The organism is Mariniflexile sp. AS56 (genome assembly GCF_030552475.1).
Taxonomy (GTDB): Bacteria; Bacteroidota; Bacteroidia; order Flavobacteriales; family Flavobacteriaceae; genus Mariniflexile.
Genome location: NZ_JAUPED010000001.1, coordinates 1 through 57,671, shown reverse-complemented (window position 1 = coordinate 57,671; position 57,671 = coordinate 1). Strand labels below are relative to the sequence as shown.

General features: G+C 34.3%; 46 protein-coding genes and 2 tRNA genes (1 of these 48 running past the window's edge). 24 read left to right on the top strand and 24 right to left on the bottom strand.

Translation table 11 applies throughout. From position 1 onward, the window contains the following. The 4 genes from Q5N74_RS00240 to Q5N74_RS00225 form a co-directional block, all read right to left on the bottom strand. Positions 1-969 carry the 5' portion of a hypothetical protein gene (locus Q5N74_RS00240; RefSeq protein ID WP_304386653.1) on the bottom strand. 72 nt of this gene lie to the left of the window's left edge, so the window shows 969 of its 1,041 coding nt (coding positions 1-969); it begins with the start codon at positions 967-969; its stop codon lies beyond the left edge, outside the window. A 169-nt stretch (positions 970-1,138) separates the two neighbouring features. Then, positions 1,139-2,317: a hypothetical protein gene (locus Q5N74_RS00235; RefSeq protein WP_304386652.1), complete on the bottom strand. Its 1,179-nt coding sequence runs from the start codon at positions 2,315-2,317 to the stop codon at positions 1,139-1,141. Between the two features lie 228 nt (positions 2,318-2,545). Further along, a complete protein-coding gene (locus tag Q5N74_RS00230; RefSeq protein WP_304386651.1) occupies positions 2,546-3,781 on the bottom strand; it encodes a M48 family metallopeptidase in 1,236 nt (411 codons plus the stop codon). Positions 3,782-3,963: 182 nt separating this feature from the next. Beyond that, entirely contained in the window at positions 3,964-4,758 is a 795-nt protein-coding gene (locus tag Q5N74_RS00225; protein WP_304386650.1) for an RNA methyltransferase, read from the bottom strand. A gap of 78 nt (positions 4,759-4,836) precedes the next feature. Here Q5N74_RS00225 and Q5N74_RS00220 point away from each other — a divergent pair, with 78 nt between their 5' ends. Beyond that, the gene (locus Q5N74_RS00220; protein ID WP_304386649.1) at positions 4,837-5,622 is read left to right on the top strand and encodes a DUF6503 family protein; all 786 of its coding nucleotides are present in this window, start codon (positions 4,837-4,839) and stop codon (positions 5,620-5,622) included. Positions 5,623-5,660: 38 nt separating this feature from the next. Here Q5N74_RS00220 and Q5N74_RS00215 read toward each other — a convergent pair whose 3' ends face one another. From Q5N74_RS00215 to Q5N74_RS00205, 3 genes are all read right to left on the bottom strand, one after another. Then, on the bottom strand, positions 5,661-6,956 hold the full coding sequence (locus Q5N74_RS00215; protein WP_304386648.1) for an amidohydrolase family protein: 1,296 nt from the start codon (positions 6,954-6,956) through the stop codon (positions 5,661-5,663). A gap of 13 nt (positions 6,957-6,969) precedes the next feature. Next, the gene (locus Q5N74_RS00210; RefSeq protein WP_304386647.1) at positions 6,970-9,948 is read right to left on the bottom strand and encodes an amidohydrolase family protein; all 2,979 of its coding nucleotides are present in this window, start codon (positions 9,946-9,948) and stop codon (positions 6,970-6,972) included. A 75-nt stretch (positions 9,949-10,023) separates the two neighbouring features. Continuing rightward, a complete protein-coding gene (locus Q5N74_RS00205; protein WP_304386646.1) occupies positions 10,024-11,091 on the bottom strand; it encodes a DUF3810 domain-containing protein in 1,068 nt (355 codons plus the stop codon). A 245-nt stretch (positions 11,092-11,336) separates the two neighbouring features. Here Q5N74_RS00205 and Q5N74_RS00200 point away from each other — a divergent pair, with 245 nt between their 5' ends. Together Q5N74_RS00200 and Q5N74_RS00195 are read left to right on the top strand one after the other, a co-directional pair. Next, positions 11,337-12,800, top strand: coding sequence for an aminoacyl-histidine dipeptidase (locus Q5N74_RS00200; protein ID WP_304387161.1), 1,464 nt, complete (start codon positions 11,337-11,339; stop codon positions 12,798-12,800). A gap of 16 nt (positions 12,801-12,816) precedes the next feature. Continuing rightward, the gene (locus tag Q5N74_RS00195) at positions 12,817-13,221 is read left to right on the top strand and encodes an ACT domain-containing protein (protein ID WP_369686007.1); all 405 of its coding nucleotides are present in this window, start codon (positions 12,817-12,819) and stop codon (positions 13,219-13,221) included. A gap of 119 nt (positions 13,222-13,340) precedes the next feature. Here the strand turns inward: Q5N74_RS00195 and Q5N74_RS00190 are convergent, their stop codons facing one another. The 9 genes from Q5N74_RS00190 to Q5N74_RS00150 all read right to left on the bottom strand — a co-directional run bounded on the left by Q5N74_RS00190 (position 13,341) and on the right by Q5N74_RS00150 (position 27,853). Then, positions 13,341-14,951: an FAD-linked oxidase gene (locus Q5N74_RS00190; protein ID WP_304386645.1), complete on the bottom strand. Its 1,611-nt coding sequence runs from the start codon at positions 14,949-14,951 to the stop codon at positions 13,341-13,343. Positions 14,952-14,955: 4 nt separating this feature from the next. Continuing rightward, on the bottom strand, positions 14,956-15,306 hold the full coding sequence (locus Q5N74_RS00185; protein ID WP_304386644.1) for a hypothetical protein: 351 nt from the start codon (positions 15,304-15,306) through the stop codon (positions 14,956-14,958). A 103-nt stretch (positions 15,307-15,409) separates the two neighbouring features. After that, the gene (locus tag Q5N74_RS00180) at positions 15,410-16,645 is read right to left on the bottom strand and encodes a peptidoglycan-binding protein (RefSeq protein WP_304386643.1); all 1,236 of its coding nucleotides are present in this window, start codon (positions 16,643-16,645) and stop codon (positions 15,410-15,412) included. Positions 16,646-16,650: 5 nt separating this feature from the next. Next, positions 16,651-21,993 (bottom strand): CHAT domain-containing protein, encoded by a 5,343-nt coding sequence (locus Q5N74_RS00175; RefSeq protein ID WP_304386642.1) that lies wholly within the window; start codon positions 21,991-21,993, stop codon positions 16,651-16,653. 405 nt (positions 21,994-22,398) lie between these two features. Further along, on the bottom strand, positions 22,399-22,620 hold the full coding sequence (gene yidD, locus Q5N74_RS00170; RefSeq protein ID WP_304386641.1) for a membrane protein insertion efficiency factor YidD: 222 nt from the start codon (positions 22,618-22,620) through the stop codon (positions 22,399-22,401). A gap of 80 nt (positions 22,621-22,700) precedes the next feature. Further along, positions 22,701-24,182, bottom strand: a complete 1,482-nt coding sequence (cysS, locus tag Q5N74_RS00165) for a cysteine--tRNA ligase (RefSeq protein ID WP_304386640.1) — start codon at positions 24,180-24,182, stop codon at positions 22,701-22,703. A 78-nt stretch (positions 24,183-24,260) separates the two neighbouring features. Beyond that, a complete protein-coding gene (gene folE / locus Q5N74_RS00160; protein ID WP_304386639.1) occupies positions 24,261-24,938 on the bottom strand; it encodes a GTP cyclohydrolase I FolE in 678 nt (225 codons plus the stop codon). 189 nt (positions 24,939-25,127) lie between these two features. Further along, positions 25,128-26,648 (bottom strand): OmpP1/FadL family transporter, encoded by a 1,521-nt coding sequence (locus Q5N74_RS00155; RefSeq protein ID WP_304386638.1) that lies wholly within the window; start codon positions 26,646-26,648, stop codon positions 25,128-25,130. Between the two features lie 26 nt (positions 26,649-26,674). Beyond that, positions 26,675-27,853, bottom strand: coding sequence for a hypothetical protein (locus Q5N74_RS00150; RefSeq protein WP_304386637.1), 1,179 nt, complete (start codon positions 27,851-27,853; stop codon positions 26,675-26,677). A gap of 99 nt (positions 27,854-27,952) precedes the next feature. On the opposite strand from Q5N74_RS00150, the gene proS reads away from it, so the two are divergent. The 5 genes from proS (at position 27,953) to Q5N74_RS00125 (ending at position 32,940) form a co-directional block, all read left to right on the top strand. After that, positions 27,953-29,431, top strand: coding sequence for a proline--tRNA ligase (gene proS / locus Q5N74_RS00145; protein WP_304386636.1), 1,479 nt, complete (start codon positions 27,953-27,955; stop codon positions 29,429-29,431). Positions 29,432-29,604: 173 nt separating this feature from the next. Beyond that, positions 29,605-29,676, top strand: a tRNA-Glu gene (locus Q5N74_RS00140). A gap of 29 nt (positions 29,677-29,705) precedes the next feature. Then, on the top strand, positions 29,706-29,957 hold the full coding sequence (rpsT, locus tag Q5N74_RS00135) for a 30S ribosomal protein S20 (RefSeq protein WP_304386635.1): 252 nt from the start codon (positions 29,706-29,708) through the stop codon (positions 29,955-29,957). Positions 29,958-30,107: 150 nt separating this feature from the next. Beyond that, positions 30,108-32,390, top strand: a complete 2,283-nt coding sequence (locus Q5N74_RS00130) for a c-type cytochrome (RefSeq protein ID WP_304386634.1) — start codon at positions 30,108-30,110, stop codon at positions 32,388-32,390. Positions 32,391-32,580: 190 nt separating this feature from the next. After that, on the top strand, positions 32,581-32,940 hold the full coding sequence (locus Q5N74_RS00125; protein WP_304386633.1) for a hypothetical protein: 360 nt from the start codon (positions 32,581-32,583) through the stop codon (positions 32,938-32,940). Positions 32,941-33,029: 89 nt separating this feature from the next. On the opposite strand, the gene rho is transcribed toward Q5N74_RS00125, so the two are convergent. After that, positions 33,030-34,685 (bottom strand): transcription termination factor Rho, encoded by a 1,656-nt coding sequence (rho, locus tag Q5N74_RS00120; RefSeq protein WP_304386632.1) that lies wholly within the window; start codon positions 34,683-34,685, stop codon positions 33,030-33,032. A 197-nt stretch (positions 34,686-34,882) separates the two neighbouring features. On the opposite strand from rho, the gene Q5N74_RS00115 reads away from it, so the two are divergent. Next, entirely contained in the window at positions 34,883-35,293 is a 411-nt protein-coding gene (locus Q5N74_RS00115) for a DUF4293 domain-containing protein (protein WP_304386631.1), read from the top strand. A gap of 186 nt (positions 35,294-35,479) precedes the next feature. Here the strand turns inward: Q5N74_RS00115 and Q5N74_RS00110 are convergent, their stop codons facing one another. Together Q5N74_RS00110 and Q5N74_RS00105 are read right to left on the bottom strand one after the other, a co-directional pair. Then, positions 35,480-35,908 (bottom strand): peptidylprolyl isomerase, encoded by a 429-nt coding sequence (locus Q5N74_RS00110; RefSeq protein ID WP_304386630.1) that lies wholly within the window; start codon positions 35,906-35,908, stop codon positions 35,480-35,482. 156 nt (positions 35,909-36,064) lie between these two features. Continuing rightward, a complete protein-coding gene (locus Q5N74_RS00105) occupies positions 36,065-36,556 on the bottom strand; it encodes a metallophosphoesterase (RefSeq protein WP_304386629.1) in 492 nt (163 codons plus the stop codon). Between the two features lie 182 nt (positions 36,557-36,738). On the opposite strand from Q5N74_RS00105, the gene Q5N74_RS00100 reads away from it, so the two are divergent. From Q5N74_RS00100 to Q5N74_RS00090, 3 genes are all read left to right on the top strand, one after another. Continuing rightward, positions 36,739-36,969 (top strand): DUF2007 domain-containing protein, encoded by a 231-nt coding sequence (locus tag Q5N74_RS00100; RefSeq protein ID WP_304386628.1) that lies wholly within the window; start codon positions 36,739-36,741, stop codon positions 36,967-36,969. A 296-nt stretch (positions 36,970-37,265) separates the two neighbouring features. Beyond that, positions 37,266-38,009, top strand: a complete 744-nt coding sequence (truA, locus tag Q5N74_RS00095; protein WP_304386627.1) for a tRNA pseudouridine(38-40) synthase TruA — start codon at positions 37,266-37,268, stop codon at positions 38,007-38,009. Continuing rightward, positions 38,009-39,778: an ABC transporter ATP-binding protein gene (locus Q5N74_RS00090; protein ID WP_304386626.1), complete on the top strand. Its 1,770-nt coding sequence runs from the start codon at positions 38,009-38,011 to the stop codon at positions 39,776-39,778. The genes truA and Q5N74_RS00090 overlap by 1 nt, the downstream gene beginning before the upstream one ends. On the opposite strand, the gene Q5N74_RS00085 is transcribed toward Q5N74_RS00090, so the two are convergent. Both Q5N74_RS00085 and folP read right to left on the bottom strand, forming a co-directional pair. Next, entirely contained in the window at positions 39,775-40,560 is a 786-nt protein-coding gene (locus Q5N74_RS00085) for a diadenylate cyclase (RefSeq protein WP_304386625.1), read from the bottom strand. The genes Q5N74_RS00090 and Q5N74_RS00085 overlap by 4 nt on opposite strands. A gap of 39 nt (positions 40,561-40,599) precedes the next feature. After that, positions 40,600-41,424 carry a dihydropteroate synthase gene (gene folP / locus Q5N74_RS00080; protein WP_304386624.1) on the bottom strand — a complete coding sequence of 275 codons (825 nt, stop codon included), beginning with the start codon at positions 41,422-41,424 and terminating at the stop codon, positions 40,600-40,602. Positions 41,425-41,628: 204 nt separating this feature from the next. Here folP and Q5N74_RS00075 point away from each other — a divergent pair, with 204 nt between their 5' ends. From Q5N74_RS00075 to Q5N74_RS00045, 7 genes are all read left to right on the top strand, one after another. After that, positions 41,629-42,168, top strand: a complete 540-nt coding sequence (locus Q5N74_RS00075) for a DUF1599 domain-containing protein (RefSeq protein WP_304386623.1) — start codon at positions 41,629-41,631, stop codon at positions 42,166-42,168. A gap of 85 nt (positions 42,169-42,253) precedes the next feature. Next, positions 42,254-43,348: a BT_3928 family protein gene (locus tag Q5N74_RS00070; RefSeq protein ID WP_304386622.1), complete on the top strand. Its 1,095-nt coding sequence runs from the start codon at positions 42,254-42,256 to the stop codon at positions 43,346-43,348. A 134-nt stretch (positions 43,349-43,482) separates the two neighbouring features. Further along, positions 43,483-44,559 carry an ABC transporter permease gene (locus Q5N74_RS00065; RefSeq protein WP_304387159.1) on the top strand — a complete coding sequence of 359 codons (1,077 nt, stop codon included), beginning with the start codon at positions 43,483-43,485 and terminating at the stop codon, positions 44,557-44,559. Between the two features lie 57 nt (positions 44,560-44,616). Next, positions 44,617-45,096, top strand: coding sequence for a TlpA disulfide reductase family protein (locus tag Q5N74_RS00060; RefSeq protein WP_304386621.1), 480 nt, complete (start codon positions 44,617-44,619; stop codon positions 45,094-45,096). Positions 45,097-45,135: 39 nt separating this feature from the next. Next, on the top strand, positions 45,136-45,885 hold the full coding sequence (gene tpiA, locus Q5N74_RS00055) for a triose-phosphate isomerase (RefSeq protein WP_304386620.1): 750 nt from the start codon (positions 45,136-45,138) through the stop codon (positions 45,883-45,885). Between the two features lie 192 nt (positions 45,886-46,077). Beyond that, positions 46,078-46,914 carry a 50S ribosomal protein L11 methyltransferase gene (prmA, locus tag Q5N74_RS00050; protein WP_304386619.1) on the top strand — a complete coding sequence of 279 codons (837 nt, stop codon included), beginning with the start codon at positions 46,078-46,080 and terminating at the stop codon, positions 46,912-46,914. A 51-nt stretch (positions 46,915-46,965) separates the two neighbouring features. Then, positions 46,966-47,241: an ATP-dependent Clp protease adaptor ClpS gene (locus Q5N74_RS00045; protein WP_304386618.1), complete on the top strand. Its 276-nt coding sequence runs from the start codon at positions 46,966-46,968 to the stop codon at positions 47,239-47,241. A gap of 6 nt (positions 47,242-47,247) precedes the next feature. Here the strand turns inward: Q5N74_RS00045 and Q5N74_RS00040 are convergent, their stop codons facing one another. Then, on the bottom strand, positions 47,248-47,661 hold the full coding sequence (locus Q5N74_RS00040; protein ID WP_304386617.1) for a DUF6691 family protein: 414 nt from the start codon (positions 47,659-47,661) through the stop codon (positions 47,248-47,250). Between the two features lie 3 nt (positions 47,662-47,664). Beyond that, on the bottom strand, positions 47,665-48,222 hold the full coding sequence (locus Q5N74_RS00035; protein ID WP_304386616.1) for a YeeE/YedE family protein: 558 nt from the start codon (positions 48,220-48,222) through the stop codon (positions 47,665-47,667). Positions 48,223-48,412: 190 nt separating this feature from the next. Here Q5N74_RS00035 and Q5N74_RS00030 point away from each other — a divergent pair. The 5 genes from Q5N74_RS00030 to Q5N74_RS00010 all read left to right on the top strand — a co-directional run bounded on the left by Q5N74_RS00030 (position 48,413) and on the right by Q5N74_RS00010 (position 56,906). Then, a tRNA-Arg gene (locus Q5N74_RS00030) sits at positions 48,413-48,486 on the top strand. 234 nt (positions 48,487-48,720) lie between these two features. After that, positions 48,721-49,980, top strand: a complete 1,260-nt coding sequence (locus Q5N74_RS00025; protein ID WP_304386615.1) for a site-specific integrase — start codon at positions 48,721-48,723, stop codon at positions 49,978-49,980. 246 nt (positions 49,981-50,226) lie between these two features. Continuing rightward, positions 50,227-50,961 carry a ribonuclease HI gene (gene rnhA, locus Q5N74_RS00020; protein ID WP_304386614.1) on the top strand — a complete coding sequence of 245 codons (735 nt, stop codon included), beginning with the start codon at positions 50,227-50,229 and terminating at the stop codon, positions 50,959-50,961. A gap of 174 nt (positions 50,962-51,135) precedes the next feature. Then, complete coding sequence (locus tag Q5N74_RS00015) at positions 51,136-55,935, top strand: RecQ family ATP-dependent DNA helicase (RefSeq protein WP_304386613.1); 4,800 nt, start codon at positions 51,136-51,138, stop codon at positions 55,933-55,935. Between the two features lie 347 nt (positions 55,936-56,282). Beyond that, positions 56,283-56,906, top strand: coding sequence for a BrxA family protein (locus tag Q5N74_RS00010; RefSeq protein WP_304386612.1), 624 nt, complete (start codon positions 56,283-56,285; stop codon positions 56,904-56,906). A 21-nt stretch (positions 56,907-56,927) separates the two neighbouring features. Here the strand turns inward: Q5N74_RS00010 and Q5N74_RS00005 are convergent. Beyond that, positions 56,928-57,671, bottom strand: a 744-nt coding sequence (locus Q5N74_RS00005) for an IS3 family transposase (RefSeq protein ID WP_304386611.1), incomplete at its 5' end; no start/stop codon positions are given.

The following is a 57,671-nucleotide window of genomic DNA, read 5'->3' as shown; positions in this document are numbered from 1 at the left end:
CTTTTCCAAAAGTCCATCTTTGTTGTACTTATAAATCATTTCAGATGTCTTTTTTAAATCCGAGGTTAAAGGAATTATTAAATCTCCTTTAAAGTCAGTTTCAAAAACGGTTACTTTTGTTAAATATCTATCTTTGTCAAATATTTTGTGTCTTATATTTAAAATTCCATTTCTTTCGGAATATTCAGTCTCCGTATTTTCGTTTGGGTTTTTTGATTCGGCAAATCGGTAAATCGAAGTTTTTTCTCCGTTTCTAAAATTTGTTATTTCCGTAATTTCAGAGTTTTGTCCGAATTCATTAATTACTTCTCTTTTTATCTCGTTTGTACTCGTTCCAACTACCTTTTTTGATAATTCTTCGCCTTTTGTGTTATATTCAATAGAAGTCACAATTGTATCTCCATACATTCTACTGAATTCTTTTATATTAATTGGTTTATTCTCTTGATTAAGAGTTTCAACGTAACCTTTCATTTTTGGTGATGAAATAATGGTTGAAACTTCTTTAGAATTCTTTAGTTGCACAAAGTTTTTAAATTTTGAGATGAAAGCGTAGGCATTTGTATTTTGTTTAAAATCTTCTGTTTCTGGATATTCTTGTTTGAAAAGTGTTTTAGTCAATGGATTCTGTCCATACACGTATGAGTAAATTGTCAATCCAGCATTTGAATTAAAGTCATACCTTTTTATAATTCTCCCGTTTGCATCGTATTCGTTCGCATAAACAAATCGATGTGGCTCTTTCCATTTAAAAAAAGGCGGAATTTCCGTTTCTCGATAGTCAAAAATAATTTTCCCATCATTACTGAATTCAAGAATTTTCTTTAGTTTCCCTTTTTCCGTTTGGATAATTTTATAACTCGATGAAGGTGGGTTTTTTAGCTTAAATTCGATGTTGTTAAAAGCAAATTGTCCGTTAATATTTTGAGAGATTATTAGAAGGAATATTATTAATTTGATTTTGTTCATTTTCGATGTTACAGGTTTTCTCTAATATTTGCTAACGTGTTTGTGTATGATTTCGTTGCGTGTTTAAGCACTAAAGTTAGCAAATAAATCACAGATAGAAAGTCCGCGAGGACTTTCGTAAATAGGCTATAACTAGCAATGAATTATACACGGTGTTAGGCGCTGGTTATTACCAACCTGGTGCGTTTGGCGATTTTAAATTAGATATTTTTATTCTATTTCTAAAAACACTTAAACGACTGTCTTTACTTATTTTAGTAGCATTTACACCCTCGTGTTTTGGATTCCGATTATAACCTTGAACATTGACTTCAAAAGTAAGTTTGTCAATAATTAAGTAATCTTGAGTGATTTCTGAATTAAGCAATGTGTTGTTTAATAAATATCTTTGATTAGCTAAATTTAATAACATTATTCCCCAATAATCTTCTTTTGCGCTAAGAACGAAATCAGATGAGTTCAATTTAAAGGTTGATTCGAAAAGCCTACCATCATTCGCATAAACTTTTTCCGAATTAGCTAATAAAAGAAAATTTGAATTTAAACATTCGTTAAAATCATTAGAGGCTTCGTCCCAATTAAACACACTCTCCCCAGCCTTAGAGTTTTCGTAACCACTGAAGTTTCTTTTATATTTTTTATTCGTAAAACAGGTATTTATAACAGATTTGTCAAGTGTTAATCGGAAATTTTTAAAATTCCAATAGTATAACATATTATCATTAGTCGATGCTGTTTTGGACTCTTTCTTTTCATTTATGACTTCATTAATTTTTATCACTCTGTATGCTAAAAAAATATTTTCAGCTTTTACTGATATAATTTTGTTACTACTCAAATCTGTATTAACATCAACACTTCCTAATTTAGTCTCAATTTTGGCTTCTAAATCTACACCTAAATTTTTATCATAGTTCATCGAAAAATCTTCAATCATTATACCTTCGAAAACATAAGATTTTCCTGGTGTAAAAACCAAATCATTTATGTTTTTAGGTCTTACAACACTCATTTTTTGTATATCTAATTTGATTTTTTTTTGGTAACCTTCATCTATTCCAATAAAATCAAACAAGGCAAGGTTTAGCTTGTTTTTAAATTCTTGACTTAAGTTTAAAGCTGAAAGAGATTTTTTGTTTGTTAAGTCAATATTTACATTATCAGATTCAGCTGGTCCAATCCCTTGAATCCATTGAGCTCCAATTGGGATTTTTTCACGAGGAACTGATAAAATTGCATAATCCTCAAAAGGGTCAGAAACCTTGGTGGCAACTTTTTCAAATCCCGTTTTGCAACTTAAAATTGTAATTAAGACTATTAAAGTTAAAAAGTATATTCTAGTTTTCATTATAATTTATATTATGGTTAGTTGTTTCAATTTGTCGGTTTTTCTAAACTTGCGCCTAACTAGTTATATGAAAACTTATCTCACTCATATCCCACAGAAATGTCACGATATAGTAAGTTCAAGGTTTCAGCTATCCTGTAAATATAATTTTTTTTTATTTTTTAACGAAGAATTTTCTTAATGCTTTTATGTGAAATAAATAAGTGGGGTTTCGTAGAACTGTAATAATTACTGTTTTCTTAAATTACCAATCCGTTCCAAAAGGGTAGGATGCGAATAATGCATAAACACATAGGCAGGGTGTGGTGTTAAATTACTCAAACTATTTTTAGAAAGTTTCTTTAAAGATGTAATTAGTGGCTCCCCTTTATAGGTGTTTTTAGCATAATCATCGGCTTGGTATTCAAACTTTCTAGAAAACAGGTTCATGATCAACCCCGTAATTTCTGAAATAGGCGAGTAGAGTAACCCAAAAGCAATCAACCCAATATGAAAACTTGGTGTGGCAACTCCCAAAGCATTCGATAATAATGGGTTTGAAATAAATAACGATAAAATAAAAAGCGTTAAACCTGTTAATAGAATAGAGGTAACAAGGTTGAAAATAATATGTTTCTTTTTATAATGTCCCACTTCGTGTGCTAAAACGGCAACAATTTCTTCATCATTTAAATCGTTAATCAAGGTGTCGTACAATGTGACGCGTTTTTCACTTCCAAAACCAGAAAAATAGGCATTGGCTTTGGTGCTGCGTTTAGAGCCGTCAATCACGAAAATTTTATCTAGTTTAAAACCGACTGTTTCTGCATATTCTGATATTTTATCACGTAAACTTCCTGCCTCCAAAGGGGTTTGTTTATTAAATAGTGGCACAATAAGTTTGGAGTAAAACATATTCATAAATAAAGAAAATACGGCAACGAGGCCCCATGCATACAACCAAAAATAACTTCCGGTAGATTGGTAAAACCAAATAATTAAGGCTAAAATACCGCCGCCAACAATAGCCATCATCAACCACCCTTTTAGCTTATCTAAAACGAAAGTTTTAACGGTGGTTTTGTTAAAACCAAATTTTTCTTCTATCACAAAAGTGCTGTAATAAGAGAAAGGTGTGGTTAGGATGTCGCTTCCAATCATAATAATTCCGAAGAATATTAAAGCAATCCATATGGGGTTATTGCTGTAGCTTCTTGCGACATTGTCAACCAGTTCAAAGCCATCAAAAAACAAAAATCCTAAGGTTAAAATAATAGAAAAGCTTGAGGTTAAAATGCCGAATTTATAATTGGTGGCCTTGTAGTTTTGCGATTTTTTATATTCGGTAGCATCATAAACATCTTGTAATTCTTCCGGAAGTGCATCGTTAAAATGTTTGGCATTTAAAGCATCTAATACTTTATCAACTATAAAATTGATAATGATGATGGCGATGATGATGTAGAATAAGGTTGTTGATGTCATATTACTGTTTTTTCGTTATTGCGAGGCGCTTTTTTAGCCGAAGCAATCTGTTTAAATTGAGTTATAATTAAAAGAGATTACTTCAGTCATGCTTCCTTCGCAATGACGGTTCGTTTAAAAATGTCTAATTCCAATAATTTAGCATTTGGAATTTGTGTTTTTCCCTTTTTAGATTTTATTTTTTATAAAAAATCCCGTTGTCTTTTGGCTTCAAAAATAAGAATGCCTGCCGCTACCGATACATTCATAGAATCGATTTCGCCCTGCATGGGAATAATGATGTTTTGGGTAGCGTTTTCCAGCCATGCATCACTTAACCCAGTGGCTTCGGTGCCAACAATTATAGCGGTTGGTTTGGTGAAATCTTGTGTATGGTAGTTTACCGATGCTTGCAACGCAGCACAGTAAATATGGATGTTTTCAGATTTTAAAAAGGTAATAATTTCAGAGGTTGTTCCCGTTGCAATAGCGTTGGTGAACACACAACCAACACTCGAACGGATGATGTTTGGGTTGTATAAGTCGGTTTTTGGGTTGGCTATAATAACAGCATCTACCTTGGCAGCATCTGCAGTACGAAGGATGGCACCAATATTTCCCGGCTTTTCAGGAGCTTCTGCCACTAAAATTAATGGATTCTTTTTATTGAATTTTAAATCTTTTATAGCATGTGTTTTAATTTTAGCAACGGCAAGAACACCTTCAGTGGTATCGCGGTAGGCTAATTTTTGGTACACATCGGCAGTAACTTCAATTAAATTGATTTGTTGATTTGTTAATGCGTTAATAGTTTCCTCAGAAATGATGTCTGGATTAAATAAAATAGCGTCTAATTCGTATCCGCCTTTTAAAGCGAGTGCTATTTCGCGTGCGCCTTCTATTAAAAATAAGCCGCTTTTTTTACGTTCGCGCGACTTGTCTTTTAATTGAACTAATTGACGGATGTACGGGTTTTGTATGCTTGATATGTGTTTCATAGAATAAAAAAACAAAAGTAAATGTTTTAATGTAATTAATGACTTTCAACCTCGTCAAAGATATAAACCAATAAAAAAATGAAATATAGTATTCTATTATTAGTAGTAGTGTCTTTGGTATCTTGTAAAGACATTAAAAAAGAAGCCGTAAATACGGATGAGATTACTGAAATTAGTGCCAGAACCTATCCAGAAAATATTTCAAAAATATTTGAAGCTCACGGCGGGTTAGATACTTGGAATAGCTTGCAATCACTCGCCTTTACCATGGAAAAACCAGATGGTGATGAAGTGACTACAACCCATTTAAAGAACAGAAAAGCACTTATAGAAATGCCGAAACATACCATTGGGTATAATGGGAAGAATGTTTGGTTACATTCAAAAGACACAACTTCGTATAAAGGGAATCCTAAATTTTATTACAATTTGATGTTCTATTTTTATAGTATGCCCTTTGTTTTAAGTGATGCAGGTATTACCTATGAAGATACAGACCCTCTGTTGTTTGAAGGTAAAAGTTATCCTGGAATTAAGATTTCTTACGGAGCAGAAGTAGGCGAATCTCCAGATGATGAGTATATTTTGTATTATGATTCTGAAACTGGGCAAATGAGTTGGTTGGCATATACCATGACTTATTTTGCTAAGGAAAAAAGCAAGAAATTTAGTTATATAAAATATAATGATTGGCAAGATGTAAACGGCGTATTGTTGCCTAAGGCGATACAATGGTATAACGTTGTTGATGGTAAAGTAACAGATATGCGAAATGAAGTTCTATTTACAAACGTAAAAGGATCTACGGAAAAACCGAAGTCTTCCATATTTGAAATGCCAGATGGCGGAAAAATTATTGAGTAAAAAAAAGCGAACCAATTGGTTCGCTTTTTTTATGTTTATTATTGATTGTTGTATTTATTGGAATACCGTTCCCAAAGTTCTGTTTGGTGTGTCTCTAAACTTAAAAGGCGTCCATCTATAAATGCGTGCGTAATTTTATTGGTACGCATATCTAAAGCATCTCCTTCAGATACAAAAAGAGTAGCGCTTTTGCCTGCTTCTAAAGTACCATACATGGCGTCAATTCCTAAAATTTTTGCCGCGTTTAAGGTGATTAGTTGTAAAGCTTGTTCTTTTGTTAAACCATGTGCCACGGTAGTTCCTGCATAAAACGGTAGGTTTCTAGTGCCCATACGTTCATGAGAACCACTAGCTTCTAAAGCGACAACAATGCCTGCATCCGTTAATAATTTGGCAGATTTATATGGTAAATCGTAATCTTCATCTTCGCTACTTGGTAAGGAATGGACACGCATTAATACTATAGAAACAGCGTGCTCTTTTAAAAGGGAAGTAACCTTGTAAGCATCACGCCCACCAACAATAACAAGGTTTTCAATGTTATTCTCTTTAGAAAAATTAACAGCATCTATAATGCCTTTTTCTTCATCGACATGAATGTATAGTTTTTTTGAAGAATCAAAAATGCCATTTAAAGCTTCAAACGGCAGGTTGGTTTTTGTTTTGTTCCCATTGTTGTACGCAACGGCATTATTAAAATAATGAGTGATTTCTGTAACCTGTTCTGCATATTTTTCGTTTGGTTTTAAAGAATGACTTCCGCCAAATGATCTGCGGCTTGCAGTAAAATTATCAGGCCAATTTAAATGGATGCCATCATTCACTTTTATGGCAGCATCTTCCCAATTCCAGGCGTCAAATTGTACAATTGATGAAGTTCCAGAAATGCGCCCGCTTCTTGGAGCTATTTGTCCTAAAAGCACACCGTTTGGTCGCATAGATTCTACGACTTTAGATTCTGCATTGTAGGCTATTAAACTTCTAATATGTGGATTCCAATTCCCTAATTCGGCTTGGTCATTAGAGGCTCTTACAGCATCAATTTCAACCAAACCTAAAGTGGAGTTTGGTATTATAAACCCAGGATATACGTGTTTTCCTTTGGCGTCAATTGTTTTTATGCCTGCTATATTGCTAGAATTGGTAGCGTCTGTAATAGATGTGATTTTTCCATCTTCAAGAATGATTAAACTGTTTTCGATAATGGTTCCGTTACCAATGTGTGCTATGGCTCCAACAATGGCAATAGCTTGTGTTTGTTTTGGCGCCGGTGTTTGTTGTGCTATGGTTACCAAAGAACAAAGTGCGGCTATGTATGTTATTAATATTTTCATTTTTTGAGTTTTTTTAGAATTCGTTATCAATGGAATCACAATGCAAAAGTTCCTTTTCTTTCTTTTTAATAGGCTGTGTTTTCAAGCCTTTGTTTTTGGCTTTCAGCATTAAATTGATAAGTTCACTTTTTTCCTTTTGAATTTGAGAACGCATCTTTTCGTCACGATTTAAATCGAAATAGGTAACACCTTCAATAATGGTTTTTTCAGCTTTAGCATAAATAGAAAGCGGATGGTCTGTCCATAATACGACATCGGCATCTTTACCAACTTTAATACTTCCAACACGGTTGTCAATATGTAAAAGTTTTGCAGGGTTTAGGGTTACAAACTTCCAAGCATCTTCTTCGCTAATGCCACCATATTTCACAGATTTTGCTGCTTCTTGATTTAATCTTCTAGACATTTCGGCATCGTCGCTGTTAATGGCAACGGTAACACCTGCGTTGTGCATAATGGCTGCATTGTATGGTATGGCATCATTAACTTCGTATTTGTAGGCCCACCAGTCGCTAAATGTAGAACCGCCAGCACCATGCTGCTTCATTTTATCGGCCACTTTATAACCTTCTAAAATATGTGTGAAGGTGTTGATGTTGAAGTTGAATTTTTCTACAACCTTCATAAGCATGTTAATTTCACTTTGCACATACGAGTGGCAAGAAATGAAACGTTCCTTGTTTATAATTTCAGCTAAAACATCTAATTCAATATCCTTTTTGTAGGGTTTACCACTTTTCTTTAATACATCATATTCTTTGGCTCTGGTAAAGTAATCGATATACAATTGTTCAACACCCATACGTGATTGCGGAAATCTAGAATAGCTGCTCCAGTTGGATTGTTTTACGTTTTCACCCAAAGCGAATTTGATAAACTTAGGTGTATTTGAGTAAATAAGTTGATCTGCTGGTTGTCCCCATTTTAATTTAATAATGGCAGAACGACCACCAATTGGGTTTGCAGAACCATGTAACACTTGAATGGAAGTAACACCTCCAGCAAGGTTTCTGTAAATATTCACATCGGTATCGTCAAGAACGTCTTCAATGCTTACCTCGGCTGATGAATTTTGGCCAGCTTCATTAACTGATTCTGTCGCAATGTGTGAATGTTCATCAATAATTCCTGAGGTAAGATGTTTTCCTTTGGCATCAACTACTGTTGCTTTTGCTTCGGAAAGGTTTTTACCTATTTTGGTGATTTTACCATCTTTTATAAGCACATCGGTGTTTTCTAAAACGCCTTCTTTTTCGTTAGTCCATACCGTTGCATTTTTAAATAAAATGGTTTCGGTTTTAGGTAATTCAGAAAAACCATAAGAGTTGTTAGGGTATGTGATGGGGAAAAAGGCATCAACACCTTGCTCTTCATCTAATTCCTTCTCTTTTTCGGGAGTATCGTCGTTAGCTTTCTTAATTGTTGAAGCATAAAAAGGAGACTCCTGCCCATTTGGGGCTATCGATTTTCCGTTTAAGTTGTTGTTAGCATCTACACGTGCAACAATTCGAATAAAGTCGTGTTTTGTAGAATCAATAGTGGTCATGGAAATATTTACCCAATCATCTTCATAAGTGAATTTAGAACCTAGTGTTTTATCTTGATTCGTTATTTCTAATTTAGGTTTGCTCAATTCGCCTTTAAGAACCATTTTATAAGTTTCATTGGCTAAGTTAAATTCATAAGTACCTCTAATATCTTTCTTGTTAAAATCTTCTATAATGGTTTTTTCTCCTTGAACCCAGTTTTCATAAAGGGTTGTTTTTTCTTCGAAAATATCGCCGGAGGTTATTAAGAAGTTCGCTAAGCTCCCATTTTTAAGGGATCCAATAATAGCTGCTTTTCCTATAATTTGAGCAGGATTGGTTGTTAGTGCTTCTAAGGCTTTTTCTTTTGATAGGCCTGCTTTTATCGCTTTTAGAATGTTTTCTTTAAACTCTTTTGGAGATTTTAAGTCACGCGTGGTAAAAGCAAAAGTGATGTTGTTTTCTGCTAAAATTTTAGGGTTTGATGGTTTCTGGTTCCATGCGCGCATGTCACTTAAAGAAAGTGTTGAAGCTAAAAAGGCGTCTTCAACATCATAAGCGTCCGGAAAGTTTAAAGGTAAAATGATTTTGGCATTAGTTTCTTTAATTTCCTTGATGCGTTCGTATTCATCGCCACCACCAAGCATCACGTATTGAATGCCATAAGCATCTCCAATTTTATCGGCTCTTAGTATATTCGCTCTATTTTCGGCTTCAAAAAATTGAACAAGATTTTTGTTCTTATTTAAGGCTTCTAGAGACAAGTCTTTGGTTTTAATCTGTCCTTTCGCATACCAATCAGCATCAATATACAGTTGTTTTAGTAAAGCGATACTACCCATGGTTGACCCTGGATAGGATTGGTTTGAAGTAAGGCTTTTGCTAAACGAAAGGTATTGGCCAGAGTTTTGGTCAATAATTCGGTATGCGTTACCGTTTTCATTGTTTAAAGCAACCAAGGCGCCTGTACCACGTACAATACCATCTTGAATGTGTGTATTTACAACGCCAAAACCTGCTTTAAGTAAATCGGTAGCGGTTTTCGAATCGTATTTAAATTTTTCAATGGCATTGTTTTCTGGCATCACATGGTCGTTCCAGTAATACCCTGTTCTGCTTGGGTCGTATTGTGCACTTCTGCCAGAAGATTCACGTTTTGGTTTTTCAACGCCAAAATCGGAATAAATATCAATAAAAGAAGGATAAATGCTTTTACCGTCACCATTGATGATGATTGCATTTTTAGGAATAGTAACCGTAGTTCCAGAGGCTACAATTTTACCATCTTTAATAAGTAAAGTGCCCTTCTCGATAATTTGAGTTGGGGTTACAAAAATTTTAGCATTGGTAATGGCTGTGTAATTCGTGTTTTTTGTAGATACCCCATCGTTTTTTGGGAAATAATCTTGAGCACTTAAAGTGCAAGCACTCAATAAGGTTAGAAAAACCAAGTATTTTTTTAGCATAATTTTGAGTTAGTTTTTTGCTAAAAATAGAAAAATAAAGAATTGATTGAGGAATTATCAGTGTTTTTTAACTTTTTATAAAGATTTTTCATTGAAATAATTTACAAACAAGGCGACAACATAGCTGTAGCTCTCCATGCCTTTGGCTTGTTTATTAGCTTTAAGGTAAGAGCTGTAAGTTATTTTTAGAATGGGTTCTAATGGGTTTTGGTATCTATCCCAAAACTCACGAGCTTCTTTATAATTGTTCAAAACACCTTTGTTAACGGTTTTGTACAGGGAGTCAAATAAAGCTTCATCCCGTCTTAAAATTTCATTCAAACAAAAACGTAGCGCAAACGTGTATCCTGAATAATTAAAGTAAATATCGTCGTGGTTAATGGAGGCTAAACAACCAATAAAATTAGCCTCATTTTCGGCCGCATAACCCAATTGATGTGCCATTTCGTGCGATGTTGTTGTGGGGAACATATAAATAGGAATCAGCGCATCAACCTGAGCTTCATTAGTTAACGGGTTTAAATACCCGCTAAACCCCATATATGTTAAAGGGTAGCTAAATAGCGATTTTTTAACGCTTTTGGGGTGGTATTCTAAATGAGGGAAAGTTGTTTTTAAGCGTTCATAGCCTAAAGGTGCTAAATTTAAGATGTCGCTTTTGCTATATGGTATGTTAATTTTTAAAGTGTCAGTACCTGCAATTTCAGTGTAAATTTTATTTGATTTTTCAATCAATTTTTTGGTGACGCTCACCAGTTGCTCGGTGGTGTAATCGGCTTTTAAATTTAAGTTTTTATGTAGAGGAAGTCGATAATAATTCAAGGCCCAAAACACATGAAACGCAAAATAGATAATAGAAACGGCACTAAATATATCAATAACCCAGTGTTTTGTGTCTTTTCTAAGGCGTTTCCGGTTCACATAAAACCATCTAATTATGTAAATAATAGCGAAAGCATACACTAAGTCTCCAAATGAAAAAGGAATCCAACCTAGTGTGTATCTAAAAATTTTAGAAATAGTGGGGTAGAAACCATTGCTGTAATAGGCCTCAATAAATTCGGGGTAATCAGACACCCATTTTATTAATAGGTATTGCGGAATTATAGAAAGGGCAATACCAAGTTTTATCTTTTTCAGCATGTTTCAAAAGTAATAAAAATTTGTACCCAATGGTACTTGTTTATTTATTAAGGTTTGTTCCTGCTGTCCGCTATATCTTTTTAAAAAGTCATTGCGAGGAGTGAGCGACGTGGCAATCTGTAAATGGTTTAACTTAGACCAAGTTCTGTACTTATTTCTTTTTAAAAAGGATGCCGCTTCCATCAGGAGTAGCTGCCAAAGTCTGTCCGTTTTTATTACCTTTACAAAACTTAAAAAAAAGCATCATGAATTCAGAAATAAGACAACTTCAACCTACACAACTTTGGAATAAATTTGCCGATTTAAACGCTGTACCACGACCTTCAAAAAAAGAAGAACGTGTTATTGCTTTTATTAAAAACTTTGGTGAAAATCTAAGTTTAGAAACCATTGTAGATGAAGTTGGAAATGTCATCATAAAAAAGCCAGCGACTTCCGGTATGGAAAACAGAACCACAGTGGTTATGCAATCGCATTTAGATATGGTGCATCAAAAAAATAATGATACTGAATTTGATTTTGATAATCAAGGCATTGAAATGCATGTTGTAGGCGACTGGGTACGAGCTAAAGGTACGACTTTAGGAGCCGATAACGGTTTAGGTGTTGCCACCATTATGGCTATTTTAGAAAGTACAGATATACCGCACCCTGCAATTGAAGCCTTGTTTACTATTGATGAGGAAACAGGTATGACGGGCGCTATGGGATTAAAAGGCGGTTTGCTAACTGGTGGTATTTTATTGAATTTGGATACCGAAGAAGATGATGAAATAGGTGTTGGATGTGCAGGAGGTATAGATGTGACTGCAACTCGAGCCTATAAAGAAGAGGAAACTCCCGAATTTAAAATTGGGTTTAAAATAAGTGTTAAAGGATTGCAAGGTGGGCATTCAGGAATGCAAATTCATGAAGGTTTGGGCAATGCCAATAAAATAATGAATCGTTTACTGTTTGATGGTTTTGAGAATTTCGGACTTCGAATTTCAGAAATTGATGGTGGTAGTTTGCGCAATGCAATTCCTAGAGAAAGTAATGCTGTTATTGTTGTAGACGCTATACATGAAGCTTCTTTTGTCGCAGAAATAAACGATCTGGCTGAAATTATAAAAACGGAATTAAAAACCATGGAGCCCGATTTAAAAATTGAGGTTTCTAGTTGTGAAGCACCAGAAAATATTATGGATTTGGGTGTGCAAGAAGGTTTTACACGCGCTTTGTATGCCGCTCATAACGGCGTGTATAGAATGAGTGCTGATATTCCTGAGTTGGTTGAAACCTCTAATAACATTGCAAGAGTTCTTGTGAAAAACGGGAATATTCATGTGGGTTGCTTAACGCGCTCATCGGTTGAAAGTTCTAAAATAGATTTAGCAAATACACTACGTTCTACTTTTGAATTAACAGGCTGCGAAGTAGAATTCTCTGGAGATTATCCAGGTTGGACACCCAATATGAAATCACCTATTTTGAAAGTGCTTTCTAAAATTTATGAAGACATGAATGGGGAAGAAGCCCACGTTGCCGCTTGTCATGCCGGTTTAGAATGTGGTATTTTGGGTCAAAATTATCCGGAAATGGATATGATTAGTTTTGGACCTAACATTAAAGGCGCACATTCTCCAGACGAACGTGCTCAAATTTCATCAGCTCAAAAATATTGGAAGTTTGTTTTGGAGATTTTGAAACAAATACCAGTTGCTAATTAATTTAATTTGAATTATTGTGGTGAAAGGTGAAACTAATTTATCAAAGTTAATAGCGAGTATGACTCCTGAATTAAACGACGGAGCGTATGTTTTTACAACCGTTAAAGATGTAAGCGTAATACCAAGAGAAATTACTTTATTTGAATTTAAAGAGAAAGAAGGTGTTACTGTTGTGTTGGAGAGAAGTCAAGCCGATGCATTACATTTAGAGTATCACTTTGTAGCTGCTTGGATAACCTTATTGATTCATTCTTCATTGGAAGCCGTTGGTTTAACAGCTGCATTTTCCAATGCACTTACAGAACATAATATAAGTTGCAATGTCGTTGCGGGCTATTATCACGATCATATATTTGTTGGTACAGGCGATGCAATTAAAGCCATGTCGGTTTTAACTGCATTGGCTGAGTCATCAAAATAACAATGGTAAGGATGTTTTTTGATTGTTTTGTCAAAACTCAAAACGAGTTTTCCTTCCGAAGCGTTTAAAACGATTCTAGTGATTTTGTCGGATTGGTTTTCAACTTCCAGAGTGTCTTGTTATAACGACGCAATTAAATCTTCGTCTACATCCATATTCATGTCTTTTTCAGCTAAGCCCGTATCATGTAAAAAATCGTTTGAAAATAATGCTGCCATTTCATCACCTAATAAAGCATTTCTGTATGATTTCCATGTTTTAATGGTGCTAGCACCAAACATGTGATTCACTAATTGAGGATATGACCAATCGCTATTTTTGCCCCAATGAATAGTAAACGGGATGTTGTTTTGCTTCAACACTTCTATAATTCGTTTTGAATATTCGGTTAGGCTCATTATTTTCCTTGTTTTTTTCCATAATACACCGTCAATTTCTAGCATACAGGTTATTGGGAATTTTGTAAATCCTAATGTGGCTTTGGTTTGTTTAACAAAACGCATCGCAAAAATGCCGGGGATAGGTCCTTCGTTATTTGTTAAATCCGCAAGTAATTTTAATGCTTTTGATGAGTTTTTATGGTCTACACCAACCGAACATGCAAATGCGGGGCCTTGATAGGGAGCATCCCAAAATATTTCTGGCAGTGTGCCAATTAATTCATCATCTACCGTCGGTAAAATAGTTTTACGTAATTGTTTTACTAACCATGGAATACTTTTTGGGCACTTCTCTGCCATTTTAGTGAATAGGTGAATTAAATCGCGATAGAGTGATTGTTTTATAATTGGGAAAGGGTCTTTATAATCTGTTTTAAATGGTTTTTTAAACATCAATTCTACCACATAGCTGGGCTCTTTACTATATTGATTTATAAAAACTTTATAATGGTATGGGGTTGCCCCAAAACCATCTGCAGTGGTTTCTTCAGGAATTTTAAACGACGAATTTTTAAAATCAAGTGTGTCTGCAAGTTTGAGTGCTACTTCTTTATCTATTTTTTTTACGTAACGCTTTAATAAAAACCGAGGTTCTGCTTCTATAACAATACCGTGTACAAAGCCAAAGCCTCCTAAACCAACTAAGGCTGCATTAAAAAGGTGGTCGTTTCGTATGATTCTTGCACTTATTTTTTTAGCAAAGGTGTCGGTTAACGCCGGTTGGGTATGGCGTTCTAAATACACCACATCATTTGGGTTAGGTCCTATAATTAAATTTAGGCCTACAACATAATCTTGAACGGAGCCAACTTGAAAGGCGGAACCGTGAACCCCTGTTGAAATACAACCCGCTAGGGTTTGCCCATTACTGGCTCCTGTTGTTTTTAAAGATTTTCCGTGAGCAGAAAGCACTTCAGAGACCCGTTTAATAGTGGTGCCACATTCAAACAAAAATAAATTGGAAGTATCAAAATTTGAGTTGGTATGACAATTTTCTGCAGGCATCGGCATATGGATATTCATAAAGCCATTATAGTGCATGCGGTCTTTATGGTGGGCAATATGATTCATAGACCATGCCGACCCATACGCTCTAAAACCTTGATGGGCATCTTTGGTTTCTTTAATAAGCCTGCGAATTTCTTTCGCAGCATCATTAAAACGGTCTATTTTATTGGGCATATTTCCATCACCTTCTAATTCTGTGATGTAAAGTTTTTTCAGCGGAAAAGGGCCATTGTTATGCAAGGTGTCCCATTCTTTTAGGTTGCGAGTTTTTGTAGTTGCCATAATGTTAATTTGCTGGTTTCATACACACGTATTTAATTTTCATTTTACGTTTTCGTCCAAAAGTGACCATACTTAATAACGAACCTTCAAAGGTATTTCTAAATTCTACGGTATGTAGTTTACCTGTTTTACATTTATCGGTTTCTTTGATTAGGTATGTGAAATCTTTAGAAGTGAGATCAATTTTAATAACCGTATCAATTTCCACCACTTCCATATGTCTATAATAATCATCTCGATTCGAAATAGGGTCGGGTTGTGGCGTACCATTTATGCTTCTTAACCTTACGGAATAACAGGAGGTAAGAAGGAAGCATGTGGTGAATAAAACGATTAGATTGACTTTGGTTTTCATGTGATTACATTTATTGTTTAGTATTGGATACATGCTATTCGCTACTAATCACTCTTTGGAGAAATAAAATTGGTAGCATGCTCATTTCATAGTTTTTATTGATTTAAACAGATTTCAAGCGTTTTAAAACATTTGTAGCGAATTCAGCACCGAAATTATTTGATAAGGCTAACGAATCTTCTCGACCTAGTGTATAGAAAATACTAGTAACATGAGGTGGTGCGTAGCATAAAATTAAATCGGTAAGCATATTATAAGCGCCTTTAGTTTGTTTATTTGAATCTGTAAGTCCGCTGTAACTAGAAGATGCAAATTTGGAGCAATCTTGTAGCTCGTTATTATGGTTTATATAGCTTTTACCAGCAATTACTTGGCACCCTGCAGAGTAATTGGAGGTTCCAATACCTGACCAATGTATATTTATAGAAGGGTTTACTTGAATGCCTTTTAGTTTGCCGTTACTATCTGTTACTTTTAAATCGGCATCGGTTAGGGCATTGTCGTTATCCCAATCTCTTAAAATCATAACACCATTCGGGTCTTTAGGTTTTAGAGCTCGGTAAATTTTTTGTTCTACTGAGATTTTGTGCCACCCAAAGCGGTATTCATGTTGACCTTCTATTAAAAAGGCTTCGTCCTTTCTTTCTGCCATGTTTACACTAGAATCTGTAGAACCCCAAAAAGTAAATACCATGCCGTTTATAAGTAGAAAGAATAAATCGTCATTCTCGCGTCTGGTAGTACTTTGGGTTTGGTTTCTTCTAACACCTATAAGGTGAATATCGCTAGTTTTGAACGTCCAATCTGAAGGTTTTCTAGTGGCATAAGTTTTAGAAATACCATTTAAATGTTTAAGTACGGGGCCAGGGTTAGCTTCATAATGACGCTTTGCTTGCTGCAATAAATCCATCCAATCAGTATATTGTTTTGTAGGGTTATTTGCGTTTCTAGTGCCCCATTCTGCTACTTTATTTTCTTGTTGCCAACGTTCTACATGTTTCATGGTTCCGTTCCCTACAATACCATCGGGCACCATATCTTTAACATGCTCTATGCTTCTTACATATTCTTGAAATAATCTAACCGCAGCTTGTGTTACATAGCCAAAAACCCCATCAAAAGAAGCGCGAGGCATAAAACCAGCCTTATGTAAAAAATGCTGTAATTTTGAAACGTGCTTGCCCGAGTCTTCACGAAACGAACGCCATTTTGTTCTATCGTCATCTCTAAATGATACTTTGCCTACAAGTAAACCATCTGTGTGAAAAGGTTTAAGGTATAATTGTCTGTTTTGCGGTTGTGAACCTGCGTCGCAATCTCCTAAATAAAATACTGCCATAATTTTTAATTTAATAGTTTGATTAACTCATTTTTTATAAAATTCAAAGACTCCTTAACATTTTTAGTCGTTACATAGTCTAACAAGAAATCTATTTGAGAAATTTCAATGTTTATGTATCGAGGACTATACAAGAGTTGGAAAATTTCTTTATACCATTTTAATATAGTTTGGTCTTGATGGTTTTCATTATTAAGGAGTAAAATGGCATAACTAATTTCAGTCATTCCTATCAGGACGGAAATGTCCAGGTCCACTTTATCAAAATCATCAAGTTCTTTGTAAAAATCTTTTAGGTATTTTTCAATATTTGTAACATTTTCAAAACCTTTATTTTCTTTAAGTCTATTTAGTAATTTATCATCACCTAGAAGCTCTAAAATATGACCTAGGTAAATCATATTAGAAATGGCGTTGAGGTATTGTCCGCCATACTTGTCTTTAGAAATAGCTAATGCTTCTTGATAGTAGTTATAAGCTATTTTTAATTGGTCTATTTTTTCTTGACCCTTTAGGTATTTGGCAGTTTGCTTATAAGCATCGCCTACAATATTTAATCTACTGGCATTTCTACCAGCAAGCGTAAGCAGTTTTATTTCATCGAGATATGCTGAAATGGTACTCGTTGCTTCATTGCCTTTTTTTGATTTTAAGACTTCCAGCATATTGGTTTTTAGTAAGTGCGATTGTAAAAAACAATATTGTTCTAGAGCTTTAATGGAATAATTGCCGTTATCAAACTCAAATAAACCTTTGTATTTTTGGTAGGCAACATCTACCATGCCTAATTCATCATAAATCATGGCTTCTTTTTCTAGCACCATCGCGTCGAGTAAATTAGATTCTTGAGCGCGATCTAAATAGGCGTCTAGTGCAACAAGCGCTGTGGTTTTGTTTTCTTTTTTGTCCCGAATTGAAATGAGTAGATTGTCTAAATCGGTATGTACTTGTGATGCGACCACGTATTCATGGTTTTGCTGACTGGATTTTTTACTATTTCTGAATTTATAAAATTGATTTCCATAACATTGATACGCTCCCCATGTATTGGTTCTAGGGTGTTCTTGATGGCATTTAAAACGCGCAAGTTGTACGGCGTCTCCAAAATTATAGCCTTGAAACATTTTTTGATAGAAGGTTTCGGCGAAAACACGCGCAGCACCATCGTCGACCGCCCAACCAGAAATTACAATGGCTTTTACACCCATTTCAATAAGTTGTGTACCAATATTGGCAGCCAAATGGTAACGGTTTTGACTGTAAATGTCGTCTTCCGCTTTTAAAACACCCGAATAACAGCAGTTTATGAAAATGAATTCGGGAACATAACCTATTTGGTTTATCATGGCTGGATCTATGCAAATACCGCTTCCTATGGCAATACCCACATTACAATGTTCAGGGTCGTACACGCCATGTCCTGCAAAGTGCATAATTTTATAATGTTTGCTAAAAAGCTCCATCATGATGTTTTTAGCATTAGAATTTATTAATGCATTGACATTGTAATTGGCTTTTTTTAGATTTTGTGCCACCCATTCAGATTCCGCTTTGGCAGCAGGTAATGGTGGCAAGTTTTCTTGATTATACATAGGGTCTCCAACAACAAAAGCTTCGATGTTGTTTAAAGAGACTTGATTGTAACGAACCGAATCTTCTGTGACCAATTGTCTAATAAAACTAGAGGTTACTGAAGCGGGAGTTTCCGAGGTGTTGCTATCATGCAATAATTCCCATGGAATTTGAGCCGCATATTTATCTAACTTTAAAACCAAATTGTTTTGGTCTCTAAATATGTTTTTAAAATCGTTTGGAACAAGCATTTCGAATAGGGATTTTGATAACCTTTTATCCCATGAAGAACTGGTTGACATTTCTTCTAATAAATGGTTTATTTTGTGCAAACCAATGCCTACCATTTCTTGTTCCACCCGTGCTAGTCCATTTGAAGAGTAATATTTAAAACCATCCACATCGTTTTCCGATTTGCATTGTGCTCCATTATTTTTTAAACTATTTATATGAAGGTTGTACCACCAATCATAATCATTATTATGGAACACTTTTTTCTTTTTGGCACCAGCACGACGTGTAATACCTCGGTTTAAATCGAAAACAATACGATTGTCAGTATCATGCAATCTTGTAAGACTGAAATAAGTTTCACTGGCTATAGATTCGTAGTAGTTGATAAGTTCAATATCTGTAATAGGTTTCAAACCTTCACCTGTTTCTTTAATGTGCTTATTTGCTTTTGCGACACCTAGTAAAATGCCTTTAACAGAGTCTTCAATAGGTAGTTTGCCATAGCCAATGCCCATTAAAACAAACGAAACGCCAGAGGCATACTGTTTCGCTCTTGGCAAGGTATAGTTATCGCGCATAAACATGGCGTATTTAAGTACGGCTTGCTTAACAGATTTTGAAAGTAAATAAGAGGTAAGTGAATCGCTGTCTCCCAGTCCGCAAATAATGGCGCCTTTAGGTTGGGTGTTTAGGTTGAAAAACACCTCGCTTTCTCCAATTTTACCAGGGTAATAGCCAATACTTAGCCGCTGTGATAGACGGTTATTTAGGTAAACGTCTAGCGCTTTTTCAGAACTTAAAATAAGATCCATATAGAAGTGACCTACCATGAGCGGGTACGATGATACTTTGAGATCTCCATGAATAACCTTCACGTTAAAAGAATCAACTTCTGGTTTACTTTGTTTTTTTATGTCGAATAAGGCATCAACCACTGCTTCTGAGTTATATGAAGGTTCTGCTGATTCATAAATTTCTGAGATAATCTCGCCTCCGCGCGATGTTGGTTTTTGGGTGTTCAGTCGGTTCGTGCTTCCTGTAGATAATATGTCTGAAATACCTTGAAAAATATAGGTTTCATTTGCTAAATCGCCATGAGAGGTATGGGTGTAATACAGATTGCTGCTGTTTAGTAGCTGCTTAGGAATGCCTGTTTCCCAAGTAACACTTCCATCTCCATAAGAGGTTGCTTTATAAACTAGTTTTTTAGTACGGGCAAGGAATCTGTTTTGAAGCGTATAATCGAAAACTGTTTTGTCTGCCTGTCCACATATATAATAAATATTCTTAAAATCGGCGATCGTTAAGTTTTTGGTAAACTCCAATACCGTGTCCCTAAATGTTTTAAAATCCCCCAGAGATTTCGTATTACTGTCGGGGTTTGGCATGTCTTTTAGGTTGGCTTTTTTATCTAAATCTTGCCAAAAAGTAGTATCCCAAAAAGGGCGATTTGTTGTTTCTTCAATAGGAAGTAATTCAAAAATACCAGGGTATTTCCAGAAAATTTTCAGAAGGTCACCTCTGTCATTTTTAAAATCGATGGCAGCTAATTGTTTAACACGTCGGCTATGGCCCGTTAGCACTTCCATTATTAAATAGGACCCTAACCAAGGGGTGCCAAGCATCACGAATTTGTTGAATTCGTTTTGTTTGAATTTACTCCAAACATCAGGAAAGTCCATCATAAACTGGCGTACCAATAAACCGCCCATAGAATGCGCTATAATGTGGATTTTAACATTGTGATTTTTAGTGATGTTTTCTATTTCATTCTTTAAATTTTTCGCAGCTTCTTTTAGTGATTTTCGCCAATCGAATTGCATGGTTATAATGTCATATTGTCCTGATAAATGTTCAGCTAATTCGTTATAATATTTTTTAATAACACCGTTTGCTTCAACTTTGTCTGCGCTAATGTTGAGGTTTTTTGAAATAGCACCATCATTTATTTTTCGCATATCTACCCATTGGTTCTCGTCGTTTCGGGCTAGGGTAGAGCCCATAATTCCAGGAACTAAAATAACGACATCTCGGGTTATTTTTTCTGGGTAAATACGAATACCTTCTAACGAAAGGGCGTCTAATAAGATGCCTCGTTTACCTTCTGTGTAAAGTTCTTTAGTAAATAGAGTGGCTTGGACGGGCTCTTTGGCGTTAAGCGCATTTAGAATCGCAGTACATGCGGCATCTTCGGCTGAAAAATAATTAAAATGATTGGTGCTACTGCCTTTAGATAGAAACTTGTACATACCATCTTTTCTAATAACGCCATGTTCCATACGTCTGGTATCAACCACTAAATCGTTAGCTTCTCGGTAAAATAGATTGGCGAGTATCACTTTTAAAGAACTGAAATTAATACCGCCAACATCCGAATCTCCAGCAACATTATACAAGTCACTCACCACAACCGTATCGGATATATTCATCATTTTCTGAAATAGTGATTCCGGCATCATGGCGTTTAAACCTGGTAAAATTTCAGGGTTTTCTTTCTGACTTACAAGTTCTAAAAGAAACCCTTTTACATTGTGATATAGTGGATTTGTTATACCAAAAGCTAAAGAAGCAGCATTTAAAAGTAAGTTGAAAAAATGATCTATTCTTCGCGATAGAATGGTGGTTCCGCTAGCAGGAGCTGCTACCCGAACTACTTTGTTTATGGTGATTTTTTTTCGTTTTGCAACCGCATTGATGTCTATCATTAACTGTTGGTTGCTTTCTTCTTCCTTGGTTTTTAAAATGGCAATTTCTTGTTTGCTAAACCCTGTAACAGCATTTCTGTAATCGCATTTTGCTAAAATATCGGCTATCAAGCCACCTCGCGAATGACTTAAAATATCAATGGTACATTTATTGGGGCATTCATTTAGAAAGTCGAGAGCATTTTGAAGCGGACTAACCGATAGCGTATAATGATCTAAGGCTAAAATTCGATTTCCGTAAATGGAAACAATGTCTTTCCAAGCTTTATTATTGTTATTTAATTTGAAAAAGGCATCAGTAGATGAGGATAAGGTACCATGAAGCAATAATAAATATGGTAGTGCTGTGTTAGTTGTTTCTTTATAAAGTTTTTTGTTGAAGTTAGCATCGAATAGGTATAATCCAGGATGCGGTTGTATTTTTTTATCGTAAGATTTCCCTAATAATTCCATACCTACAGCGGCGCTTTTGGGGGAGAACACGCTGAACACTTTTATTAAAGCACGTTTTATAAATCCGCGAGTAGAATCTTCAGAAATTATTTGAATATCAAAAATATAGTCTTCGTTAGTTATAGAACGCTGCGATAAAGTGCTTTTATCATAAATAGCTTGAACATCCTCTGGATGACCTATCCACTCGGTTTGATCGGTAAACTGAATTACAATTAAATCATTTTCTTCCAGTGAAACCGTGTTTGTTTCGTTGCCAGAACGTGTTGCCGCAACTTCAATATAAGTTTTTAGTTCAAACTTTTGCTCTAGTGTATCTGGGATACTGTAAGTGGCAGAGGTAACATCCCGTTTTACTCCGACTATTTTGGCTGTTTTAGTCATAGGTTAGTTTTTATACCGTTCAAAGGAGTCAAGGTGATTCTTTTTGATATCATAGCAATTTCATTTTAGATTTATAAAAAATAAAATACCTAGCAGCCGAATTTATTGGTGTTAGGTCAATATGAAATGTATGCGTGTAAAAGCCATTTATGCAAATGAGTTTTATAGGCATGCGCTATTAAAAAAGTTGTTTTGAGAGTGTTGCTATAATTAGAAGTAGAGATTGTACTAAAATTACTAAATAAAACCTAATTACCAAACAGTTAGGGTTTTAAATTTTATGTTTTTTGTAAAAATGATAGATGTAGAGTAGGGAAGTACTTGAATTGAGACCGTTTATTAAAAAAGAAGCGTCCTAATAATAGGTGATTTCTTGGGGTAGATATCAGTAAAGCGAAAAACAAATTAAGGCACGGGGTCGTAACCTGAACCACCCCAGGGATGGCAACTAAAAATGCGTTTTATGGCCAACCATCCCCCTTTAATTAAGCCATGTTTCTGTAAAGCTTCTTTCGTGTAATGGGAACATGTAGGGGCGTATCTACAGGTTGCAGGCGTTAGTGGTGATATAAATGTTTGGTACACTTTTATCAATAGTAAAAACGGTGCAATGAGTAGTTTTTTCATGGTGCTTTTAAGACCAGAAGGTGTTTTATGTTATGTGGTGTTTAATGTGAATCTGAAATAAATACAGAATACTTAATAAACTAATTCACAGAAAAGGATGTGCCTTCTTTACCGTCTTTTAGTTGAATACCAGCTGCTGCCAATTCATCACGAATTTTATCGGATAAAGCAAAATCTTTATTCGCTCTAGCTTCTTGCCTTAACTTGATTAAAATATCTACAGCCCCCGATAATTTATCGGTGCCTGCATCTTTTTTAGTTACGTTTTCAAGTCCTAAAATATCAAAAGAAAACATGTTTATACTTTCTTTTAAAAGCGCTAAATCATCTGCGGTTACTGTAGCAGTGCCATCTTTAATTTGATTGATGTATTTCGCAGCTTCAAATAAATTCGCAATTAACATGGGTGAATTAAAATCATCACTCATAGTATTATAACAAGCTTGTCTCCAAGAAGAAATATTTATACTAGAGGTTTCTGAAGCTTTTAAGCTGTCCAGTAAATTAATAGCATCCATGAGTCTGTAAAAACCTTTTTCACTCGCTAGTAAACCATCATCTGTTAAATCAAGAACGCTTCTGTAATGTGCTTGTGCTATAAAAAATCGAATCACACTTGGTGCGAATGCTTTACTGAAAAACGAGTTGTTTCCTGAAAGTAATTCGTCTGGATTTACAGTGTTACCTGTCGATTTAGACATGCGTTGTCCGTTCAACTCCAGCATATTGGCATGCATCCAGTAGTTTACTGGCGATTGCCCTTTTGCAGCTTCATTTTGTGCAATTTCACATTCGTGATGCGGAAATTTTAAATCCATACCACCACCATGAATATCAAATTGGTCGCCAAGATACTTAGTGCTCATAGCTGTACATTCTAAGTGCCAACCAGGGAAACCGTCTCCCCAAGGAGATGGCCAGCGCATAATATGTTGCGGTTCGGCTTTTTTCCAAAGTGCAAAATCTTGCGGATTTTTTTTATCACTTTGCCCATCTAATTCGCGGGTATTGTGAATTAAATCTTCCAGTTTACGCTTGCTTAATTTTCCGTAATCATTGGTTTCATTAAACTTATGCACATCAAAATATACAGATCCGTTTACTTCGTAGGCATAGCCGTTATCTATAATGTCTTTAATAAGTTCAATTTGTTCAATAATATGCCCCGTAGCCGTTGGTTCGATACTTGGAGGTAGAAAGTTAAATGTGTTTAATATATTGTGAAAATCTACGGTGTATCGTTGCACGACTTCCATAGGTTCTATTTGTTCTAAACGGGCTTTTTTGGTGATTTTATCTTCACCTTCATCAGCATCATTTTCTAAATGACCAGCATCTGTAATATTTCTTACGTAGCGTACTTTGTAACCTAGGTGTTTTAGGTAACGAAAAATCATGTCGAAAGACATAAAAGTTCGAACGTTTCCTAAGTGCACATTGCTATATACGGTAGGGCCGCAAACGTACATGCCTACATAGCCTTCGCTAATAGGGGTGAAGGTTTCTTTTGTACCAGTAAGAGAATTGTATATTTTTATTTGATGATCTTGATATAGCTGCATGCGTAAGGTGTTAAGCCGTATGGTATTTGTTGTTAAGTTGTTTGTATGCATCTTAACAACAAACAACTTAACAAATAACTAGAATTTTGTATCTAATTTTATATAATCTAAAAACTCTCTGCGAGTAGCAACTTCTTTAAATTTTCCGCCAAATTCAGATGTTACCGTGCTACTTTCAATATCACGAATACCTCTCGAATTTACGCATAAATGTTTCGCATCAATAACGCAAGCCACATCATCTGTATTTAAAACGTCTTGAAGTTCTTTTACTATTTGAATGGTTAAACGTTCTTGTACTTGTGGACGTTTTGCGAAATAATCTACAATACGGTTCATTTTAGATAAGCCTACTACGGTACCGTTTGAAATATAAGCAATGTGTGCTTTCCCTACAATAGGAAGTAAATGGTGCTCGCAGGTTGAGTAAACAGTAATGTTTTTTTCAACTAGCATTTCGCCATATTTATATTTATTATCGAAGGTAGAAGCGCTTGGTTTTCTTTTTGGGTCTAAACCTCCAAAAATTTCTTTAACAAACATTTTAGCCACACGGTTTGGTGTGCCGCTTAAACTATCGTCTGTTAAATCTAACCCTAGGGTTTCCATAATGTGGCGCACATCATCTTTAATAATGTCTATTTTTTCTTCATTAGAAAGCTTAAAAGCATCATGTCTTAATGGTGTGTCAGACGACGTTCCTACGTGGTCTTCTCCTAAAGATTCGAATTCTTCTATGTTATTTTCAATTTTCATCTATCAACTAAATCACTATTTTTGGATTGCAAAGATAAGCAAAACACTTTTCTTATGTTTTGTATTAACAAACAATTAATTGTCTTCCTTGTTTGTCTGTGTTTTACAGACTTCATTACAATAAAAAAAGTTAAAAAAAAGCCTGAATTGTTTAGAATTCAGGCTGTATGAAGAGTGTAATTAACTTGTTTATATATTAAAACTTAACGAGATAGTTAGGTTAGAATTTGTTTTGTCTATCACTGCCGCATCTGTTAAACCTACATTATATAAAGGTGTTTCATTAGTGCGATTTGCTTGATCGTAAGTAACATCTAGTTTGGTGTTACCAAAATTGTAACCCAGACCTAATGAGTAACCTGTTAAATCACCTACTGTAATACCATCTTTATATGGGCTTTCTTCAAAACGGTACCCGCCTCTAAAGCTTAATTGTTTTACTTTATATTCTCCACCAAGTCTGTAAGTAGACGCATCAGTAAGTGTATTGCTAATTATGGCGTTTTGGTCGTTGAAAAAGGCGTCAGATTCTGGTTTGAATTTTGTGTTGCTGTAATCTTTTCTAGAATAATCAAAACTTAATAAACCTTGCGTTCCAAATATATAAGCTAAACTACCTGTTATTTTTGAAGGCGTTTGAAGTTTGTATTCAGGATACACATTAACTGTTTGAGGGTTTATGGCTTGTGTCGCATTCGACCCATTGTCATCTCTAACCGTTGCTAAATATTGTGTTGTTTCTTCTTTAATGGTGTACCAAGTAGGGGAGTCGAAAGCTAGACCTATTCTAAATTCCGGTGTTAATTTCATGATTCCTCCTAATTGGAAGGAGAATCCATTACCTGTAGTTGCCAAGTTATTTTCAAATTCAATACTTCTTATAACAGATCCTGAATTCGTATTATTTTCGAAAAGCAACGTTGAGCGTTGGTAGTCTATAAAATGAGAGTTTAAGTTTAATCCTAAATATAAGTTGTCTTCATATTGTGTGGCCACGTTGAACGAAATTTTCCCGTTATAACCTGTAGAGGCATTCGAATAATCGTGTCTAAAATCACCATTAGCTAAATTTGAAAAGTAAGAGGTGTTGGCATCATCATCAGAATCTGGTTCTAAAATATAAGATTCAAAACCTAAAAAAGCTTGTTGATGTGCAAAACCATAAATGCTTCCTATCTCTGAATACGCATCAGCTAAAGATTCTCCTGGTAATGCAGAGATTTCATCCAATCTTTTGCCGTCAGCATAGTTTAAAAAATAAAAATCTATAGATTGATTGTTAGGGTTTGTACCTCTAGCATTCCAACTATCTTCATAATTATTAGTTCTGTCGTAAGCTACTCCTATTGAGAATTTACGCCAAGGTGAGTTGTTTCTGTTTTCAAAAACAAAGACAGCACCTCCTTGATTGAGGTCAAAATTAGAGTTGCTATTTGTGGTGAAACCATTAAAATACTGTGTATCGTTAGAGGTGTCTAAATTTGATAAACTAAAAGAAGCATGACTTTGACTAAACACAGCCGAACTTGCAGGGTTTATGCTAACCGCACTCATATCACCACCTAAAGCACCAAAGGCACCACTTAGAGCTCTAAAGCGAGCGGATCCTTGTACTTCACTTTGTGAATAACGCAAGGCATCCGATATATCTTGAGCGTTTAATGCGCATGCCGATAGCATGCCTATAAATAGTAGGTTTAACTTTTTCATTGTGTAATTTTTTGTTTTTTTAAGGATTATCCGCGTCTTCCACCACTGCTACTTGATGAGCCAGAACTTCTGCTACTTCCAGAACTAGAGCTACTACTTGAAGATCTTGTGCTGCTACTGTTTGATGATGAGCTAGAACTTGGTGTGTAACTTCTACTTGATGATGAGCTAGAACTTGGCGTGTATGTAGAATTACTATTTGAAGAAGATCTTGAGTAGGTTCCAGAATTAGTGCTACTGCTTCTTGAAGGCGTATAAGTGCTTCCGCTTCGTCTTACTGTTGATGACGATCTGGAAGTCGAGTTCGCTGAAGGCGTACTATATGTCGTTCTTCTTTGTGTATTTGAATAAACGCGTGTTCCGTTAGAATTAGTTTGTCTTGCAGAAGATGTTGATGTAGGTGAGCTTGTGCTTACACTACTTCTTCTAGAGGTGTTATATTTTGATGTGTTTGCTGTAGAAACAGTATTGCTGCGTCTAGAAGTGCTGTAATTATTATTAGTACTTAAGCTTCTAGAGTTGTTGCTGTAACTGCTACCTCTTCTGCTAGCGCTGTAAGCTATATTACGGTTGTTGTAATTCCTATTATTGCCGTAATAACCGTAGTTGTTATAGCCGTTATACCCGTAGTGACCATGGTAATTGCCGTAGTATCCATAATTCCAAGGGTTGTAAGCCCAGCTATTATAGAAACCACCATAATAAGGACTGTTCCAATTTGAACCATAGTAATTCCAGTTGTTCCAACCGTAGTCGTAACCCCAATTGTTATAATAAGGACGGTTCCAATAATAATTATTGTAACCAAAACCAAAACCATAATCTTGATGGATGTTTATCACCACGTTCGATTGGTCTTGCCCCCAACCACCATAACCTTGGTAATCGTTGGTTGTTGGATCGCCTTCAGTATAATTGTTATTACCTTCATAATCATCTATGTCGGTAAAAACTTCGTTGCTAGCCAACATATATTCGGTCTCTAAAGATTTATTTTTAAAGTAATTTGAATAATAGTTATTGTTTGAATTCTGTGGAACTTCAGCAACAGCTTCTTCATACTGCACGGTTCTCGTTGTGCCGCCGTAAATGCCATCGTTCTCCACACCAACATATTGATAAGAACCACATGAGTATAAGCCAAATACTAAGCTAAGAATTGCCAAGTATGGCATTTTTTTTATTAAGTAGGTATTTAATTGCATATCTCTTGATTTTTATTGTTGAACATAACAAAAATAGTTAGTTTTGCTGAACTATTTTTATATTTAACATAGTCACAATATTTGTGCCAAAACAGACATATGAGTAAAAAACTTACTAGTAGGGCGGAAGATTATTCCAAATGGTATAACGAATTGGTTGTTAAGGCAGACATGGCGGAGAATTCGGCGGTTCGTGGTTGTATGGTAATCAAACCATATGGTTATGCCATTTGGGAGAAAATGCAAGCAGAATTAGATAAAATGTTTAAAGAAACAGGCCATCAAAACGCGTATTTTCCATTATTTGTGCCAAAAAGCTTATTTGAAGCTGAAGAAAAAAACGCGGAAGGTTTTGCAAAGGAGTGTGCTGTTGTAACACATTATAGGTTGCAAAACGACCCAGATAGACCAGGGAAATTACGTGTAGACCCAGATGCTAAATTGGAAGAAGAATTAGTAGTGCGCCCAACAAGTGAAGCTATTATTTGGAACACCTATAGAAACTGGATTCAATCCTACCGCGATTTACCCATATTAATAAATCAATGGTGTAATGTAGTGCGATGGGAAATGCGTACCCGTTTGTTTTTACGTACTGCGGAATTTTTATGGCAAGAAGGGCATACTGCACACGCAACAAAAGCAGAAGCATTGGTTGAAGCGAAGTTGATGAATAATGTATATGCAACATTCGCCGAAAATTTCATGGCAATACCTGTAATACAAGGTGTGAAAACTGAAAGTGAACGTTTCGCAGGTGCCGAGGAAACTTTTTGTATTGAAGCCTTGATGCAAGATGGGAAAGCATTGCAAGCAGGTACTTCCCACTTTTTAGGGCAGAACTTCGCGAAAGCTTTCGATGTTAAATTTGCTAATAAAGAAGGTAAACAAGATTATGTTTGGGCAACATCATGGGGAGTGTCTACACGTTTGATGGGTGCTTTAATTATGACGCATAGTGATGATCATGGCTTGGTGTTGCCTCCTAGTTTGGCGCCAAACCAAGTTGTTATTGTACCTATATATAGGACAGATGAAGAATTTGCCGCCGTTTCTGAAGTTGCTAACGGTATTTTAAAAGATTTAAGATCTAAAGGAGTTACTGTTAAGTTTGACGATAGAGATACGCAACGTCCAGGTGCTAAATTTGCTCAACATGAATTACAAGGTGTGCCATTACGTGTCGCTATTGGGCCAAAAGATCTTCAAAACGGCACTGTAGAGCTTGCTAGACGTGATACGTTGACCAAATCTGTGGTTGCTTTAGACGATTTAACTAACACCGTTGAAAATTTATTAAAAGAAATTCAGGATAGTTTATTTAAAAAAGCTTCAGATTTTAGAGATTCTCACATTACAGAAGTGAATTCTTTTGAGGAATTTAAGGACGTTTTGGAGAAAAAGACCGGATTTATCTCTGCACATTGGGATGGTACGAATGAATCCGAAGAAAAAATAAAAGAGCTTACTAAAGCAACAATAAGATGTATTCCTTTGGAAATGAAGGAAGAAGAAGGTGTGTGTGTGTTCTCTGGAGCGCCATCAAAAGGACGTGTTTTGTTTGCGAAAGCCTATTAATTAAAATTTTTTAAAAAAAGTTTGCGTAGCTATTGTGACATTTAAAAATAGTTGTATTTTTGCATCCGCAATGGAAACGTTGTAAGTTATTTGAAAAAAAAAGTTACGCAAATTTTAAAATTTAAGTTGTAGAATTAAAAATTAATTTTATCTTTGCGCACTCAAAACAAAATGGCCCGTTCGTCTATCGGCTAGGACGCATGGTTTTCATCCATGTAAGAGGGGTTCGATTCCCCTACGGGCTACAATTTTTAAAAAAAAATAAAGTAAAAAAATGGCAAATCATAAGTCAGCATTAAAGAGAATAAGAAGTAACGAAGCTAAGCGTTTGGTTAATAAATATCAGCATAAAACAACTCGTAATGCTATAAAGAAATTACGTGAGTTAACTGATAAGAAAGAAGCTGAAGCTTTATTTCCTTCTGTAGTTTCTATGTTAGATAGATTGGCTAAGAAAAATGTTATTCACTTTAATAAAGCTGCTAACCTTAAATCTGGTTTATCTAAGCATATCGCTGCACTTTAAGACTTACATTTTTTTAAAAGTATTTAAAAGCTTCTCTAAACAGGGAAGCTTTTTTTGTGGATTGAATTTATAGTTTAATCTTTGTGAATATTATGATATAACGGTCATCTGTTTGTAGCATCCCAAATAGGGCTTCCTAAATTTATAACCTTGAAACATTACTATTTTAATTATACCCAGAACTATAAATCAGTATTGTTAGTGCTAACAGTAACATTACTATCTATAGCTTGTAAGCAAAAGTCTTTTGAAGAACCTTTGGTGTCTTTGAAGGATTATCAAATTGAAGATGGATTTGAGTTACAAGTAGTCGCTTCTGAACCTTTTATTGAAGCTCCGGTTGCTATGGATTTTGATAACAAAGGGCGCATATGGGTTGTTGAAATGAAAGGTTATATGCAAAACCTGGAAGGTACAGGGAGTGAAAAGCCAAATGGAACCATTACTATTTTAGAAGATAGGGATGAAGATGGTATAATCGATCATTCAAAAATATTTTTAGATAATCTTGTTTTACCAAGAGCGCTAGCACACGTTTACGGAGGTCTTTTATACGCTGAGCCGCCTAACCTATGGTTTGTAGATATAAAAGATGATAAACCTATAAATAGAGTTTTGGTAGACTCTTTATATTCTGATGGTGGTAATGTGGAGCATCAACCAAATGGTTTGATGATGCATATTGATAACTGGATTTATAATGCCAAATCTAATTTTAGATATCAAAAGAAAGGCGGACAATGGATAAAGGAACCTACGACCTTTCGTGGGCAATGGGGCATTAGTAAAGATAATTTTGGAAGACTTTACTACAACACAAATTCAACCCAGCTTATAGGTGATTATGTGTTGCCTAATACCGTTATTAAGAATTCATTTTATAAACCAACGGAAGCTGTAGGTAAAAAGTTAACGCCTAACCAAAATGTTTTTCCTTTACATCCAACATCTGTTAACCGAGGTTACGTAGATGGTGTATTAAATAAGGATAGTCTTTTAGTGAATGTTACTTCGGCTTGTGGCCCACTTATTTATAGAGGCGATAAATTTCCGAAAGCTTATTTAGAGAATGCTTTTGTTTGTGCGCCTGAAGCGAATGTTGTTAAACGCAATGTTTTAACGATAACTCCTGGTAAAGTAACAGCGGATCAGGCTATTCCCAATACAGAATTTATAGCTTCTACAGATGAAGGTTTTCGTCCAGTAAATTTATTTAATGGTCCCGATGGCAATATGTATATTGTAGATATGCACCGTGGCATCATTCAAGATAAAGCCTTTTTAACGCCTTATTTGCAGAAAAAATATGCAGAAAAGAAGCTAGATACCATTATTGGTATGGGACGTATTCTAAAAGTGGTTAGTAAAAATACGGACTCAAAGAAAATTGTTGATTTAGAAAGCTTAAATATTTCAGAATTGGTTGATGTATTGAAGCACCCTAATGGTTGGCTAAGAGATCGCGCTCAGCAATTATTAATTCATAAAAAAGAAAAATCAACCATTTTACTTTTAGAAAAACTGCTTAAAAATAGTAATAATCCTTTAGCTCAAATACATGCATTACACGCTTTAAATGGTTTGAATGCACTAAGTTTTGACACCTTGGTGAAGCTACTTTATTCAAATAGTAATAGCAGTTCCATAAGTCACGCGCTTGTTTTATTAGAACAATTTGCTAGAGAAGACCGTATGTTACCCGTTATAACGTTGACTCAAAAGTTAATGTCTAAAAACAATCCGGAAATTGATCTGTATCTTCTAAATTCTTTAGGCGATTGGATAGCACGTTCTAATGAAAAGTTTTTCCCAATAGTTTTAGAACTTTCAAATAAGTATAAAGACCATTTAATATATCAAGAAGCTTTGATAAACAGTTTGACAGGTATGGAAGAAAACTTTTTAGTATTCTTAAATGAAAGGGGACATGATGCGCCAAAATACATACTACTTGATATTTTGAATAGTACGATTTCGAATAAAGAGAAGAATAAGAAAAACTTTATTTATACAGCGGAAAGTGTTGCAACAGATGCAAGAACTGCAGGGTATAATATATTTAGGAATTTTTGTGCTACTTGTCATGGTATAGATGGTGAAGGTATTGAAAATTTAGCACCTCCATTAAAAGATTCTGAGTACGTAACAGGGGCGTCGGAAAGATTAGCGCTAATCATATTGCATGGTTTGTCTGGTCCCATTCATGTTAATGGCAAGTTATACGAACTGGATGCTATCATGCCAGGATTGGCTAATAACCCAGAGTTTACAGATACCGATATTAAAAATATTATTGAGTACCTTAACAATGCTTTTCCAGGAAAGTCTAGTAAAATAAATGTAGAAAGAATAAAGCAACTTCGCGATCAAAAACCAAAAAGAGGTAATGTTTTTAGTGAAGCAGAATTACTTGAGTTGAAAGGATTAAAATAGAAACAGCCATAGCATCTTTAATAAAACGTCTAGAAATGAGAGGCCTTTATTGGGATAGTATCTAAAATAACACTTTGCGAAATAATTAAAATTAAGATTATAAATCATTAAATAAAATGCCTTTTTTGATTTTTTAAAACTTAAATTTGCAAACACATTTAAATTAATTATTCACATAAATATCACCCTTTTGGAAAATAGAGCAGCACATAAATTAATTGATAAAATTCTGAATGATCTTGATAAAACGGGCATCAATACAGATACATTAATTAACGATATTAAAGAGTTAAGAACTTATGCCTTAGAAGAGCAAATCCCTTTAGTAGTAAAGGTTTTAAGACTTACTTATGAGCATATTGAAGCGAATGACTCGTTTTTAATACCAATGCTTGTTGATGAGGATGATGAAGAGGAAGCGGGTGTTGAAGTTGAAACAGAAAACGAACCTGTTGAAAGCTTAAAATACTTAATCGCACTTATAAAGAACCTAAATAACAAAATAAACATATCAGACTTAAAAGAGTATAGAGATCTTTTAAATCAATAGAAATTATAAGTTATTATAGTTTAGAATTAAAATAGCCTTAACAAATTTGTTAAGGCTTTTTAAGTTTAGTTTAATGTTTAGTTATAATGTTATCCATTCATGGATATTAAAAACTCTTCGTTGTTTCTAGTTTGTCTGAAACGATCGTTTATGAATTCCATAGCTTCAACCGGGTTCATATCCGCAAGGTATTTGCGCATTACCCACATACGTTGTATGGTGTTTTCATCTAATAATAAATCGTCACGACGCGTGCTTGAAGATGTTAAATCGATAGCAGGGAATATACGACGGTTAGATATTTTTCTATCTAACTGTAGTTCCATGTTACCTGTTCCTTTAAATTCTTCGAAAATTACTTCGTCCATTTTAGAACCAGTTTCGGTAAGTGCTGTAGCTATAATGGTTAAAGATCCACCATTTTCTATATTACGAGCTGCACCGAAAAAACGTTTTGGTTTGTGTAATGCATTCGCATCTACACCACCACTTAATATTTTTCCAGAGGCTGGTTGTACAGTATTATAAGCTCTTGCCAAACGTGTAATAGAATCTAAAAGAATCACTACATCATGCCCACATTCTACCAATCGTTTTGCTTTTTCAAGAACAATATCGGCGATTTTAACATGCTCGTGTGCTTCTTTATCAAAGGTTGAAGATATCACCTCACCACGTACATTACGTTGCATGTCGGTAACCTCTTCCGGACGCTCATCAATAAGTAAGATCATTAAATATACTTCAGGGTGGTTGGCCGCAATAGCGTTCGCAACATCTTTAAGTAACATGGTTTTACCCGTTTTTGGCTGTGATACAATCATACCACGTTGTCCTTTTCCAATAGGAGAAAACAAATCCATAATTCGTGTAGAAATGGTGCTTTGTTTTTCAGCTAAATTGAATTTCTCTTGAGGAAATAATGGTGTTAAATGTTCGAAAGATACACGGTCTCTAACAACTTCTGGTTTTTGGCCATTAATTCTTATTACCTTAATTAAAGGGAAATATTTCTCACCTTCTTTTGGTGGTCTTACGTTTCCTAAAACAGTATCACCTTTCTTTAAACCAAATAAACGAATTTGCGATTGTGATACATAAATATCATCTGGAGATGATAAATAGTTGTAATCAGATGAACGTAAAAATCCATATCCATCTTGCATTACATCTAAAACACCTTCACTTTCAATAATGGCATCGAATTCGAAATCAGGTTCACGGTAACGGTTTCTAGTATCTTTGTTACCAGCGTCAACATTACCATTTTTTTGGTTTTTATGTTGATTTTTTTGAGGCTGATTCTGGTTGTGGTCTCTTTTTTGATTCGCAGGTTTAGATTGGTTATCGTTAGTGCGTTCTTTTGGAGCTCTAGGTTTAGGGGTGTTAACCGGTTTTTTTATTTCTTTAGTTTCTTGAGGTGCGGTCTCTGTTTTTTCAACAGTAGGCGCCACAACTTTTTCAACTACAGGTTGTGATTCCTGTTTTATAGGGGCATTTTTAGCGGGTTTTACAACGCGTTGTCTTGGTTTTTTAACTATCTTTTTTTCTGGGGCAGGAGCCTCAGGTTGTGATGCAGGCGCTATTACGGCTTCCACCGCTTTTGGGTCAGTAGCTTGCTGGTCTAGTATCTGGTAAACTAGATCTGCTTTTTTAAGGGAACGGTATTTTGGGACGTTCAATTTTTGCGCAATCTCTTGTAATTCAGAGAGCTTCTTTTCGTTTAATTGTGAAATTTCAAACATTGATGTTTAATATAAAATGTGTTTCGAATATAAATTTGAACTATTCTGAAAAAAAATGAATTTTATTCTGAAGAATTAACAACCTCTATGTGTGGTTGTTGGGGATTATTACTGCAATTATACGACTTTATTTTAATTTTTTACATTTATTTTCCAAAAGAAACCATTATTTTTGCCTTGAAGTATTTAAAAAACATATGTTACAACGCATTCAAACCGTATACCTTTTTCTCGCAGCACTCGTGTCTGCGGGGTTAATTTTTGTATTACATTTATGGGTTACAAATGATGACGTTATCATGTATGCAAAAGATAATGTGCAGTATCTAGGATTGTTTCTTGGGTCGGCATTATTATCGATAATTACTATATTTAAGTATAAAAACAGGAAGTCTCAATTTATGTTGGGACGACTTAACATCATATTAAACTTTATTTTACTAGGACTTTTTGTATATCAATCTCTAAATGTATCTGGAGAGACGGCGGTTTCTGAGAAAGGTATTGGGATGCTTCTTCCTATTGTTTCTATCGTGTTTTTGGCCCTAGCCAATAAGGCCATCAAGAAGGATGAAGATCTCGTAAAATCTGTAGATCGATTACGATAAAACCTAATATCTTAGTAGTATTAGTGCGTTAAAACCCAAAGTGAAAGCTTTGGGTTTTTTATGTTTAGAACTTTTAGTGCCGGTTTGAACTAATTTCGATTAATTCACAATGTAATACCTTCAAAATAAGGCATAAAAAAAGTCTGGAGTATATCCAGACTTTTTACCTTCTACCTAAGTAAAATGTTATTTGATTTCGAGAAGTTCTAAATCGAACGTTAAATCTTGTCCTGCTAATGGGTGATTAGCATCTATAATAATGTGTTCTTCATGAACTTCTGCTACGCGAAATTGCACTTCAGTACCGTCAGGGTTTTTTGAAGCTAATCCCATACCTACTTCTGGAGTCATATCCGGAGGTAGTTGGTCTTTCTTAACTTCGTGAAACAATTCTTGTTGAATATCACCGTACGCTTCAGCTACAGGAATATTAATTGTTTTTTTCTCATTAACCGTCATGTTTACCATTCCTTTTTCAAAACCAGGAATCAACATGCCTTGGCCTAAACTTATTTCTAACGGTTCTCTATCTAGTGAACTGTCAAAAATTTGACCATTGCTTAATTTTCCTGTGTAATGAACTTTTACGGTATCATTCTCTTTTACTTGACTCATAAATAATTATGTTTACTGTTTTTAAATAGGTACAAAACTACAATTTATGAATTGAATGTCATAATCTGAGCCAATGAATGCTAGCCTTTGGGGAAATATTAACATAAAGTTGCGATAATTTGGAAAGAAATACGCTTTGTATACTGTTTTTTTGTGTTATTTAGGAAATTCTATCACTTCTAAATTATCAATTTTTGAACCATCGATCGTAAAACGAAGCATGGTCCTCACTTTATGAAACCCGTGTTTACCAACTGCTCCAGGATTCATGTGTAATAAATTTAGTTTTTTATCGGGCATTACTTTTAAAATATGAGAATGGCCACTAATAAAAAGTTTAGGTGGGTTTGCTCTTATTTCATCACGCACACGCACATTATAAGCACCCGGATAACCGCCAATATGTGTAATCCACACATCGACACCTTCACACATAAACCGATTGTTTTCTGGAAATTCGCCTCTAATTTTAGATTCATCTATATTTCCCCAAACAGCACGTAAGGGTTTTAAAGCTTTAATGGCATCGGTTACTTTTAAATCGCCTATATCACCGGCATGCCAAATTTCATCAGCTTGTTTCACATGCTTCAATATGCTGTCGTCTATATGGCTGTGTGTATCTGAAAGAAGTAATATTTTTATCATGAATTATAACTATAATGTAGTTTGTAAAGTTATTGATAATTCATTTAAAAAGGCTGTAAACTAATAAAACGCTTTGTTTTGATTTTGTGAGAAAATAATCTAAATTCGTTAAAGTGTTAAAACTGAATACTATATTAGTTGTTCTGGCTGAAAGCAAACTAAATATTTAAAAAATTGGACTTATGGTTGATATCTTTAGAGGAAGTGTAGAGGAAACAATGATTGTTATAAATTTATTGGAAAGTGAAGATATTCAGGTTTTTGTGCCGAATCAATTAATGGCGAGTATTGAACCTATAGTAGTAACTTCAGGAGGATTTAATTCCGTAACACTTAGAATCCATGAAGAATATTTTGAAAAAGCGAAAAACATTCTTGATGATTACAATAACGGGAGTTTAAGTTTAGATTAATATTTCTGAAGAGTTATAGGTCAAAACATTTAGCTTGTATTTCAACTCAAGAAGGGACCAGTCGATATAAATAAAGGTGATGATTTGCCTTTAAAGAGCATACAAGTATTTCAAGGAATACAAATGCATACTATTTATATTAATGAAATTGGAAATGCTGTGTTTAAGGAATGAAAAGTTCCGAGTCTTTTCGGGTGACGCTCAAAGAACTATTTTAATATTTAATTAAGATTCATGCCTTCGGTGGAATGACAAAACTGCCTATCTTTGCTTTTCATTAAAAGTATAGATACAAATTGCGATATTTTATAGAACTTTCTTATAATGGTGCTGCCTATCATGGTTGGCAAAAACAACCCAAAGCCATTTCTGTACAAGAAGTTATTGAAAATGCTTTGTCTTTACTTTTAAAGGAAACCGTTGCTATAATGGGAGCTGGCAGAACCGATACGGGGGTGCATGGTAAACAAATGTTCGCGCATTTTGATACCGATATTGTTTTTAATGAAGTGAATCTAACTTTTAAACTCAATTCGTTTTTACCAAAAGATATTGCCATTCAAACTGTTTTTGAAGCTAGGGCCGATGCACATGCGCGTTTTCATGCCTTAAGCAGAACGTATTTGTATCGCATAACCATGCAAAAAAGCGCCTTCAATTTTGAGAACGCTTACTACGTGAAGCAACCTTTGGATGTGGAGAAAATGAAGGAAGCTTCAAAAATTCTATTTCAGTATAAAGATTTTCAATGCTTCTCCAAAGTTAATACCGATGTTAAAACCTATAATTGCGACATCATGCAAGCAGATTGGTTTTTCGAAAATAATGAACTCCATTTTGTAATAAAAGCGGATAGATTTTTAAGAAACATGGTGCGAGCCATTGTTGGTACCATGGTGCAAATTGGTTTAGGTAAGCTAGAAGTGGACGATTTACACAGTATTATAAAATCTAAAAACAGGCGAGAGGCAGGGTTTTCGGTACCCGCACATGCCTTGTATTTAACAACAATTGAATATCCAAACGATATAAAAATATAATGACTAAAGCGAAAGAAAAAATTTTTGATTTCACATTGTTTAACCGGCTGTTTCAATATATAAAGCCGTACAAAGCGATCTTTTTTAGCTTAGTAGCCTTGGTTATTTTGTTGGCTATTTTAAGCACAGCAACACCTTACATTACTAAATATGCTATTGATAATAGTATTGCTGTGAAAGAGCCAAAAGACTTTATGTTTTATGTGCTTATTATGTTTGCGGTTTTAATTTTTCAAACCATTTTTCAACTTGCTTTTATATATTATGCAGCGTGGTTAGGGCAGAATTTAGTGAAAGATGTGCGAGAGAAACTGTTCAATCATTTACTTAGTTTTAAAATGAAGTATTACGATAATTCTTCGGTAGGTGTTTTGATAACCCGAGCGGTGACCGATATGGAGCGTATTGCTGATATTTTTGGTCAAGGTTTGTTTACCATTTTTAGAGATTTACTCGCCATGATTGTTGTTTTTGGGGTGATGGTTTATATTAACTGGCGTTTAAGTTTAGTTGTTTTTATCATGCTTCCGTTATTAATGTATGCAACTAGAATTTTTCAGAAGTATATGAAAGTAGCTTTTGAAGATGTTAGAAATGAAGTGTCAAACTTAAACTCCTTTGTACAAGAGCGCTTAACAGGGATGAAAATTTTACAGATTTTTACCCGTGAAGATATCGACTATAAAAACTTTAAAGCCATAAATGAACGCCATAAAAAGGGATGGTTAAAAACGGTTTGGTATAACTCTATTTTCTTTCCGTTACCCGATTTAGTGTCGTCTATAAGTATTGGTTTGATCGCTTGGTATGGTGGGTTAAACATTGTTTTAAAGGGAACTGAAGTCTCTCAAGGTGATTTAATCGCTTTCGTGATGTTTATCCCTATGTTATTTAGACCCTTACGCCAAATGGCCGATAATTTTAATACCCTTCAAATGGGAATGGTTGCCGCAAACCGTGTATTTAAAATTTTAGACACCACTTCGCATATCGATGATACGGGCACGCATGTTGTGGAGCACTTTAAAGGCAATATTAATTTCGATAAAGTGTTTTTTAATTATGTTGAAGATGAAGATGTTTTAAAAGGAATTTCTTTTGATGTAAAACAGGGTGAAACCGTTGCCATTGTTGGCGCTACTGGTGCAGGAAAATCGACAATTATCAATTTATTAAATCGTTTTTATGAAATTAAAGACGGGGTGATTTCTATTGATGGTATGAATATAAAACAGATTACTTTAGCCTCACTACGTACTCAAATTGCGGTGGTTTTACAAGATGTGTTTTTGTTTGCCGATACTATTTTAAACAATATAACCTTAAATAATCCCGAAATTACCGAGGCAGAAGTTACACTAGCTGCCAAGGAAATTGGAGTACACGATTTTATTGTGAGTTTACCAGGTGGTTATCACTATAATGTAAAAGAACGCGGGGTTATGTTGTCTTCAGGACAGCGTCAACTTATTTCGTTTTTAAGAGCTTATGTAACCAATCCTAGTATTTTGGTTTTAGATGAAGCGACTTCGTCTGTCGATTCACATTCCGAACAACTCATTCAAAATGCCACAGATAAAATGACCAATGGCAGAACCTCTATTGTTATTGCCCATCGCTTGGCGACTGTTAAAAAAGCAGACAAAATTATCGTGATGGATACTGGTGAAATTGTTGAGGAAGGCACACATGCACAACTTCTTAAAAAAGAAAACGGGTATTATAAAAATTTATATGAAGTGCAGTTTTTAAAGGAGGAAGTTATTTAAGCTAAGTCCTTTTTAATCAATAAGTTTAGTTGGGTGTTGTCTTCAAAAACAACAAACTCACCATCTTTAAAGTAAGAGATAGTTCCTGTTTCTTCACTAACAGCTAGAGCTAAAGCATCGGTTTTTTCGGTAACTCCAATTGCAGCTCTATGGCGTAAGCCAAAACGTTTAGGAATGGTTTTCTCATTGTTTAATGGTAGAATAACACGTGTTGCCTTTACAATATTGTTACTAACAATGATGGCACCATCGTGTAACGGGCTGTTCTTGAAAAATATACTTTCAATAATAGGTTGGGTTACTTTTATATTCATTTCATCTCCTGTAGCGCTTATAAAATCCAAATTGTTGTTTCTTTCAAAAACAATTAAAGCCCCCGTTCTTGAATTAGCCATTTTTATACAGGCGGAAAGTACAGCATCCACATTGGTTTCGTCGCTGGTTTCTGTTTTTAAGAATTTAAGTTGCTTGAAAATTTTTCCGCGTTTACTAAAGTTTGTGGAACCTACCATTAAAAGAAATTTTCTAATTTCCGGCTGAAACACGACTATAAGGGCAATAATTCCCACCTTCATAAATCCGCCAAAAATACCCGAAAGCAATTCCATATTAAGGAAATTGGTAAGACGCCACACTAAATAAATAATAATGATACCTATAAAAATATTTATAGCAACGGTTCCTTTAACTAGTTTGTATATGTAGTAGAGTAGTAGCGCTACTAGAATAACATCTATAATATCAACTACAGAGAATTTTAAAAGGTCATTGAAAATTTCCAAGGTAAAATGGGTTTTGGTAAATTTAGTAAATATATATAATTAGGAGTTTAAACTGTTCATTAATTTCACACATTCCATAGCCTCCTTCACATCGTGTACTCGTAAAATGGAAGCACCCTTTTGAAGAGCAATAGTATTTAAAACAGTGGTGCCGTTTAATGCCTCACTAGCTGTGGTTTCTAATGTTTTGTAAATCATAGATTTTCTGGAAACACCCACTAAAATCGACTTTTCAACCATCTTAAATAATTCTAATTCGTTTAGCAATTGGTAATTTTGCTCCAAAGTTTTTGCGAATCCAAAACCGGGGTCTATGATAATGTCTATAAGTCCTAAAGCTTTCGCTGCTGCAATACGTTCAGAGAAATAAAACAGGATGTCTTTAGTTAAATGGTTGTATTGGGTGTGCTGCTGCATGGTTTGTGGCGTTCCTTTCATATGCATCATAATATAAGGGACCTTCAAATTGGCAACGGTTTGCAACATGAGTTCGTCTAATTTTCCTGCCGAAATATCGTTAACTAAGGCAGCTCCAGCTTCAATACATTGTTTTGCAACGTTGCTTCTAAAGGTGTCAATGGAGATTAACGCATCTGGGAAGTTTTTTAAAACCAATTCAACAATAGGTACTATGCGCTGTAATTCAATAGTTTTACTCACAAAATCGGCATTAGGTCGCGAACTATAAGCGCCTATATCTATAAACGTAGCACCTTGATTCAGCATGAGTTCGACATGATTTAGAATGGCCGACTCATTTTTATGATGGCCGCCATCGTAAAACGAATCGGGGGTAATGTTTAAAATCCCCATCACTTTGGGAGATGATAATTCAATGAGTTTTCCTTTGCAGTTAATAGTCATAGTTTATTTCGCCACGAATGCACGAATGTTTTTTGTTACATTTTACAATGAAAAAGAATAGAGTCTTCAAAATTAATGAATCGGAATCAGTTCCACATCAAAAAATAATTATTAGTGTATTCGAGCTAACTAAAAAAAGTTTGAACTTACAACTTTGCACATTCAACTATTTAAGCGAAATTTACACAAAATTCATTTTATTACATGCCAGATACTTCAAAACAATACGATGCCGTTATAGCTACTTGTAAAAGTTTATTTACTAAAAAAATGTCTGACTACGGAAGTGCATGGCGCATTTTGCGTTTGCCATCTCTTACCGATCAAATTTTTATTAAAGCACAACGTATTCGCGGACTTCAACAAAATGCCGTTAGAAAAGTAGATGAGGGTGAGGTAAGCGAGTTTATTGGTATTATTAATTATAGTATTATGGCTTTAATTCAGTTGGAAAAAGGGGTGGTAGAGCAACCTGATTTATCAACAACTGAAGCTACCGAATTATACGAAAAACATGTAGCCATCACCAAAAAATTAATGGAAGATAAGAACCATGATTATGGTGAAGCGTGGCGAGACATGCGTGTGAGTAGTTTAACCGATTTGATTCTACAAAAACTATTACGTGTAAAACAAATTGAAGATAATAAAGGTAAAACCTTAGTGAGTGAAGGCATAGACGCTAATTACCAAGATATGGTGAATTATGCGATTTTTGCAATGATTCATTTAAACGAAAAGTAGTTGTTATTTCTTTGGAAGTGGGATGACATAAGATATATAAGTTTTAATTAATAAAATTCCTGTCTTTGCAGGACTGGTGAGAATTATGAAGGTATTAGTAAGCATATCAAGAATTTTAGTAGGTGTTTTATTTATCATTTCAGGATTAATTAAACTTAACGACCCGCTTGGGTTTTCATATAAATTACAAGAATATTTTAGTGTCGATGTTTTAAACATCCCGTCCTTAGAACCTTATGCCTTAATTATTTCTGTGTTAGTGGTTGTTTTTGAAGTGGTTTTGGGTGTGTTTTTAATAATTGGATACAAACCAAAATTCACGGTTTGGAGTTTGTTGGGCATGATTGTGTTCTTTACGTTCTTAACCTTTTATTCAGCCCATTTTGATAAAGTGAAAGATTGTGGTTGCTTTGGGGACGCCTTAAAGTTAACGCCATGGGAAAGCTTTACCAAAGATGTTGTTTTATTAGCTTTAGTTCTCATTTTATTTATTGGTGTTAAGCATGTAAAACCTGTTTTTGGCAGCTTACAAACAACTGTTTTAGCGCTATTGAGCTTTATTTTTAGTTTTTGGTTGGGCTACCATGTACTTATGCATTTACCTGTGGTGGATTTTAGAGCTTATAAAATTGGAAACAATATTTTGGAAGGTATGTCTACACCAGAAAATGCTCCAAAACCAGTTATTGATTACTATTGGAAATTTAATGTGAATGGAGAGGAAAAGGTGATTAAAACAGATGGTGCTTATCCAGATGTTGCTGGTGATTTTGTTAGCGTGGATACCAAAACGATTGACGAAGGTTACCAACCGCCTATTTTAGATTTTTCTATTGAAAGTGATGAGGAAGATTTAACAACCCAATTTCTTTCTGAAGATAATCTAATTATTGTGGTGTCATATAATTTAGAGAAAATGGAAAAAGCGGGTGCTGAAAAATTAAAAACGATGTCCGATGCCGCTATTAAAAAAGGATACAAAGTTATAGGCTTAACAGCATCGAGTACGGAAGCTAAACAGCAAATTAAAGAAACCTATGGTTTGAATTTCGACTTCTATTTATGTGACGAAAAAGCACTTAAAACAGTTGTGCGTTCAAACCCAGGGATTTTAGAGCTCGACAAAGGCACGGTGAAACAGAAAGTACATTGGAATGATATAGACGATTTGAAATTGTAGTTTTTAGTCACAGTCACAGTCACAGTCACAGTCACAGTCACAGTCACAGTCACAGTCACAGTTTTTAGTGAGGTGAAAGAGAGGCTTTTTTTAGAATCAATAAATAAACCATTAACAAGTAAATATTTTATAAACTGATAACCTATCTGCTAAATAAAATCACATACGCACTACTCACTTTGTTTGGGGTGGTTACTGTTATCTTTTTTTTATTCAATGTGCTTCCGGGCGACCCCGCACAAATGATGTTGGGGCAAAATGAAGGCAGTGAGCAATTAGCCATTGTAAAACAAAAATATGGTTTCGATAAACCAATAAGTACGCAGTATTTTTATTATTTGAATGATTTATTGCCTATATCACTTCATTCCAATGATAAACAAGATTATACTTTTCTTAAAACTGGTAAATATTCCGCAGCTAAATTAGTCACTATTGGTAATACCACGTTGGTTTTAAAGTTTCCTTATTTGCGCGAATCGTTTACGAAACAAGGAAAGAAAGTAAGCGATGTTTTAGCTGAAACACTACCAAATACCTTTGTGTTGGCAGTTTCGGCGATTGTTATAGCTATGATTATTGGCATCTTTTTGGGCATCATTTCAGCGCTGTACAAAGACCATTGGCTTGATAAAACCATACAAATATTAAGCACCTTCGGTATGAGTGTGCCCTCGTTTTTTAGTGCCATTTTATTCGCTTGGTTTTTTGGTTTTGTTTTGCATGAATACACCTCTTTAGAAATGACGGGTAGTCTTTATGAATTAGACGATTTTGGTGAAGCCAACCACATGCAACTTAAAAATCTCATTCTACCCGCGATTGTTTTGGGCATTCGCCCGTTGGCGGTGGTTATTCAATTAATGCGTAATTCGTTGTTAGAAGTTTTTAATCAAGATTATATTCGAACAGCCAGAGCTAAAGGGCTTAGTGAGTTTCAAATTATAACAAGGCATGCCGTTAAAAATGCATTAAACCCCGTAGTTACAGCCATTTCTGGTTGGTTTGCTTCCATGTTGGCTGGAGCCGTTTTTGTTGAGTATATTTTTGGGTGGAATGGACTTGGAAAAGAAATTGTAAATGCCTTAAACACACTAGATTTACCTGTTATTATGGGTTCCGTGTTAATTATCGCGTTATTCTTCATAATTATTAATATTTTTGTCGACATAATTTACGTTTGGTTAGACCCTAAAGTTAAACTTCAGTAATTTTGACATTTCCGTATGGACGGACTTATTTTAATTAAATTTTAGAACATGAAACACATGAAATATATACTAATTTGCTTCCTAAGCATTCTAAGCTGTAAAGCTCAAGAGACGCCTACAGAATTTTCAGAAGCAGCATTAAACGATACGTTTGTAACACTTGATGGTAATTCTATAAGCTTCAAAGAGATTTTACAAGCAAATAAGGGCAAAACGCTGGTGATCGATGTGTGGGCATCTTGGTGTAAAGATTGTATTGGAGGTATGCCTAAAGTTAAAAGCTTACAGAAAGCAAATAAAGAGGTGACTTACCTGTTTTTATCTCTAGATAAAGCTCAAGACGCTTGGAAAAGAGGTATTAAAAAATACGACGTAGCAGGACAGCATTATTTTATGCAATCTGGCTGGAAAGGCCCTTTTGGAGCATTCATTCAATTAGATTGGATTCCTAGATATATGGTTGTTGGACCTAACGGAAACATTAAATTATTTAAAGCCATTGAGGCTGATGATAAGAAAATAAAAGAAGTTTTATAGTAATTAAATAAAATCCCTTCATTAAAGGGTAAATGAAAGATGAGAAAACAAATTGTTGCAGGAAATTGGAAAATGAATAATGATTTAGCACAAACAGAATCATTACTTACAGCTTTGAAAGCACAAACCAAAACATCAAACGCAGAGGTTATGGTGGCTCCAACCTATACAAACCTTTTTCAAGCGTATCAAGCTTTAAAAGAAAGTGATGTAGAAGTGATTGCACAAAACATGCACTTTGCAGAAAATGGTGCTTACACTGGTGAGATTAGCGCAAGTATGCTTAAAAGTGTTGGTGTAAAAACGGTTATTTTAGGTCACAGTGAGCGCCGTGAATACTTTGGTGAAACAGATGCTATTTTAGCTAAAAAAGTAGATGCAGCATTGGCAAACGATTTACGTACAATTTTCTGTTTTGGTGAAGTTTTAGCCGATAGAAAATCTGGAAATCATGAAGCTGTTGTAGAAAGTCAAATTAAAAATGCTTTGTTTCATTTGGAAGCATCTCCATTTAAAAATATCGTGTTGGCTTATGAGCCTGTTTGGGCCATTGGAACTGGCGAAACGGCTAGTCCAGAGCAAGCACAAGACATGCATGCCTTCATCAGAAAAACATTAAATGATAAATATGGTGCCGATGTAGCGAATAGCGTCTCTATTTTATACGGAGGAAGTGTAAAGCCAAACAACGCACAAGAAATTTTTGGTAAGCCAGATGTAGATGGTGGTTTAATAGGTGGTGCTGCACTTAATGCAGACGACTTTTTTGCTATCGTAAACGCATTTTAAATATATAGCACGCGTCGATTAATTTCGAATTTGTGTTAAAAAGGAATAAGGATATGGGCGTTACCCCGATAAAAATCGGGGTCGCGCTTTTCGTTATATCTTTTTTTCGTGCCTCAAAAAAGGATGCCACTACAATCGCTAACGCAGGTCACAACAAACAGCAGTATTCAAATTAAAAAATAGTATTTCAGTATGTCAAATATCATTTACCTAGGTTATGAGTTCAAAGTAAGCCCTTTGCAACCGGGAGTAGAAATTCTTATTGCAGAATTGGGTTATGCAGGTTTTGAAAGTTTTGTAGAAACGGAAGAAGGTGTAACCGCATATATTCAAAAGGAAGAATGGAATGATGCGATATTAAGTGATGTTCAAATTCTAAATTCAGAAGAGTTTAAAATCGATTTCACATATAATGAAATTGAGCAAACCAACTGGAATGAAGAATGGGAAAAGAATTTTAATCCTATTATTGTAGATGATGCCTGTTCTGTTCGTGCACCGTTTCATGAAAAACCAGATACCCAATTCGATATTATCATAGAGCCAAAAATGAGTTTTGGTACTGGTCACCATGAAACCACTCATATGATGATTCAGCATATTTTAAAAAACGATTTCACTAATAAATCGGTTTTAGACATGGGTTGTGGTACAGGTGTTTTGGCTATTTTAGCCGAAATGAAAGGTGCTAAACCAATTGATGCAGTCGATTATGATAACTGGTGCTTTTTAAATAGTGTAGAAAACGTAGAGCGTAATAATTGCGCGAGTATTACAGCGATAGAAGGTGATGCGAGTGTTTTAGCTGGCAAAAAATACGATATTATTATTGCGAATATCAACCGTAATATATTGCTTAATGATATGGAAATTTACGTGTCTTGTTTAAATAAAGGTGGTGTGTTATTTTTAAGCGGTTTTTATAATGATGACATACCTGTTATTCAAGAGGAGTGTGAAAAGCACATGTTAAAGTTTGAAGAAAAGTTGGAAAGAAACCGTTGGGTTGCCTTAAAATTTTTAAATTAGTATAAGAATTGATTTGTTCTCTTAGGGGAATTGTCTGAAAGATAGATGAATATGAGTACACAAGAAAAAACATTAGAAGAAGTATTACTGCAAGAAGAGGTGCTTACTCAAAACGAAATTGTGTTGTATAATGACGATGTTAATACCTTCGATCATGTTATAGAAACGCTTATTCATGTGTGTGAACACACAGCGGAACAAGCAGAGCAATGCGCCATCCTTGTTCATTACAAAGGGAAGTGTACTGTTAAAACAGGGGTTTACGACGACTTAAAACCGCGTTGTAGCACGCTACTTGAAGCGGGTTTAAGTGCCGAGATTATTTAAAAAATATTAATGTGGTAGTTTGTCTTTTAAAATACCATAAATAAAAGTACCTACAACAGCTGCAGCAATAACTATAAGTATGCTGTATGCGCCAGTTCCTAATAAAATATACATGGGTCCTGGGCAAGCGCCTACAAGCGCCCAACCTAAACCAAAAATGATACCTCCAACAATATATCGGGTAATTCCGTTGTCCTTTTTTGGTACAAAAATATCGGCGCCTTTAATGCTTTTTATGTAACCTTTCTTCGAAATTTGAAGAAATAGAACACCTAAAGCAACAGCAGACCCTATAATACCATACATGTGAAACGATTGAAAACGAAACATTTCATAAATACGGTACCAGGATACAGCTTCAGATTTCACTAAAACAATACCAAAAAATACGCCTACTAGTAAAAATTTAAAATATTTCATGGTCTAAAAAATTAAGGGTAAAATAAAATTTGTCATGATCAATCCGCCAATAAAAAATCCGATAACGGCAATGAGTGATGGTTTTTGTAAACTACTTAATCCAGTAATGGCATGTCCTGAAGTACAACCACCAGCGTAACGCGTTCCAAAGCCCACCAGTAGTCCACCAATAATTAATAAGAGCAAACCTTTCGGAGATGTTATAGCTTCCATGTCGTACATTTCAGAAGGTACTAGGGCTGCTCCAGCGTTTTCAAAACCCATATGTTGTAATTCTGTAACGGTTGTTGGGTTTAAAGCGCTTATAGAATCGTTCGATAAATAATGAGTCGCTATGAAGCCTCCAATAATGGCGCCAGCTACCACGGTTAAATTCCATGATTGGTCTTTCCAATTGAATTTGAAAAAGCTGGAAAATTTATCGGCTCCCATCATGGTACACATCGTTCTTAAGTTTGAAGACATGCCAAAGGTTTTGCCAAAATAGAGGAGTAGTGCCATAACGATGGCGATAAGTGGACCTGAAATATACCAAGGCCACGGATTTAAAATATAAGTCATACTTGTTTGTTTGCTGCAAAGGTAAACAGAAGCAATAATTAGTTTTGTAATAAATGTTACTTAAGGCGGGTTATTCATTAAAATAAGCACATTATGGGAGGTTTTTATTTTAAAAATAAAAATGATTTAAAAATTGAAATAAATTTGGTGTTGTTTTAATAAAATTATTATATTTGCACCCACTTAAAAAGGCCTCGTGGCGCAACTGAATAGCGCACTTGATTACGGCTCAAGAGGTTACTGGTTTGAATCCAGTCGAGGTCACTAAAAGCTAATATAATTAGCAACAAAACCATGTAAGTCTTATGATTTACATGGTTTTCAGGTTTTTAGGAGTACATAAGATTTGAATTGATTTGATTTTAAATGTGAGCTAAAAGGATAGCTTTTTTCAAAGTGTGAGCTTAGCTCACACTTTCATCAAATTACTTCATTGAATTAGAATAGTTGATTTGACTTTCGTCTCAATAAATGTTTAATAATTTAAAGACGACAACTATGCGTACACAAAACACTTTTTCAACATTATTTTTAGTGCAAAGTTATAAAGCAATCAATAACGAAGCACTTCTCTATGCAAGGATTACAGTAAACGGTAAACGAATTGACATTAGCTTAAAAAGGAAAATTCCTTTACAACTTTGGGACAGTACCAAAAAGAAGGCACGAGGTAATTCAAGGGAGGCTCGACAAATCAACCAGTATTTGGCTCAGGTGCAAACACAACTTTTTCAATGCTACCAAGATTTAAAATTCAAAGGAGAACTTATCACGGCAAAATTGATAAAGGAAATTTATTTGGGTGAAGATGAAAACTCCAAGACACTCCAAAATATTTTAGAATATCATACTGGTAAAACGGAAAACACATTTGCTTCTGGAACTGTACGAAATTTTGGGGTAACTGAAAGGTATATTAAAAAGTTTCTCAACAAACACCTAAACACTACAGATGTTTATCTCAATAAGCTTGATTATAAATTTATTTGTGATTTTGAAAATTTCCTTCACTGCTATTGGCCAAAAGGCCATCCAAAAGCAATGGGCAATAATACCATCATGAAACACATTCAAAGATTACGAAAAATGGTAACGCTTGCCTTTCATTTAGAATGGATAGATAAGGACCCTTTTGTTAGATGGAAACCAACTTATGAAAAAACAGATAGACCTTATTTGACGGAAAATGAACTATCAAATATTGAGTCCTATCAGTTCTCAATAGAAAGGCTAGAACGAGTAAAAGATTTGTTTGTTTTCAGCTGCTATACGGGGATTGCATACATTGACTTAATGAATTTAACAAAAAATAATATTCTGAAAGGGATAGATGGTAACGATTGGATCTTTACGAATCGTCAAAAAACTAAATCTTCTGTTAAAGTTCCCTTATTAGAAAAAGCACAATATCTTATTGATAAATATCAGGATCATCCGATGTGCCAAATAACCGAAACTTTATTTCCTAAAATAACCAATGAAAAAGTTAACTTTTATCTCAAGGAGATTGCAAATGCAGTAGGTTTGAAAAAGAACCTCACTTTTCATATGGCTCGACATACATTTGCCACCACTGTTACTTTAAGTAATGGAGTTCCAATTGAAACGGTTTCTAAACTTTTAGGTCATTCCAAGATAGCTTCAACACAAATATATGCAAGGGTGATTGAGCGAAAAGTCAGTGATGATATGCAAAAGTTAAGGGAGCAACTTTTGAAAGCCAAGAGTAATTCAGATAAAGTTAATGATAGTTTGTAATTAGCTACTAAATTTTGAATAAAACTAACATTATGACTCGTATGATAGATTGATATGTCACATCCATTAGGATTAAAAGGGTTTGAAGAAATTTAAACCCTTTTTATTATACCTAGAACAGTATAAGTATTAAATATTTTGTTTTAAGTTCGAACTTTTGGATTATAAATTATATTTAAATAATTTTAAATTTGAGTAATCAATTTATTTTAAACAAAATTGCGATATTAAAAACTCACAATTAGCATGCAAGAATGGGAAGAAATACCAAATATTGATTTGTTTTCTGATGGAGGAGCTGAACCTAATCCTGGGAAAGGTGGTTTTGGGGTCATTTTATCTTATAAAGGTCGATCAAAAGAGTTCTATCAGGGTTACCAATTAACAACAAATAACCGCATGGAGTTAATGGGGGTTATTTTTGGTCTAGAACAACTAAAAACTAAATCAAATGTGGAAGTTTATACCGATTCAAAATACGTTGTTAATGGAATTACAAAAGGGTGGGCTGAAAAATGGAAAAAGAATAATTGGTATAGAAAAAAGAATGCAAAAGCTGTTAATAGTGATTTGTGGGAGCAATTGTTAAATATTATTGCTAAACATCAGGTTAATTTCAATTGGGTAAAGGGACATGACGGACATATAGAAAATGAAAAATGTGACCAATTAGCCAATAAAGCCCTAAATTCCAATAATCTACTCGAAGACCAAGGCTATGAGCCTTCGGGGGTAATTGAAGAACAACCGAATGAAACTTTTAAGTCAACTAATTTATCCTCAAAAAATAAAATTTTAAACGAAGGTGATAGTTGTAGAAAATGCAATACCACAGTAATTAAGAAAACGCCAAAAAGCAAAAAGGTGAAGCCGGATCAAACATATTATTTTGAGTATTATCTATTTTGTCCAACATGCAAAACAATGTACTTCGTGGAGGAAGCCAAAAGGGAGATTTCACAACAAAATAATTTATTTTAAAAAATAAAGTTATCATCATAGTTTAGCTCACATAAGCCAGTATTTTACTATAAGAATTTATATATTTACAACAATATATAGTTGGATTATCAATTTATAACAAGACTTATTTCAGAATCTCATAATGTTATTAAAACAGGTATCCAGCCAGAATAAATTATTTACTTAATATTAATGAGCGGCATAGTTTTTATCGACATTGAGATTGACCCAAAAAGTAATAATATAACAGATATAGGAGCTGTTAATAACAAAGGGCTACAATTTCATTCTAACTCGATATATGACTTAAAGAAATACATCAATGGTGATAAATATGTGTGTGGACACAATATTTTAAAACATGATATACCGTATCTTGAAAAGTCATTAAAAATTGATTTTTCAAGCAATTATGCGATTGATACATTACACCTTTCGCCTTTACTTTTTCCTGAAACACCTTATCACGCCTTACTTAAAGACGATAAATTACAATCTGAAGAACTTAATAATCCTTTAAATGATGCTATAAAAGCAAAAGATCTGTTTTACGATGAAGTTTCTATGTTTATGGACATGGATAATGATTTGAAACAAATCTTATTTGCTCTGCTTGGAGATCTCAAAGAGTTTTCCTCATTTTTTAGATTCGTTGGATATTATTTTCAAGATTTAAAAATAGTTGAGCTTATAAAAGAAAGATTTAAATCTCAAATTTGTGATAATGCTCAAATAGAAAAACTTGTTAAAGAAAGTCCTGTTGAACTGGCTTATTGTTTGGCATTAATAAACACAAACAGTCGCTATTCAATAACGCCTCCTTGGGTTATTAAAAACTATCCTGATGTAGAGCGAGTAATGTATTTATTGCGAAATAATCCATGTATATCTGGTTGCCATTTTTGTAATCAATCATTGGATGCTAAAATTGGATTAAAAAAATATTTTGGATTTGAATCTTATCGAACTTATAACGGTAAACCATTGCAGGAAGAAGCTGTTAATGCAGCAATTAACAATAAATCTCTTTTAGCGGTATTCCCAACCGGGGGAGGAAAATCAATTACTTTTCAAGTTCCAGCATTTATGAGTGGGGAAAATGTGAGAGGATTAACGGTAGTTATTTCGCCACTTCAATCGTTAATGAAAGATCAAGTTGATAATCTTGAAAAATTAAGTATTACCGAAGCTGTTACTATTAATGGTTTACTTGACCCAATTGAAAGGGCAAAATCTTTTGAAAGAATTGAAAATGGATCGGCCTCTATTCTATATATCTCACCTGAATCTCTACGCTCTAAAACTATAGAAAATCTATTACTTAAACGAAATATAGTTCGTTTTGTGATTGATGAAGCACACTGTTTTTCATCTTGGGGTCAAGATTTTAGAGTGGATTATCTTTATATTGGAGATTTTATAAAGTCGTTGCAAGAAAAGAAAAATTGCGAAGGTAATATTCCTGTGTCTTGTTTTACTGCTACAGCGAAACTAAAGGTGATTGAAGATATTAAAAACTATTTTCAGGAAAAGTTGTCAATTCAATTAGAGACTTTTAGCTCGAAAGCATCACGTACAAACTTAAATTATAAAGTTATCCCAAAGGATACTGAAGAGGAAAAGTACAATACAGTTCGTAATCTTATAGATGGCAAACAATGCCCAACAATAATATATGTTTCCCGAACCAGAAAGGCATTCGAGTTAGCTGAAAGACTATCGAATGATGGTTATTTAGCAAAGCCATATCATGGAAAAATGGATAAACAGGAAAAGTCTGAGAATCAAGATAGATTTATATCAGGGGAAGTTCAGATTATGGTGGCAACATCTGCTTTTGGAATGGGAGTTGATAAAAAAGATGTAGGAATGGTAATTCATTATGAAATATCAGATTCTCTAGAAAACTATGTACAGGAAGCAGGAAGGGCTGGTAGAGACGAAAATATAACAGCAGAATGTTATGTTCTTTATAATGAAGAAGATTTAAGTAAACACTTTATTTTACTAAATCAGACGAAACTCAATATTAAAGAGATACAACAAATTTGGAAAGCTATTAAAGACATTACGAGATTTCGCTCTACTGCTTCAAATTCAGCATTAGAAATCGCTAGAAAGGCGGGTTGGGATGATACTGTTGTTGAAATAGAAACAAGAGTTACCACTGCTATTGCAGCACTGGAAGAAGCTGGATATCTTAAACGTGGTCAAAATATGCCACGAATATTTGCGAATAGTATATTATCTAAAAATGCTCAAGAGGCCATTGAAAAGATTAATACGTCAGATCGTTTCAATGAAAAACAAAAACAACATGGTGTTCGAATTATCAAAAAATTATTTTCAAGTAAAAGTCGAAAACAAGGAAATGACGAAGCGGCTGAATCAAGGATTGATTACATTTCTGATCATCTTGGGATTTTAAAAGAAGAAGTAATTAATGTGGTTAATTTGCTTCGCGAAGAAAACATATTGGCTGATACGAAGGATTTAACAGCCTTCATTAAAAGGGGTGAAAATAAGAATCGTTCACTCGGGATCGTTGAAGTTTTTAGTAAAATTGAAAACTTTTTTTTAGGACAAATTGAAGAAAAGGAAAAATCTTTTCATTTAAAAAATCTTAATGAACTTGCAGAAGAGGAGGGGTTTAAGGATGTTTCTCCTAATAAACTAAAAACAATAATTAATTATTGGACTATAAAAAATTGGATCAGAAGAAATAATGATGGTTATTCAAACAATCATTTTACTATAGTTGCAAATCATCCCATTAGTGAACTAAAAAACAAATTAGAGAAGCGACATGTATTAGCTGAGTTTATTGTTAAGTTCTTATTTAATAAAAGTAGTCAAAATCTAGCTGAGTCTGATTTACATAAAGAACAAATACTTGTTGAGTTTTCGGTACATGAATTAAAACAAGAATATGAACTCGAAAGTGTTCTTTTCAAATTGGATATTCAAATTTCAGATATTGAAGACGCCTTGTTCTACTTGTCAAGAATTGATGCCTTAAAAATAGAAGGAGGATTTTTAGTAGTTTATAATAAACTGAGTTTTGAACGTTTAGAAAAGGATAATAAAAAACGGTATAAAGCTGAAGATTATACGAAGCTTAAACAATTCTACGAGAATAAAATCCAACAAATTCATATTGTTGGGGAGTACGCTAAAAAAATGATTAGCGATTACAAAGAAGCTTTGCAATTTGTTGAAGATTATTTTCAGTTGAACTACGCGTCTTTTTTGAATAAATACTTTAATGGAAGTAGACAAAATGAAATAAAGAGGAATATCACTCCAGCAAAATTCAGACAGTTGTTCGGTGAACTTTCTCCAATTCAATTAAATATTATTAAAGATAATAGTTCCCCATATATTGCAGTAGTTGCTGGACCTGGCAGTGGAAAAACAAAACTACTCGTGCATAAACTAGCTTCCCTTTTGCTAATGGAAGACATAAAACACGAACAGTTGTTAATGGTAACTTTTTCAAGAGCTGCAGCTTCTGAATTTAAAAAACGACTATTTCAATTAATTGGAAATGCAGCGAGTTTTATTGAAATAAAAACTTTTCACTCGTATTGTTTTGATTTACTTGGCAAAGTTGGATCAATAGAAAAGTCAGATACTATTATTAAGCAAGCCATCGAAAAGATCAATAATAATGACATTGAATCTAATCAGATAACTAAAATGGTTTTAGTTATCGATGAAGCTCAAGATATGGATTGTCATGAATTTGAGCTTATTAAGACATTAATGGGGCAAAATGATGAAATGAGGGTTATTGCGGTTGGTGATGACGACCAAAATATTTATGAATTTAGAGGAGCCAGTTCGAAATACTTGGAAAGGTTTATCATTCAACATCAGGCTAAAAAATATGAGCTTAATGTAAATTTCCGGAGTAAAAGTAATTTGATAGAATATACTAATCAATTTGTTGAGACAATAAATCATCGACTAAAGCAAACTCCTATTATTGCACATCAAAAGGACAATGGATTAGTTAAAGTAACACAATATTCCAGTGATTATTTAATTAACCCCACTATTCAAGATGTTTTGACTTCAGACCTTTCTGGAACAACCTGTGTTTTAACGCAGACAAATAATGAAGCGTTACAAATAACGGGACTGCTAATTAATAATGGATTACCTGCTAAGCTAATCCAAACAAATGATGGGTTTAGTCTATATAATTTGTTAGAAGTAAGGTATTTTATTGAACAGTTAAGTGCTACAAATAATACGATTATAATTAGCGACACTAATTGGAAAGAGGCAAAAAGAAAGCTGTGGGATAATTACAAGGGAAGCACAAAAATTGATATTTGTATTAATCTGATTAAAGAATTTGAACTAAGTAATCCAAAGAAAAAGTACCTATCAGATTTTGAGGTGTTTATTAGAGAATCAAAACTTGAAGGTTTCATAAACACAAACGGAGAAACAATATTTGTATCTACAATACATAAAGCCAAAGGAAAAGAGTTTGACAATGTTTTTTTGATGCTGGATCATTTTAATCCAGAATCCGATGAGAAAAAAAGACAACTTTATGTATCCATGACTCGTGCTAAACAAAAATTATCCATTCACTTAAATGGTAATTATTTAAATAATATTACTTGCATCGGTTTAGAACATAAAATAGACAATAATCGTTATGAAGATTCCAGTCTGTTGGTTTTACATTTAACACATAAAGATATTTGGTTGGACTATTACCTTTCTAATCAACATCTTCTTTCAGACTTAGTAAGCGGGGATAAATTAATAGTAAATAGCGATGGATGCTCAGACAATAATGGAAATATAATTGTTAAGTTTTCCAATAGTTTTAAGGAAAAAATCATTGCATTTAATAGTAAGGACTATATTTTAAAAAGCGCCGTGATTAACTATTTAGTTTATTGGCAAAAAGAAGACACTAATGTAGATGTCATGATAATATTACCAGAATTACACCTACTTAGGGAATAAAAATTAGATATTGAACTTTCAACAAAAATGTGAATTAGGCGCAAAAAAAGCTATGCACTCAATATGAAATAACAACATTTTTTAACGAACTTTCAAGATTGATGAATTTGATTTTACTTCCTGTTTTCGATCTATTATTTAAAAGTGATTTTTTGTAAGTTTTTTGCATTGGTTTAAGCGTTTTTCATATCTTTCAAACTCCTTAGTTTTAATTAAAATAGCTCGAAAAGAATCATTTTTAATTATAATATTTTTTATATTACCACTAATAAGAACCTATTATCATTATTTCAAAATTGACCTATAACACAGATATAAACTCCTTTGGGGGCATACAAGATTATCACATGATTCATGAATCACTAAGAAGCTATTTTAATGGTGAAAGTGATTTAAAGAAGCGCTTTGTCGAAGATAATATTTTCGGCATTAGAACAGAGGAAGGTAGAGGACGGTTCTATAGAGGAATTAAATCTTCAATTCTTACTTTTCAAAACGCTGAACACGAAGAAATTTATTGTTCATTTTTCAACACATTAGATCAGGCTTTGCCATATAATTTACTGATATTTTGGCAACTTTCAATTAATAACAGACTCTTTAATGTAATTAGTAAAAATTTTTACTTAAAATATTATTTCAATGGTAAGCTTTCTATAACCGGGCATGATGTCTTTTATTTTATGCAAGACCTTAAAGAGAAAGATGAAGATTTTGAAAGTCAGAATTGGACAAAGAAAACAACCGAACCGGTAGCCTCTAAGTACTTAACCGTTCTTCGTAAATTAGGTTTAGTTGAAGGTGTACAAAAGAAACAACTTCTTCATATTCAAATTTCCGATCAAGAGTTCACTGTATTTTTATATCTTCTGATTGCTATTTATGGAGAAGGAACAAATTTCTTAAATCACGAATTCAATATTTTTTCTTTTGTTTCAAATGAGAGTTTTAACGAACGGGTAAAACTGTAGGCTTCCCCTGGTTAGAACTGTTTAAATTTCCAAAACTTCTATAAAGTTATCTTTTTTTAATTTAATATTATTAGCCTTGATGGCATTAAGTTTTGCATATTTTATTGGTGATACTTTTCCTAAACTATCATGTGGTCTGTGATGATTATAATCTTTCATCCATATTTGTGTTTGCTCCCTAACTTGGTCAATGTTCTCAAAGATATATTTATTTAGAACACCTCTGCGATAAGACCCATTGAACCGTTCTATAAAAGCATTTTGAGTAGGCTTACCAGGTTGTATGTATTTAAATTCAATATTATGCATGGTACTCCATCCATATGTGATCTTAGCTATAAATTCAGGACCATTATCCATTCTTATTTTTTTTGGTTTGCCTTTTCTATTTATCAAATGATTGAGCACCCATACAATGCGGTTGCTCGTTAATGAAAAGTCTATTTCTATGTGCAATGCCTCCCTATTATAATCATCAATGATATTAAATGCTCTAAATCGTCTTTTATTTTCCAGCACGTCGGTTACAAAATCCATGCTCCATGTGTGATTTGGTTCTACGGGAACCTCTAAGGGTTCGAGGATTCTTGCTGGTAAGCGTTTCTTTACTTTTCGTCTTAAAGGAAGACCTAATGCTTTGTAAACACGATAGACACGTTTATGGTTCCACAATTCACCTTCTTCACGCAAGCGATCATAAGCCTTCCAAAACCCCTCTTCAGGTCGCTGGAGAGCCTTTTCTTGTAAAGCTTTTTCTATTTCAGA

Bases quoted from the DNA above. Each gene is read 5' to 3' on its own strand.
- Q5N74_RS00235 (WP_304386652.1), bottom strand. From the start codon at position 2,317: ATGAAAACTAGAATATACTTTTTAACTTTAATAGTCTTAATTACAATT.
- Q5N74_RS00230 (WP_304386651.1), bottom strand. From the start codon at position 3,781: ATGACATCAACAACCTTATTCTACATCATCATCGCCATCATCATTATC.
- Q5N74_RS00225 (WP_304386650.1), bottom strand. From the start codon at position 4,758: ATGAAACACATATCAAGCATACAAAACCCGTACATCCGTCAATTAGTT.
- Q5N74_RS00220 (WP_304386649.1), top strand. From the start codon at position 4,837: ATGAAATATAGTATTCTATTATTAGTAGTAGTGTCTTTGGTATCTTGT.
- Q5N74_RS00215 (WP_304386648.1), bottom strand. From the start codon at position 6,956: ATGAAAATATTAATAACATACATAGCCGCACTTTGTTCTTTGGTAACC.
- Q5N74_RS00210 (WP_304386647.1), bottom strand. From the start codon at position 9,948: ATGCTAAAAAAATACTTGGTTTTTCTAACCTTATTGAGTGCTTGCACT.
- Q5N74_RS00205 (WP_304386646.1), bottom strand. From the start codon at position 11,091: ATGCTGAAAAAGATAAAACTTGGTATTGCCCTTTCTATAATTCCGCAA.
- Q5N74_RS00200 (WP_304387161.1), top strand. From the start codon at position 11,337: ATGAATTCAGAAATAAGACAACTTCAACCTACACAACTTTGGAATAAA.
- Q5N74_RS00190 (WP_304386645.1), bottom strand. From the start codon at position 14,951: ATGGCAACTACAAAAACTCGCAACCTAAAAGAATGGGACACCTTGCAT.
- Q5N74_RS00185 (WP_304386644.1), bottom strand. From the start codon at position 15,306: ATGAAAACCAAAGTCAATCTAATCGTTTTATTCACCACATGCTTCCTT.
- Q5N74_RS00180 (WP_304386643.1), bottom strand. From the start codon at position 16,645: ATGGCAGTATTTTATTTAGGAGATTGCGACGCAGGTTCACAACCGCAA.
- Q5N74_RS00175 (WP_304386642.1), bottom strand. From the start codon at position 21,993: ATGACTAAAACAGCCAAAATAGTCGGAGTAAAACGGGATGTTACCTCT.
- yidD (WP_304386641.1), bottom strand. From the start codon at position 22,620: ATGAAAAAACTACTCATTGCACCGTTTTTACTATTGATAAAAGTGTAC.
- cysS (WP_304386640.1), bottom strand. From the start codon at position 24,182: ATGCAGCTATATCAAGATCATCAAATAAAAATATACAATTCTCTTACT.
- folE (WP_304386639.1), bottom strand. From the start codon at position 24,938: ATGAAAATTGAAAATAACATAGAAGAATTCGAATCTTTAGGAGAAGAC.
- Q5N74_RS00155 (WP_304386638.1), bottom strand. From the start codon at position 26,648: ATGAAAAAGTTAAACCTACTATTTATAGGCATGCTATCGGCATGCGCA.
- Q5N74_RS00150 (WP_304386637.1), bottom strand. From the start codon at position 27,853: ATGCAATTAAATACCTACTTAATAAAAAAAATGCCATACTTGGCAATT.
- proS (WP_304386636.1), top strand. From the start codon at position 27,953: ATGAGTAAAAAACTTACTAGTAGGGCGGAAGATTATTCCAAATGGTAT.
- rpsT (WP_304386635.1), top strand. From the start codon at position 29,706: ATGGCAAATCATAAGTCAGCATTAAAGAGAATAAGAAGTAACGAAGCT.
- rho (WP_304386632.1), bottom strand. From the start codon at position 34,685: ATGTTTGAAATTTCACAATTAAACGAAAAGAAGCTCTCTGAATTACAA.
- Q5N74_RS00115 (WP_304386631.1), top strand. From the start codon at position 34,883: ATGTTACAACGCATTCAAACCGTATACCTTTTTCTCGCAGCACTCGTG.
- Q5N74_RS00110 (WP_304386630.1), bottom strand. From the start codon at position 35,908: ATGAGTCAAGTAAAAGAGAATGATACCGTAAAAGTTCATTACACAGGA.
- Q5N74_RS00105 (WP_304386629.1), bottom strand. From the start codon at position 36,556: ATGATAAAAATATTACTTCTTTCAGATACACACAGCCATATAGACGAC.
- Q5N74_RS00100 (WP_304386628.1), top strand. From the start codon at position 36,739: ATGGTTGATATCTTTAGAGGAAGTGTAGAGGAAACAATGATTGTTATA.
- Q5N74_RS00090 (WP_304386626.1), top strand. From the start codon at position 38,009: ATGACTAAAGCGAAAGAAAAAATTTTTGATTTCACATTGTTTAACCGG.
- folP (WP_304386624.1), bottom strand. From the start codon at position 41,424: ATGACTATTAACTGCAAAGGAAAACTCATTGAATTATCATCTCCCAAA.
- Q5N74_RS00075 (WP_304386623.1), top strand. From the start codon at position 41,629: ATGCCAGATACTTCAAAACAATACGATGCCGTTATAGCTACTTGTAAA.
- Q5N74_RS00070 (WP_304386622.1), top strand. From the start codon at position 42,254: ATGAAGGTATTAGTAAGCATATCAAGAATTTTAGTAGGTGTTTTATTT.
- Q5N74_RS00060 (WP_304386621.1), top strand. From the start codon at position 44,617: ATGAAATATATACTAATTTGCTTCCTAAGCATTCTAAGCTGTAAAGCT.
- tpiA (WP_304386620.1), top strand. From the start codon at position 45,136: ATGAGAAAACAAATTGTTGCAGGAAATTGGAAAATGAATAATGATTTA.
- prmA (WP_304386619.1), top strand. From the start codon at position 46,078: ATGTCAAATATCATTTACCTAGGTTATGAGTTCAAAGTAAGCCCTTTG.
- Q5N74_RS00045 (WP_304386618.1), top strand. From the start codon at position 46,966: ATGAGTACACAAGAAAAAACATTAGAAGAAGTATTACTGCAAGAAGAG.
- Q5N74_RS00040 (WP_304386617.1), bottom strand. From the start codon at position 47,661: ATGAAATATTTTAAATTTTTACTAGTAGGCGTATTTTTTGGTATTGTT.
- Q5N74_RS00035 (WP_304386616.1), bottom strand. From the start codon at position 48,222: ATGACTTATATTTTAAATCCGTGGCCTTGGTATATTTCAGGTCCACTT.
- Q5N74_RS00025 (WP_304386615.1), top strand. From the start codon at position 48,721: ATGCGTACACAAAACACTTTTTCAACATTATTTTTAGTGCAAAGTTAT.
- rnhA (WP_304386614.1), top strand. From the start codon at position 50,227: ATGCAAGAATGGGAAGAAATACCAAATATTGATTTGTTTTCTGATGGA.
- Q5N74_RS00015 (WP_304386613.1), top strand. From the start codon at position 51,136: ATGAGCGGCATAGTTTTTATCGACATTGAGATTGACCCAAAAAGTAAT.
- Q5N74_RS00010 (WP_304386612.1), top strand. From the start codon at position 56,283: ATGATTCATGAATCACTAAGAAGCTATTTTAATGGTGAAAGTGATTTA.